This is a genomic window from Curvibacter gracilis ATCC BAA-807, assembly GCF_000518645.1.
In the GTDB taxonomy this organism is placed as follows: Bacteria; Pseudomonadota; Gammaproteobacteria; order Burkholderiales; family Burkholderiaceae_C; genus Curvibacter; species Curvibacter gracilis.
Map to the genome: position 1 here is coordinate 424,176 of NZ_KI912466.1, position 54,510 is coordinate 478,685.

Below are 54,510 nucleotides of genomic sequence, written 5' to 3' on the forward strand. Positions count from 1 at the left end.
CAGCACCACCCAGAGGATGTAGCACCCTCGCAACAGACGGCTCATAGCCCGTCCTTGTCGCGCACGATGGAGGTGGCGGGGAAGCGGGTCACAAAATCCTTCAGACCGCGCGCCAGGTTTTTGACCGCCTGCACGACGGTGTGGGCCGGGCCATCGCCCACCACGCGGGCCAGGTCTTCTTCGAGATCCCAACGCACGTGGTCGACGATCCAGTTGATTTCGGCGGCAAATTGCACATCGCCCTCGATGCGCACCGGCGGCTTCTCACCTGCCACGACCGCCTGCACCAGGGAGGTGGGCGAGCTTTCAGTGACAGAGAGGTGCAGATCGGAGTTCGCACCCGGCTCGGCCAGGTCGATCAGCCCTGCCGGGGTGATGATCAGCTTGATGTCAAAGAGGCGCCATTGCACGCTGGCCACGCGGCCCTTCTGGCGCGCAAGCCGGGCCATGGCCTCGGGCTCTTGCATCAACACGTGGTTGATGAGCAGCACACCACGGTGCTGCAACTCGCTCACCAGCCAGGCAGGTGGCTGGAAGGTGCTGGTGACGCGGTCAAACAGTTGATCGATCAGGGAAAAAGGGGTTGCTTGGGCCATAGCCGGCGATTATTCCCCGAAAGTGAGGCGCCAGCCCGATGACCCTGCACAGGCCCGGGCAGGCGGCGGCCTCAAAGCGCGTTCAGGCTCACTGCAAGGCCTGCACGCCGGCCACCAGCCAGCCCGCACTGCCGTCCTTGGGCTTGGTCATGTTCCAGACCTCGCGGAAAGGATTGGGGCCCGCCGAGGGCTCCTCGCGGATCATGCCGGAGAACTCGACGCTGGCCATGTAGCCCTCGCCCAGGTCTTCGATGCCCAGCAGCTGGGCCTCGATCATGACCACGTCGGTCTTGTTCTGCTGCCCCGGGCGATGGGCTTCGCGCTCGTTGAGCTGCACACGGATCTCATCGAGCATGCCGTCGGTCATCATGGCGCGCAGGGTCGGGATGTCGGAACGGTCCCAGGCGGCCTGCAAGGCCACGAAGTTGCGCTTGGCCGCGCCCAGAAAACCCTCGGTGTCGAAACCGGCCGGAATACCCCAACTCTGGCTGCCCCCCAGCGCCGTGCCGATCAGGGCACCACCCGACTGGCGGCCGGCGGTCTCGGGGCCGAACTGGCTTTGGCGCTCCCAGGGCCGGGCCGAGGCATCGTTGCCGACGTGATCGGGGCTGTACTGGCGCAGGGCCGGCGCGGCGGCAGGCGAGCCCGCGCCCTGGAATGCATAGGGGCCGGAGGCCGCAGCGGTACCCCGGCGGCTGCGCATGAACCACCCGATCAGGGCCATGACCACCATGGCCAGCAAGGCCACCATCAGAATCTGACCGAAGGCCTCGCCGAAACCCAGCGAGTGGGCGAGCCAGGCCAGGCCCAGGCCAGCCGCCAGTCCGCCCAGCATGGCACCCCAGGGGCGGCGCGGCGCCTGGGCCGCGGCCGGGGCAGGTGCCGGTGCGGGTTTGGCCACCGAGGACGCGGCGCCGGCCGGGGCCACCGATGGCGACGCGGGCATTGCCGGGGCGGGCGAAGCCGCCTCACGCTGGGTCACATTCGAGGATTGACGCCCGATCGATTGGCCGCCCCCCAGCCTGCGTGCGGCCTCGGCCTCCTGGCCAGCCATCACCAGTGCCAGCGCCAGCACCACGGACCAAAGCTTCATCATGTCATCTCCATCTTCTCGTTCAGTGGGGGCAAGCCCCGTTCAATCGCTTGGGGCGCGCACGCCCCTCAACACTTGATGCCGACGTGCAGGGCCACCACCCCACCGGTGAGGTTGTGGTAGTCCACATGGCCGAAACCCGCCTGCTTCATCAGGGCCTTGAGCTCTTCCTGCCCAGGGTGCATGCGGATCGATTCGGCCAGGTAGCGGTAGCTGTCGGCATCGCCGGCCACCATCTGCCCCAGCCGGGGCAGGATCTTGAAGGAATACCAGTCGTAGGGCTTGGCCAGCGGCGCCGCCACCTTGGAGAACTCGAGCACCAGCAGCTTGCCGCGCGGCTTGAGCACGCGGTTCATCTCGGCCAGGGCCTGGTCCTTGTGGGTCATGTTGCGCAGGCCGAAGGCCACGCTGACCACATCGAAATGGTTGTCGGGGAACGGCAGCTTTTCAGCATCGCACACCAGGGTGGGCAGCACCACGCCGGCATCGAGCAGGCGGTTGCGCCCGGTGCGCAGCATGGCCTCGTTGATGTCGGTGTGCACCACCCGCCCCGTGCGGCCGACCTTCTTGGAAAAGGCCATGGCCAGGTCGCCGGTGCCGCCGGCGATGTCGAGCACCTGATCGCCTTCATGCAGGTTGGCCACCATGACGGTGTAGGCCTTCCAGGCCCGGTGCAGGCCCAGGGACATCAGGTCGTTCATGATGTCGTAGCGTGACGCGACCGAGTCGAAGACCCCACGGACCTTGCGAGCCTTCTCCTGCTCGTCCACCGACTGAAAACCGAAATGTGTCGTGCTCATGGCTGAATGCTATACGTTAGTGCCTCTGTCACCGGCGACAACCCCGCTTGCGGCAGGGTGGGGCCTGGTCCGGGCGGAGTGGATCAGTGGCTGGAGCAGCCATGCCCGCCCTTGATGGGCATGGGGTCATCGCGGCCGCGACCGGCAGCCTGCAGGCGGGCCTCGTACTCGGCCCAGAGTTCGGCCTGACGGCTGCCCAGCGAATAGAGATAGTCCCAGGTGAAGATGCCGCTCTCATGGCCATCGGTGAACAAGGGCTTGACGGCATAGTTGCCCACCGGCTCCAGGCCCAGCAGGCCCACCTCACGCTTGCCGGTCTGCAGGGTTTCCTGGCCCGGGCCGTGGCCCTGGACTTCGGCCGAGGGCGAATAGACACGCATCAACTCGAAGGGCAGGCGGAACACGGCGCCATCCGAGAATGCCACTTCCAGCACGCGCGACTGCCCGTGCACCGTGAGCGCCGTGGGGGTCGGGGCGCCTGCCGTGAGTCCTGCCATGAAAATCGTCCTGCCTTGCTTGTGGGTGAAACCGCCTGGGGCGGTACAGCGCGCATTGTCCCACCACACGCAGGAAGCCTGCGGCAAGAAGGGGCAAATCAGCAAGGCTGGGGGCACTCAAACCTGACGCGCGTCAAGTCTGCGCCCCGGCTCAAAGCCGTTACTGGGGTTGGAAGCCGCTGGATTTGATGATGCGCGCCCAGGTCTGGGCGTAGCTGCGCTCGCGCGCGGCCAGTTGCGCGCCGGTGGAATAACCCACGCTCAGGCCCATGGCGGTCAGCCGATCGTGGACCTCGGGCAGGGCCAGCACCTTGGCCAGGGCCGCAGAAAAGGGGTCCAGCGAGGCCTTGGGCGTGCCGGCCACGGTAAAGATGCCGTAGTACGGCACGTCCTCGAAACCAGCCAGTCCCAGCTCGGCAAAGCTGGGCACATCGGGCAGGGCCGCCTGGCGCTTGTCGCCCAGCACCGCCACCACGCGCAGCTTGCCAGCGCGGTGGTTCTCGATGAAATCGGGCACCGAGGCCACGCCGGCACCGATCTGGTTGCCCAGCATGTCGGCTAGCATGGGGGCGCTGCCGCGGTAGGGCACCGAGACCAGGTCCAGCTTGTTCTTCTCGCCGATCACCTTGACCAGGAATTCCGGCACCGAGGCCGGCGCCGGCACCCCGACATTGCCCTTGCCGCCCGCCGCTTGCACTGCCGCGACATAGTCCTTGAACGACTTGGCGGGTGTGCCGCTGGACACCGCAAAGGCATTGACGAAGGTGGCCAGACCACCCACGGCCACGAAATCGTGGGCAGGGTCAAACCCAGGGTTCTTCACCACCAGGGGCAGGATGGAGATGGTGTGGTCATGGCTCAGGAAATAGGTGCTGCCATCGGGCGGCGAGGCCTTGAGGGCCTGGGCCGCCACCTGCCCGCCCGCGCCGGGGCGGTTGTCCACCACCACCGGCACGCCCAGCTCGTCCTTGAGTTTGTCGGCCAGGGTGCGGGCGATCACGTCGGTGCCGCCGCCGGCCGGGAAACCCACCAGCAAACGGATGGGCTTGGCGGTCTGCGCACCCACCAGGCCCGCGGCCGTGAGGGCGGCGGCAGCCACCAGGCCGCGCAGGGTGTTGACCATCAGGGCTCGGCGAACGATCGACATGAGAGGCTCCACAACAAAGTTGACGATGAAATCAGACCAGCACGCGCTCGATGCCACCGGCGTTGGCGGCGGACACATACTGCGGCAGCCAGTCGGCCCCCAGGATCTGCTGAGCCATCTCGACCACGATGTAGTCGGCCTCGAGCAGGCCGTTGTTCAGGTCGTCGCCATAGCGGGTCAGGCCTTGCAGGCAGCTCGGGCAGCTGGTGAGGATCTTGACATTGTCCTTCGGGCCCACGGCGCCCGAGGCACGCAACGCCGCCTCACCCTTGCGGATTTCCTCTTCCTTGCGGAAGCGCACCTGGGTGGAGATGTCGGGCCGGGTCACGCCCAGCGTGCCCGACTCGCCGCAGCAACGCTCGCTCTTGAGCACCTGGTCGCCGATCAGGGCCTTGACGGTCTTCATCGGGTCCTGCAGCTTCATGGGCGTGTGGCAGGGGTCGTGGTACAGGTAGCCCGCGCCCGAAGAGGTGTCGAGCGTGATGCCCTTTTCCAGCAGGTACTCGTGGATGTCGATGATGCGGCAGCCCGGGAAGATCTTCTCGAACTCATAGCCCTGCAACTGGTCGTAGCAGGTGCCGCAGCTCACCACCACGGTCTTGATGTCGAGGTAGTTGAGCGTGTTGGCCACGCGGTGGAACAACACCCGGTTGTCGGTGATGATCTTCTCCGCCTTGTCGAACTGACCGCTGCCGCGCTGTGGGTAGCCGCAGCACAGGTAGCCCGGCGGCAGCACGGTCTGCACCCCGGCATGCCACAGCATGGCCTGGGTGGCCAGGCCGACCTGGCTGAACAGGCGCTCCGAACCACAACCCGGGAAATAGAACACGGCCTCGCTGTCCGCGGTGGTGGCCTGCGGGTTGCGGATGATGGGCACGTAGTCCTTGTCCTCGATGTCGAGCAGCGCGCGTGCCGTCTTCTTGGGCAGGTTGCCCGGCATCTTCTTGTTAATGAAGTGGATGATCTGCTCCTTGATCGGAGCGGCCCCCACCGTGGCCGGCGGCGCACCGGTCTGCTTGCGGGCCATGCCCTTGAGCAAATCATTGGCCAGGCGCTGCGCCTTCATGCCCACGCCCACCATGGCCGAGCGGGCCAGCTTGATGGTCTCGGGGTTGGTGGCGTTGAGCATGAACATGGCCGCGGCGTTGCCAGGGCGGAAGCTCTTCTGCCCCATCTTGCGCAGCAGGTTGCGCATGTTCATGGTGACGTCGCCGAAGTCGATCTTCACCGGGCAGGGGCTGAGGCACTTGTGGCACACCGTGCAGTGGTCGGCCACGTCTTCAAACTCCTGCCAGTGCTTGATCGACACACCGCGGCGGGTCTGCTCCTCGTACAGGAAGGCCTCGACCAGCAGCGAGGTGGCCAGGATCTTGTTGCGCGGGCTGTACAGCAGGTTGGCGCGCGGCACATGGGTGGCGCACACGGGCTTGCACTTGCCGCAACGCAGGCAGTCCTTGACCGAATCGGCGATGGCGCCGATGTCGCTCTGCTGCATGATCAGCGACTCATGGCCCATCAGGCCGAAGCTCGGCGTGTAGGCATTGGTCAGGTCGGCGTGCAGGGTCTCGGGGGTGCCGGCCGGGGCGCGCAGCAGCTTGCCCTTGTTGAAGCGGCCCTCGGGGTCGACCTTCTGCTTGTATTCGGTGAACGGACGCAGTTCGGCGTCGCTCAGGAATTCGAGCTTGGTGATGCCGATGCCGTGCTCACCCGAGATCACGCCGTCCAGGCTGCGCGCCAGCACCATGATGCGGGCCACGGCCTCGTGGGCGGTCTGCAGCATCTCGTAGTTGTCGCTGTTGACCGGGATGTTGGTGTGCACATTGCCGTCGCCGGCGTGCATGTGCAGCGCCACCCAGACACGGCCCTTGAGCACGCTTTGGTGGATGGTGTTGACTTCGTCCAGGATGGGCTTGAAGGCCGCCCCCGTGAAGATGCCCTGCAGCGGGCTGCGGATCTGCGTCTTCCAGCTGGCGCGCAGGCTGTGGTCCTGCAGTTGCGGGAACAGGGTGTCGACGTCGTTGAGCCAGCCCGCCCACAGGTCGCGGGTTTCCTGCAGCACGGCAATGGCCTGGCCCACGCGCTGCTCGAGCAGCTCGGGCGAGGGCATTTCGCTGGCGTCGTCGGCCTTGCCCAGGGGCAGCTTGCCCTGCTTGAAGAAGGCCTCCAGCTCGTGGCACAGCTTGAGCTTGTTGCGCAGCGACAGCTCGATGTTGATGCGTTCGATGCCGTCGGTGTACTCGGCCATGCGCGGCAGCGGGATCACCACGTCTTCATTGATCTTGAAGGCGTTGGTGTGGCGGCTGATGGCCGCCGTCTTCTTGCGGTCGGCCCAGAACTTCTTGCGCGCATCGGCGCTGATGGCGATGAAGCCCTCGCCATTGCGCGAGTTGGCGATGCGAACCACCTCCGAGGTGATGCGGGCCACGTCGTCGGCGTTGTCGCCCGCGATGTCACCGATCAGCACCATCTTGGGCAGGCCGCCGTTGCCCTTCTTGCTCTTGGTGGCATAACCCACCGCCTTCAGGTAGCGGTCGTCCAGGTGCTCCAGGCCGGCCAGCAAGACGCCGCTGCGCTTTTGCTCGGCGAACATGAAGTCCTTGATCTCGACGATGCTGGGCACCGCATCCTTGGCATTGCCGAAGAACTCCAGGCACACCGTGCGGGTGTGCTCGGGCATGCGGTGCACCACCCAGCGTGCGCTGGTGATCAGGCCGTCGCAGCCCTCTTTCTGGATGCCCGGCAGGCCCGCCAGGAACTTGTCGGTCACGTCCTTGCCCAGGCCTTCCTTGCGGAAGGTCCGGCCCGGGATGGCCAGGCGCTCGGTGCGCACCGGGGTCTTGCCATCGGCTTCGAAGTACTTCAGCTCGAAGGTGGCGACCTCGGCATCGTGGATCTTGCCCAGGTTGTGGTCCAGGCGCGTCACCTCCAGCCATTGGGCATCGGGGGTGACCATGCGCCAGCTGGCCAGGTTGTCCAGGGCCGTGCCCCACAGCACGGCCTTCTTGCCGCCTGCATTCATGGCGATGTTGCCGCCGATGCACGAGGCCTCGGCCGAGGTCGGGTCCACCGCGAAGACGAAGCCGCCGCGCTCGGCGGCGTCGGCCACGCGCTGCGTCACCACACCCGCTTCGGTCCAGATGGTGGCCACCGGCTCGGCGATGCCGGGCAGTTGCACCTTCTCGACCTCGGTCATGGCTTCGAGCTTTTCGGTGTTGATGACCACGCTCTTCCAGGTCAGCGGGATGGCGCCACCCGTGTAGCCGGTGCCGCCCCCACGCGGGATGATGGTCAGGCCCAGCTCGATGCAGGCGCGCACCAGGGCGGCCATTTCAGCCTCGGAATCAGGGGTCAGCACCACAAAGGGGTACTCGACACGCCAGTCGGTGGCGTCGGTGACGTGGGCCACGCGCGACAGACCATCAAATTTGATGTTGTCCTTGGCCGTGACCTTGCGCAGGCGCTTGCTGACCTGGGCGCGCAGGGTGGCCGCCTCCTGGAAAGCCGCGTCAAAGGCCTTCACGGCCAGTTCGGCCATGCCCAGCACCTCGCCCACCAGGGCGTCGCGGGCGGCATCGTCACCGGGGGTGCGACGGCGCTCGATCTCGCCCAGGCGGTGGCGCAAAGCCTCCACCAGCAGACCGCGGCGCTTGGGGTTGTCCAGCAGGTCGTCCTGCAGATAGGGGTTGCGCTGCACCACCCAGATGTCACCCAGCACTTCATACAGCATGCGGGCAGAACGGCCGGTCTGGCGCTCGCCACGCAGCTGGCTCAGCAGATCCCAGGCCCGCGAGCCCAGCAGCCGGATGACGATTTCCCGGTCGGAAAACGAGGTGTAGTTGTACGGAATTTCGCGCAGTCGGGCAGGCTCTGCGGCCTGCGACAGGATGGCGGCCAACGCGGTGGGTGCATTCATGGAGTAAACCTGGGGGGTGGGCATGGACATGCCCATGGACCTTGGGGCCCGGATTTTACGGTACCGGGAAGAATGGCTCGGATGGAAGGCAGGAAAGCCCGCTTCCAACGCGGCCGGGGCGTCAAAGCCAGCGCCGGGATCGCCAGGAGGGCACCCGCACCGACGCCATGGCCCGGGAGGGCGGTTGAAGCAGGTCGGACAAAAGCAGGGGCATGGAGGTCATGGCGGGCATCAGGGTCAGGCGGGGCCTGATTCAGAACTGTTGCAATGCACAATTTAACGCATTCACCCATTCCTTGACGAGCCTCAGGGTTATCCGGGAATGCGGGGGGACAGGGAATCTCCCGATGGAGCGATTGCTACACGTATGACACAACCGACTTCCTTTTGTCACACCACGCGATTAGCATCCGCGCTTTTCGTACCCCCGCAGGAGATTGCATGAAATTCCGCAACCTGGCCCTCGTGGCCGCGCTGGCCGCCGTGATCGGTGCACCCGCCCAGGCCCAGACCGAGATTCAGTGGTGGCACTCGATGGATGGCGCCCTCAATGACTGGGTGAACGACCTGGCCAAGCAGTACAACGAAAGCCAGAGCGAGTACAAGATGGTGCCCACCTACAAGGGCGAGTACGACCAGTCGATGGCCGCTGGTATTGCGGCCTTCCGCGCCGGCAATGCGCCCGACATCCTGCAGGTGTTCGAAGTGGGCACGGCCACCATGATGTATGCCAAGGGCGCCGTCAAACCGGTGGCCGAGGTGATGAAGGAAGGCGGCGTCAAGTTCGACCCCAAGGCCTACATCCCGGCCGTGGCAGGCTACTACACGGCCCCCAACGGCCAGATGATGTCGCTGCCCTTCAACAGCTCGACCACCGTGTTCTATTACAACAAGGACGCTTTCAAGGCGGCCGGCCTGGACCCTGAAAAAGCCCCGGTGACCTGGCCCGACGTGGTCTCGGTCGCCGCCAAGCTCAAGGCCAGCGGCAGCAAGTGCCCCTTCACCACCTCGTGGATGACCTGGGCCCAGTTGGAAAGCTTCTCGACCTGGCACAACACCAGCTACGCCAGCAAGGGCAATGGTTTTGGGGGCCTGGACGCGCGACTGGAATTCAACTCGCCCCTGCATGTGCGCCACTTCGAGAACCTGGGCAACATGGCCAAACAGGGCCTGTTCGTCTACAAGGGCCGCGCCAGCAAGGCCATCACCTCGTTCACCTCGGGCGAATGCGCGATGTTCGTGGGTTCGTCGGGCAGCTACGCCAGCATCCAGCGCGACTCCAAGTTCAAGTTCGCCGAGTCCACCCTGCCCTACTACCCCGATGTGCCGGGCGCGCCCCAGAACACCATCGTGGGCGGCGCCAGCCTGTGGGTGCTGTCGGGCAAGCCGGCGGCTCACTACAAGGGCGTGGCCTCGTTCTTCAACTTCCTGTCCAAGCCTGAAGTGCAGGCCGCCAGCCACCAGCGCACCGGCTACCTGCCCATCACCACCGCGGCTTTCGAGCTGACCGAGAAGTCGGGCTTTTACAAGAAGAACCCCGGCACCGACGTGGCCGTGAACCAGATGATCCGCAAGACCACCGACAAGTCGCGTGGCGTGCGCCTGGGCAATTTCGTGCAGATCCGCGCCATCCTGGACGAGGAAACCGAACAGATCTGGACCGGCAAGAAGACGGCCAAGGAAGCCCTGGACACCGCTGTGACCCGTGGCAACGAACTGCTGGCCAAGTTCCAGGCCGCCAACAAATAAGCCGCTCAGGCGACAAGAAGGCCCGTCAGGCTGCGTTATGCTGCCTGCCCTCGCAAAACGTGCCCGCCCCCACGGGGGCTGCACGCCACTCGACAGCCCGCCCGCCACCCGCAGGCGGGCTGTTTGACTCACCAGGGCACCCTCCATGGAAAAAAGAGTTTTATTCAGGTCAGGCTGGCTGCCTTGGGCGCTGCTGGCCCCCCAGTTGATCATCGTCGGCGTGTTCTTCTTCTGGCCCGCAGGCCAGGCCCTGATCCAGTCGTTGCAGCAGCAGGACGCCTTCGGCACCACCGTGACCTGGGTCGGGCTGGACAACTTCCGCACGCTGTGGGCCGATGCCACCTATGTGGAGTCGTTCGAGACCACGCTCATCTTCTCGGTGCTGGTGACCGTGCTGGGCCTGAGCCTGGCCCTGCTGCTGGCGGTGTTTGCCGACCGCATCACGCGCGGCGCCACCTTCTACAAGACCGTGCTGATCCTGCCCTACGCCGTGGCGCCCGTGGTGTCGGGCCTGCTGTGGTCGTTCATGTTCTCGACCTCGATCGGGGTGGTGAGCTACGGCCTGCACCAGATCGGTTTTGAATGGAACCACCTGCTCAACAGCCAGCACGCCATGGCCCTGGTGGTGATGGCCTCGGTCTGGAAACAGATTTCGTACAACTTCCTGTTCTTCCTGGCCGGGCTCAGCGCCATCCCCAAGTCGCTGATCGAGGCGGCTGCCATCGATGGCGCAGGGCCTTGGCGGCGCTTCTGGAGCATCCAGTTTCCGCTGCTGTCGCCCACCACCTTCTTCCTGGGCGTGATCAACATGGTCTACGCCTTCTTCGACACCTTTGCCATCATCGACGCCACCACCCAGGGCGGGCCCGGCAAGGCCACCTCGACCCTGGTGTACCGCGTGTATTTCGACGGCTTCCGTGGCATGGACTTCGGTGGCTCGGCCGCCCAGTCGGTGGTGCTGATGGTGATCGTGGTGGCCTTGACCGTGGTGCAGTTCCGCTATGTCGAAAAAAAGGTGCAGTACTGATGAAGCCCACCCGCCCTGCCCTGTTCGCCCAGCCTGGAGGCCGCCATCATGGTTGAACGCAATCCGGTCCTGAATGTGCTGGCCCATCTGGTGATGATCGTCGGCGTGCTGATCGTCGCCTTTCCGATCTACCTGGCCTTTGTGGCCTCCACCCACACCGCGCCCGAGATCATGCAGGCCCCCATGCCGCTGTGGCCGGGGCATAACTTCTGGGCCAGTTACGAGGCCGCGCTGCGCGGCTCGGGCCGCATCAGCGCCACGCCCCCGGTGGCCCGCATGATGTGGGTAAGCCTGGTGGTCACCATGATCATCACCGTGGGCAAGATCAGCATCTCGCTGCTGTCGGCGTTTGCGGTGGTGTATTTCCGCTTTCCGCTGCGCAACCTGTGCTTCTGGCTGATCTTCATCACCCTGATGCTGCCGGTGGAAGTGCGCATCGGGCCCACCTACCAGGTGGTGGCGGATCTGGGCATGATCAACACCTATGCCGGCATGTCGGTGCCGCTGATTGCCTCGGCGACGGCCACATTCCTGTTCCGGCAGTTCTTCCTGACCGTGCCGGACGAGTTGGTCGAGGCCGCCCGCATCGATGGCGCCGGCCCGATGCGCTTCTTCAAGGACATCCTGGTGCCCCTGTCGGCCACCAGCATTGCCGCCCTGTTCGTGATCCAGTTCATCTACGGCTGGAACCAGTACCTGTGGCCCCTGATCGCGGCCACCAGCGAAGACATGTACCCCGTGGTGGTCGGCATCAAGCAGATGATCGGCGCGGGTGAATCCCCCGTGGACTGGAACGTGGTCATGGCCACGGCCGTGCTGGCCATGCTGCCCCCCGCTGTGGTGGTGGTTCTGATGCAGAAATGGTTCGTCAAGGGCCTGGTTGATACCGAGAAATAAGAGAGCAACACGATGGCTTCCATTTCACTCCGCAACGTCGTCAAACGCTACGGCCACGGCCCCAAGGCCAACCAGGTGATCCATGGCGTGAACGCCGAGATCGCCGACGGCGAATTCATCGTCATCGTCGGGCCTTCGGGCTGCGGCAAATCCACCCTGCTGCGCATGGTGGCCGGGCTGGAGGAAATCAGCGGTGGCGAGATCGCCATCGGTGCCCGGGTGGTCAACCAGCTGGAACCGGCCGAGCGCGACATCGCCATGGTGTTCCAGAACTACGCGCTGTACCCGCACATGAGCGTGTTCGACAACATGGCCTACGGCCTGAAGATCGCCAAGGTGCCCGTGGCAGAGATCAAGCAGCGCGTGGACAAGGCCGCCGGCATTCTGGAACTGGGTCACCTGCTGCAGCGCAAGCCGCGTGAGCTGTCGGGCGGCCAACGCCAGCGCGTGGCCATGGGCCGGGCCATCGTGCGCCAGCCGCAGGTCTTTCTGTTCGACGAGCCGCTGTCCAACCTGGACGCCAAGCTGCGCAGCCAGACCCGCCTCGAAATCCAGAAGCTGCACCGCGAACTCGGCATCACCTCGCTGTTCGTGACCCACGATCAGGTCGAGGCCATGACGCTGGCCCAGCGCATGATCGTGATGAACGCCGGCGTGATGGAACAGTTCGGCACGCCCGAGGAGATGTACCACCGCCCGGCCTCCACCTTTGTGGCCAGCTTCATCGGCTCGCCCTCCATGAACCTGCTCAAGCACGCGCCCGGCACCCGCGAAGGCGTGATCACCGGCATCCGCCCCGAGCACCTGGACGTGCGCGCCGAGGGCTGGGCCGTGACGGTCGAGACCACCGAGCTGCTGGGCGCGGAACGGCTGATCTACGGGCGTCTGGGTGCCGAGGGGCTGATCGTGCGCGTCGAGGAAAACGCGGCGGTGCCCGCGCCGGGCAGCGTGATCCACGTGAGCCCACGCGCCGACCGCATCCACCATTTCGACGCGGCCACCGGCAAACGCGTCTGAGCCCCACTTCCGACTTCGCTCCACCATGAACCCCAGCCTTCCCCACTGGCCCTACCCGCGCTGGATTGCCCACCGTGGCGCCGGCAAGCTGGCCCCTGAAAACACCCTGGCCGCCTTCCGGCATGGTGCGAGCTTCGGCTACACCATGTTCGAGTGCGATGTGAAGCTGAGCGCCGACGGCGTGCCGTTTCTGCTGCACGACGCCTCGCTGCAACGCACCACCAACAGCCGCGGCATCGCCGGCGACCTGAGCTATGGCGAGCTGGCCCAGCTGGATGCCGGCAGCTGGCATTCGCGCACCTATGCGGGCGAAGTCATCCCGAGCTTCGAGAATGTGGCGCGCTACTGCCTGCACAACGGCTTCTTTCTGAACATCGAGATCAAGCCCACCCCCGACACCGAACGGGCCACGGGCGAGATCGTGGCCGCCTATGCCTCGCACCTGTGGGCCTCGGCCTCGGTGCCACCGCTGCTCACCTCGTTCAAGATCGAGGCCCTGGAAGGGGCCGCCGAGGCCGCCCCGCACCTGCCCCGCGGGCTGCTGGCCGACACCCTGTTCCGCGGCTGGCTGGAAAAAGCCCTGGAACTGGGCTGTGTGGCCGTGGTGCTGAACCACGCCCTGTGGGATGCCGACACCGTGGCCAAGGCCCAGGCCGCCGGCCTGCGCACGCTGAGCTACACCGTGAATGACGAATGGGCCGCACAGCGGCTGATCGAGCTGGGCACCGACGGCATCATCACCGACCGGGTGGACCTGTTCAGCCCGCAGGGCTGAGGCCAAGCCGGAAGGCCCGACCAGGGCCTCTGGGCTTCAATTGACCGACATCAAGAAAACCCGTTTTCCTCAGCGGCGCCATGCGCCCTGCAAAAACCACTGGCTGGTGGCCACCGCCACCACCAACAGGCCATAGCCCGCCACCTTGCCATCCCGCCCCAGCATCAGCACCGCCAGCGTCAGAGCCAGCACGCCAACAACAAAATTGATAGCAAGCTTCCAATGCCAGGCAAGGCGCAAGGGGCTTGCACCGCCCAGAATCGGCCCCGCCAGAGTGAGCAGCACCGAGACACAAAGTGCCGGTGCGACAAAGTTGGCAAGGTGAAGAAACAACTCGATGGGGCCCATGTTGGATAGCGTTTGTGGCCAGGCAGCGGGGTACCCGGTGCAATGGCGGCCATAGGAAAGGGCAAAGATAGCGTGCCCGCCTGGACCTCGATCAATTTTATAATCACGCCATGGCAGCAGTCTGGGCATTGGGTATCAACCACACGACGGCACCGCTCGATCTGCGCGGTCGCTTTGCCTTTGCCGTCGATCAGATGGCCCCCACGCTGCACGGCCTGCGTGAATCCTTTGGCACCCAGCGCCACCCCGACGTCGAAGCCGCCATCATCTCCACCTGCAACCGCACCGAGATCTACTGTGCCGGCGACCAGCAGGCGCTGGACCACACCCTGGGCTGGCTGGCCCAGACCGGCGGCGTGAACCCGTCCGTGCTGCGCTCCCACGCCTACCTGTTGCAACACGACGAAGTGGCCCGCCATGCCTTCCGCGTGGCCAGTGGCCTGGACTCGATGGTGCTGGGCGAGGCCCAGATCCTGGGCCAGATGAAAGACGCCGTGCGCGCCGCCGAAAGCGCCGGCGCCCTGGGCACCACGCTGAACCAGCTGTTCCAGCGCAGTTTTGCCGTGGCCAAAGAGGTGCGCAGCTCGACCGAGATCGGCGCCCACTCCATCAGCATGGCCGCGGCTGCCGTGCGCCTGGCAGGCCAGCTGTTTGAAGACCTCAGCAAGATCCGCATCCTGTTCGTGGGCGCCGGCGAGATGATCGAACTGGCGGCCACCCACTTCGCAGCCCGCAACCCCAAGGCGATTGCCATTGCCAACCGCACCCTGGAGCGTGGCGAAAAGCTGGCTGGCCGGTTTGGCGGCGAGGTGATGCGCCTGGCCGACCTGCCCAACCGCCTGCACGAATTCGACGCCGTGATCAGCTGCACGGCCAGCACCCTGCCCCTGATCGGCCTGGGTGCGGTGGAGCGCGCCCTCAAGCAACGCCGCCACCGCCCCATGTTCATGGTCGATCTGGCGGTGCCCCGCGACATCGAGCCTGAGGTCAAGGCCCTGGAAGACGTCTACCTCTACACCGTGGACGACCTGGCCACCGTGGTGCAGACCGGCCAGGCCAATCGGCAGGCCGCCGTGGCCCAGGCCGAAGCCATCATCGACGCCGGCGTGCAGAGCTTTCTGCACTGGATGGACCAGCGCGGTACCGTGCCCCTGATCCGGCAGCTCAACAGCCAGGCCGAGGCCTGGCGCGAAGCCGAACTGGCGCGGGCCCGCAAACTGCTGGCGCGCGGCGAAGATGTCGATGCCGTGTTGCAGGCCATGGCCAAGGGCCTGACCCAGAAGATGCTGCATGGCGCCATGGCGGAGCTGCACACCGGCGATGCCTCGTCGCGTGAACGCGCGAGCCAGGCCATCCAGCACTTCTTTCTGCGCAAAGACCGTTAGCGACGCGGGTGTGGCCGGGCCACTGCGCCCAGCCTGCTTGCCCCTGCACCTGACCGGGTGCAGCCCTTCTCCAGCCTGCCGCTGCGGATGCATCTGCCAGCGGCCTTGCAAAGTGCCCCATGAAAGACTTCCTACGCCAGCAACTTGAACGCTATGTCGCGCGCCTTGAGGAGCTCGACTTTCTGCTGTCGCGCGAAGACATCATGGGCGACATGGCGCAGTACCGCACGCTGTCGCGCGAGCACGCCGAAGTGACCCAGGTAGCAGGGCGCTACCAGCGCTACCGGCAATGCGAATCCGACCTGGAAACCGCGCGCGAGATGCTGGCCGATCCGGACATGGCCGACATGGCCCGCGAAGAGATCGCCAGCGCCAGCGAGGAACTGCTCAAGCTGGAGAGCGAACTGCAGCGCCTGTTGCTGCCCAAAGACCCCGATGACGCCCGCAACGCCTTTCTGGAAGTGCGCGCCGGCACGGGCGGTGATGAATCGGCCCTGTTCGCCGGCGATCTCGCCCGCATGTACACCCGCTACGCCGAGCGCGCCGGCTGGCGCACCGAGATCGTCAGCGCCAGCGAAAGCGAACTGGGGGGCTACAAGGAAGTGGTCTTGCGCCTGGAGGGCGAGCAGGTCTATGGCGCGCTGAAGTTCGAATCGGGCGGCCACCGCGTGCAGCGTGTGCCTGCCACCGAGACCCAGGGTCGCATCCACACCAGTGCCTGCACCGTGGCGGTGCTGCCGGAACCCGACGAAGCCCAGGCGGTGCAGATCAACCCCGCCGACCTGCGCATCGACACCTTCCGCGCCAGCGGGGCCGGCGGTCAGCACATCAACAAGACCGACTCGGCCGTGCGCATCACCCACCTGCCCACCGGCATCGTCGCCGAGTGCCAGGACGACCGCAGCCAACACCGCAACAAGGCCAAGGCCTTGCAGGTGCTGTCGGCCCGGATCCAGGAAAAGGAACGCAGCGAACGGGCGGCCAAGGACGCCGCCCTGCGCAAGGGCCTGATCGGCAGCGGCGACCGCAGTGACCGCATCCGCACCTACAACTTTCCGCAGGGCCGCCTGACCGACCACCGCATCAACCTCACGCTGTACAAGCTGGGCGCCATCATGGAAGGTGACCTGGCCGATGTGCTGGAGGCGCTGCGCGCCGCCCATGAGGCCGAACAGTTGGCCGAACTGGAAGTGGGCTTGTCTTGAGCGCGCCGACCACCCTGGCCGCCGCCTTGCGCGAGGCCCAGGCCCAGGGCCTGCCCCGGCTGGAAGCCCAGATGTTGGTGCTGCTGGCCGTGACCCGGGCCCCGCATGACCGCGCCTGGCTGATGGCCCACGACACCGATGTGCTGACGGCGCCTCAACAAGCCCATCTGGCCGGCCTGGTGGCCCGTCGACTGGCGGGCGAGCCCATGGCCTACCTGACCGGCCGGCACGAGTTCTATGGCCTGGACCTGGCCGTGGACGCCCGGGTGCTGGACCCGCGTGACGACACCGAGACCCTGGTCGACTGGGGCCTGGAAGTGATCACCCCCCTGCCCCACCCCCGGGTGGCCGACCTGGGCACCGGCAGCGGTGCCATCGCACTGGCCGTGGCCAGCCAGCGTCGCGATGCCGAGGTGAGCGCTGTGGACGCCAGTGCCGAGGCGCTGGCCGTGGCCCAAGGCAATGCCCATAGACTGGGGCTGACGGTGCGCTTTCTTCAAGGTGACTGGTGCGCCCCCCTGGGCGAGGCGCCCTTTGCCTTGCTGCTGTCCAATCCGCCCTACATCGCCGACCACGACCCCCACCTGCCGGCCCTGCGTCACGAGCCCTTGCAGGCCCTGGTGAGCGGGCCCGACGGCCTGGATGACCTGCGCCGCATCATCGCCCAGGCCCCGGCGCATCTGCTGACCGGCGGCTGGCTGCTGCTGGAGCACGGCTGGGACCAGGCGGCCCCGGTGCGCGAACTGCTGCAAGCCCGGGGCTTCGAGCAGGTGCAAAGCCGCAAAGACCTCGCCGGCATTGAGCGTTGCTCAGGCGGACTCTGGCCAGGGCTGAGATAATCGCCCCATCGCCGGCTGCGCGCCGGGCCCCGCCCCAAGAGGAAACTTCATGAGCAACACCCAACAACGCATCGATGACCTGGTCAAGAACAGCCCCGTGCTGCTGTTCATGAAAGGCACTGCCAGCTTTCCCCAATGCGGCTTCTCTGGCCGTGCCGTCCAGATCCTCAAGGCCTGTGGCGTCGACCCCAAGAGCCTGAAGACCGTGAACGTGCTGGAAGACCCGGAGATCCGTCAAGGCATCAAGGAATACAGCCAGTGGCCGACCATCCCTCAGCTGTACGTGAAGGGTGAGTTCATCGGCGGCTCGGACATCATGATGGAGATGTACGAATCGGGCGAGCTGCAACAGGTGCTGGGCGGCCAGCCGGGCTGAGCCCCAGGCGCACGCCCGGGTACTTCCGGAAACTTCCGGCCCCAGAAAAAGCCACTGCCTGCAGTGGCTTTTCTGCATCTGGCCCGGGCGCATCCGCTTGAGGGCGGGCATGGCTTGTGCTTGAATAAAAGCGTGTTTCCGATCTGGAGAGCGTCATGGAATCCCGCAGCCTTGTCCCCCATTCGACCGCTTTCAACCTGCCCATCGCCCAGATGCGCAGTGTTTTCGAGCCCGCGGAAGTGGAGCGCAAACTCGCCAAGCTCAGCGAGCGCGAACATGAATCCTTGCGCAGCACCTACCAGCGCATGCTGGAGCGCGGGCCCGATCGCTTCGAGGTGCGGCCCTGCGGTGTGCCCGAGATGGCGCCTCTTTATGAGGCCTTGCCCAACTTCACCGAAGTGCTGGATGACGTCAAACGCCACCTGGCCCTGTCTCAAGACAGCCGCGACGGCCTGGAGGTGACCCCCATGCTGCTGCTGGGGGCCCCGGGCATCGGCAAAACCCATTTCGCCCGCCAACTGGCCGACTTGCTGGGCACAGGCATGTCGCTGGTGCCGATGAGTTCGATGACCGCCGGTTGGCTGCTCTCAGGCGCCTCGTCTCAATGGAAGGGCGCCCGGCCCGGCAAGGTGTTTGAAGCCCTGGTCGACGGTCAGTACGCCAATCCGGTCATCGTCGTCGACGAGATCGACAAGGCCAGCGCCGATGCCCAGTACGACCCACTGGGTGCGCTCTACAGCCTGCTCGAACACGACACGGCCGGCAATTTTGTGGACGAGTTTGCCGAGGTGTCGATCGATGCCAGCCGCGTGGTCTGGATCACCACCGCCAACGATGAGCGCGGCATTCCCGAGCCCATTCTCAATCGCATGAATGTGTTCGAGATCGAGCCGCCGACGCTGGAGCAGGCGCGGGAGATCGCCCGCCGGCTGTACCTGTCGATCCGCGGCAGCCACGACTGGGGCCGGCGCTTCGCCGAAGAGGCCCCGGCCTCCGTGCTCGATGTGTTGGCCGAACTGGCCCCGCGGGAAATGCGACGCGCCCTGATGACGGCCTTTGGCAACGCCCGCCTGGATGGCCGTGACGAGTTGCAAGCGGATGACTTGCCACGCGGCGGCTCGCAACGGCTTCGCATGGGCTTTGTCCAGTGACGTTGGCCAGTGAGACGGGCGGCCTTGCTGCGCACGGCCGCTAAACTGGGGGTACGGCGGTCACCCCCCGCTGCAAAGCCCCTCCCATGACCCTGAGCCAAAGTCTGCTGCTCATCCTGGCCTTGATCGCTGCCAGCGCCTTTTTCTCGATCGCCGAGATCTCGCTGGCCGCATCGCGACGTCTGCGCCTGCGCCAGATGGCCGACGCGGGCGATCTGCGCGCGGCACACGTGCTGCGCCTGCAGGACCAACCTGGGCCCTATTTCACGGTGGTCCAGATCGGTCTGAATGCGATCGCCATCGTCGGTGGGGTGGTCGGTGAAGGGGCGCTGAGCCCTTTCTTCAATGATCTGCTGGCCCTTTGGCTGCCGGGCGAGACAGCCTCCAAGCTGGGTGCCGTGCTGTCCTTCGTCGTGGTCATCGCCCTGTTCATCGTCTTCGCCGATCTGCTGCCCAAGCGCCTGGGCATGAACGAGCCCGAGCAGGTGGCCGTTCGGCTGGTCGCGCCCATGCAAGGCCTGATGTCCCTGTTCAAACCCCTGGTCTGGTTGCTCAGCCGCATCACCGACAGGCTGTTCTCGCTGCTGGGCCTGCCCGCGGCACGGGACGAGCGCGTCACGCCGGCCGACATCCTGGCCATGACCGAGGCGAGCGCACGATCAGGCCTGTTGGCCGAGCGCGAGCATCAGATGATCACCAATGTGTTCGAGCTCGACAGCCGCAGCGTGACCAGTGCCATGACGCCGCGTGAACGCATGGCCTGGTTCAGGGTGGACGACCCGGAGCCTGTGATCCGGGCCCGCATCCTGGCGCAGCCATTCTCGAGCTACCCGGTCTGTCGGGACGGTCTGGAGCAAGTGCTGGGTTATGTCGATGCCAAGGACCTGTTCCAGCGCGTGCTCAACGGCCTTCCGCTCGACCTGTCCAGCGAGGGACTGTTGCGCAAGATCCTGGTGGTGCCCGACCGGCTCAGCCTGGGCGAAGTCCTGGCCTTGTTCCGGGAGGCCCATGAAGACTTTGCAGTGATCGTGAACGAGTACAGCGTGGTGATGGGGCTGGTGACCCTCAACGACATGATGAGCACGGTGATGGGTGATCTGGTGGACCAGCAGGATGAAGACCTGATCGTGCAGCGTGATGAGAACTCCTGGCTGATCGATGGCATGACGCCGATCGCCGACGTGCAGAGGGCACTTGAGCTGGACAGCCTGCCCCACGCCGACCAGTACGACACGTTGGCAGGTTTTCTGATGGAGATGCTGCGGCGCATTCCCAAGCGCACCGATGCCGTGAGCTGGGAGGGCTTCCGCTTTGAGGTGATGGATGTGGACAGCTACCGCATCGACCAGGTGATGGTCACGCGCCTGCCCCCCGTGGGGCCGGCATGAGTCAGTGCCGGCGCTGCGCGCCCCTCAGGCCTGGGCGGGCGACTTGACGGGGTCGGCAAACACCCAGTGGCGCTGGGCCCCGAACACGGCATCGGGGTACTGCGGCTTGCCGCGGCTGCCGTTGTAGCGGCCCAGGGCCATGTAGAGATCGCCCCGCTCACGGTCCAGGTAATGGCGCAGGATCACGCAGCCAAAGCGCAGGTTGGTCTGCAGATGGAACAGCTTGCCCGGGTCACCATCGCCGATCACACGGGTCCAGAAAGGCATCACCTGCATGTAGCCACGGGCCCCCACGGGCGACACGGCAAATTTGCGGAAGTTGCTCTCCACCTCGATCAGGCCCAGCACCAGAGAGGTGTCCAGGCCGGCCCGACGGCTTTCGTACCAGACCGTCTGCAGGAACTCCTTGCGCACCAGCCACTCCGGTTTGCGGCGCCAGAGGCGGTCGCTCATGGCCGCCAGCCAGCGCAGGTAGACCAGGCGACCATCGGTATCGACGAACTCAGGCACGGGCGGTGCCTGCTGGGCCACCGCCGAACTCAGGGCCGTGCGCACGGAGTCAATCAGGGGCTCTTCCGCCTGGGCTCCGGCACGCGCCGATTCAGACCACAAGAACAGAGAAGGCCCGGCGGCCAGGGCGGCCAGGCTTTTTCGCCTTGAAATCAACATGCCATCATCCTCAAACCCGCGTGGCGCTCACAGAGCCAGTCGCTCCTTCAGGTGCGCCAGCACATCCGCCGCCCCGATCTTGGTGGCGGCCGTGTCACGGCGGTGCTGGTATTCGACCTGGCCTTCCTTCAGGCCCCGGTCCGACAGCACCACGCGGTGCGGCACACCGATGAGCTCCCAGTCGGCGAACATGGCGCCAGGGCGCTCGCCCCGATCGTCCAGCAGCACATCCACGCCCAAAGCCAGCAGGTCGGCATGCAACTGCTCGGCAGCCGCCTTGACCTCGGCACTGCGGTCCATGCCGATGGGACAGATCACCACCGTGAACGGGGCAATCGCATCGGGCCAGATGATGCCGCGCTCGTCGTGGTTCTGCTCGATGGCCGCGGCCGGCAGGCGGGTGACGCCAATGCCGTAGCAGCCCATCTCGAAGAAGGCCGGCTTGCCGTCCTCGCCCAGGAAGGTGGCATTCATGGCCTTCGAGTACTTGGTGCCCAGGTAGAAGACATGCCCCACCTCGATGCCGCGCTCGATGGCCAACACGCCCTTGCCGTCGGGCGAGGCATCGCCCGCCACCACGTTGCGCAGGTCTGCCACCAACTCGGGCTCAGGCAGGTCGCGGCCCCAGTTCACGCCGGTGATGTGGAAGTCGACTTCGTTGGCACCGCAAATCCAGTCGGCCAGCACGGCCACTTCGCGATCGGCCACCACCTTGACGGGCTTCTTCAGATTCAGCGGGCCCAGATAGCCTGGCTTGCAGCCGAAATGGTCTTCGATCTCAGGCACGGTGGCAAAGCGGAAGCCGCCCTCCATGCCCGGCAGCTTGCCGACCTTGACTTCATTCATGTCATGGTCGCCGCGCAACAGCAGCAGCCAGATCTGGCTGCGTGTGATCTCGCCGTGTTCGTTCAGCGTGTCGGTGGCGAGCACCAGGGATTTGACGGTGGTCGCCAAGGGAACATTCAGCAACTCGGCCACATCGGCACAGGTGCTCTTGCCCGGGGTGGCGGTCTTGGTGAGCGCGCCTGCGGCTGCGGGCCGAGGGCCCGCCGGTGCCAGGGCCTCGGCCTTTTCGATGTTGGCGGCGTAGTCGCTGTCAGGGCAATAGACGATGGCGTCTTCGCCCGTGGCGGCGATCACCTGGAACTCTTCGCTCAGGTCGCCACCGATGGCACCGCTGTCGGCGGCCACGGCACGGTAGGTGAGGCCGAAACGATCGAAGATCCGCCGGTAGGCCGCGGCCATGACCTGGTAGCTGGCCTTGGCCGCCGCCTGGTCGCGGTCGAAGCTGTAGGCATCCTTCATGATGAACTCGCGACCGCGCATCAGGCCGAAGCGCGGACGGCGCTCATCACGGAACTTGGTCTGGATCTGGTAGAAGTTCTTGGGCAACTGCTTGTAGCTGCGCAATTCCTGGCGAGCAATGTCAGTGACCACTTCTTCGGAGGTGGGCTGAATCACGAAGTCGCGGTCATGGCGGTCCTTGATGCGCAGCAACTCAGGACCCATCTTCTCGAAGCGACCGGTCTCCTGCCAGAGCTCGGCAGGCTGAACCACCGGCATGGTCACCTCGACGGCGCCGGCCCGGTTCATCTCTTCGCGCACGATGGCCTCGACCTTTCGGATGACACGCAAGCCGATGGGCATGTAGTTGTACACACCGGCCCCCAGCTTCTTGATCATGCCAGCTCGGGTCATCAGTTTGTGGCTGACGACCTCCGCATCGGCAGGCGCTTCCTTGAGGGTGGAAATGAAGAATTGGGAGGCTTTCATCTGGGGGAATGCGGAAAGTTCAAGAGAAGTCCTCTTGTGACACGTGCGGTGCCGTGCATAATGGACTCAGTTTAAAAATTTGGGGTTTGATTATGCTTGACCGGGACGGCTTTAGGCCGAACGTCGGCATCATCCTGCTCAACCATAAAAACCAGGTGTTCTGGGGCAAGCGCATCCGGACCCACAGCTGGCAGTTCCCTCAAGGTGGCATTGATCGTGGCGAAAGCCCTGAGCAGGCCATGTTCCGGGAATTGCACGAAGAAGTGGGGCTCCATCCGGAGCATGTGCGAATTGTGGCCCGAACGCGGGAATGGTTGCGCTATGAGGTGCCAGACCGGTACATTCGGCGAGACGCTCGAGGCCACTACAAGGGCCAAAAGCAGATCTGGTACCTGCTGCAACTGCTGGGACACGATTGGGACCTGAACCTCAGGGCCACCAACCACCCGGAATTTGATGCTTGGCGCTGGAACGATTACTGGGTACCGCTCGATGTGGTGGTGGAGTTCAAGCGCGGCGTCTACGAGATGGCCCTGACTGAACTGGCACGCTACCTTCCGCGACCGGAACCGCGAAACCGCTTTCTGAGAGGCGGTATGCGCACCCGGGACAACGAGGGCGGACCGGACAACCACATGTCGCGACTGCCACCGTCGGGCAGCTATGAACTGCCCCCTGGGGCCAGCTTTGAGCCGGAACCCAGACCGATGCACCCCAGTCATTCGGGCCTGCAACTTGACCCGATCAACAAGCACTGAATCCAGACCATCCGACCCTGACCCGGTCGGATTTTTTCTGGGGCCAACGGGTGCAACTCAACGGTGAAGCACCAGGTTGTCCCGGTGCACCATTTCCGCTTCGGCCACATAGCCCAGCAGGCGCTCGATCTCGGCAGACGCCTTGCGGCACATCAGGCGAGCCTCGGCGCTCGCGTAGTTCGACAGGCCACGGGCCACTTCGGTCCCGGATGAGTCCTTGATGGCGATCACGTCGCCCCGAGAGAACTCCCCCTCCACCGTCGTCATGCCGATGGGCAAGAGACTCTTGCCCTCATCACGCAACTTGGCCACGGCACCGTCATCCACCACCACGGCGCCACGCATTTGCAGGTGATCCGCCATCCACTGCTTGCGGGCCTGGTTCTTCGCCGTCTGAGCCACCAACAGAGTCCCTATCGACTCCCCCTGGGTGAGTCGTACCAGCGCATCAGGCTCGCGCCCCCAGGCGATCACGGTGGAAGCACCCGAGCCCGCCGCACGCTTGGCGGCCAGGATCTTGGTGATCATGCCGCCCTTGCCAATGCTGGAACCCGCGCCCCCGGCCATGGCTTCCAAGGCCAGATCGCCAGCACGCGCCTCATGCACAAACTGGGCAGCAGGATCCCGCCGCGGGTCCGCGGTGTACAAGCCTTTTTGATCGGTCAGAATCACCAAAGCATCGGCCTCCACCAGGTTGGCCACCAATGCTCCCAGGGTGTCGTTGTCACCAAACTTGATTTCGTCGTTGACCACCGTATCGTTCTCGTTGATCACGGGGACCACGCGGTGACGCAGCAAGGTCAGCAAGGTGGAGCGGGCATTCAGGTACCGCTCGCGATCAGCCAGATCTGCGTGTGTGAGCAAGACCTGGGCGCTGCCCAGGCCGTTTTCACGCAACTTGGTCTCATACATCTGGGCCAGGCCCATCTGCCCCACCGCAGCGGCGGCCTGCAACTCATGCACTTCTTTGGGGCGAACAGGCCACCCCAGGCGCTTCATGCCTTCGGCAATGGCACCACTGGACACCATCACCACCTCGCGCCCGGACAGAACCAGTTGAGCCAACTGACGGCACCACTCACTGATGGCAGCCTCGTCCAGTCCACGCCCTTCATTGGTCACCAGGCTGGAGCCCACCTTGACGACGATGCGGCGGGCATCCGCCAGCACCCGTGATTCATTTTTAGCAGTCATTTCAGCATCGGCCAGCCATACCGGCCCCAGGGCACAGGAACATTCAGGAATCAGAGGGTTCGGCGAAACGCGGATCCACCTCGACCGGGGCCTGCTCGGCCACCTGCTGCGCCTTCACGTGCTGGTAGATCGCCTTGATCAAGGCCTCGCAACCTTCACGCGTCAACGCAGAGATCTCAAAGACCGGGCCCTTGTACTTGTAACGCTTGACGAAATCCTTGACCAAGGCAGCCCGCTTGTCTTCCGGCACCATGTCCAGCTTGTTCAGGACCAGCCAGCGCGGCTTCTCATAAAGCGCCTGATCGTACTTCTTCAGCTCACCCACAATGGCCTTGGCCTGGGCAACCGGATCAACGGCCTCATCAAAGGGAGCCAGATCCACGACATGCAACAGCAGACGCGTGCGCTGCAAGTGACGCAAAAACAGATGCCCCAAGCCAGCACCCTCGGAAGCGCCCTCGATCAAACCCGGGATGTCGGCCACCACAAAGCTCTGTTCAGGACCAACACGCACCACACCCAGATTGGGGTGCAGTGTGGTGAAGGGGTAGTCAGCAATCTTCGGACGAGCGTTCGAGATCGCGGCAATCAGCGTCGATTTGCCGGCGTTGGGCATGCCGAGCAGACCGACATCGGCCAACACCTTGAGCTCCAGCTTGAGGCTCTTCTTCTCACCCGGCCAACCCGGCGTCTTTTGACGCGGCGCCCGGTTGATCGCACTCTTGAAGCGCAAGTTACCAAAGCCCCCATCACCGCCTTTGGCGATCGTGATGGTCTCACCCGGAGCCAAAAGTTCGTAAAGGACTTCGCCCGTTTCAGCATCGGAAATGATGGTGCCAACCGGCATCTTCAAGGTGATGTCATCACCTGCCGCACCGAACATGTCCGAGCCCATGCCGTGCTCGCCACGCCGGGCTTCGTGCCGGCGGGAGTAGCGGAAATCGACCAGGGTATTGAGGTTGGGATCGGCCACGGCATAGACGTGACCACCGCGCCCGCCATCGCCGCCATTGGGCCCGCCAAACTCTTTGTACTTTTCATGACGAAACGAGACGCAACCGTTCCCGCCATCGCCCGCAGCAATGTCTATATAGGCTTCATCAACAAATTTCATGTCATGTCCAGTCTAGAAAAATGGGGACCCAACGAAAAAAGCCCCGACCAAGCGGGGCTTCGACAGGTCGCTGAGTGACCGCGCCGTCAGACTCAGGCTGCGGGCGTCACGTTGACCGTGTGCTTGTTCAGCGCGCCCTTGGTGGCGAACGACACGTGGCCGTCAACCAGAGCAAACAGAGTGTGATCCTTGCCGATGCCGACATTCGAGCCAGCATGGAAGCGGGTACCACGTTGACGAACGATGATCGAGCCAGCGCTGATCAATTCGCCACCGAAGGCCTTCACACCGAGCATCTTGGGCTTGGAATCGCGCCCGTTTCGCGTAGAGCCGCCGCCTTTTTTCTGTGCCATGACCCGTTCTCCTTAGCCTGCAATCGCGCCGATTTGCAGTTCGGTGAACTGCTGACGGTGACCTTGACGCTTTTGATAGTGCTTACGACGACGCATCTTGAAGATGCGAACCTTGTCGTGCTTGCCATGCGCCACGACAGTTGCCGTGACGGTTGCGCCGGACACCAGGGGCGTGCCAACCTTCAGTTCAGCGCCGTTGCCGACAGCCAGAACTTGGTCAATCACGATTTCCTGGCCTACGTCCGCAGCAATCTGTTCTACTTTGATTTTTTCGCCAGCAGCAACGCGATATTGCTTGCCGCCGGTTTTTATGACCGCGTACATGTAAACCTCTTTGAATTGAAGCTCTGCCGGAGAATTCCGCAGAGCCCGAAACTATAGCAAGAAAGTCAACCGCTGACAAGCGGGGCCCCTGACACGCTCAAGTGCAGGTGAGGCGCGTGGCACGCGCTTCCTATAATTTCGCAACTTGAAAGAGCCCGCCACCTTGACCGCCCCCACCGCATCCGCCTCCCAAGCCCTCGAATTGATCGCCCGCGACATGGGCGAAGTCGACAAGGTCATCGCCCACCGACTCAACTCGAGCGTCCCTCTGGTCGGGCAAATTTCCCAGTACATCATTGCCGCCGGAGGCAAACGACTGCGCCCGGCGCTGCTGCTGCTGGTGGCGGGCGCACTCGGTTACCAAGGCTCACAACACCACAACCTGGCGGCTGTGGTCGAGTTCATCCACACAGCCACCCTGCTGCACGACGATGTAGTGGACGAATCCACCCTGCGCCGAGGCCGCGCCACGGCCAACGAGGCCTTTGGCAACCCTGCCAGTGTCCTGGTTGGCGACTTTCTTTATTCACGCGCCTTCCAGATGATGGTGGACGCCAATGACATGCGGGTGATGGAAGTACTGGCAGACGCCACCAACGTGATCGCCGAAGGCGAAGTGCTGCAATTGATGAACATGCACGACGCCTCGCTGGACGAGGCCGCCTACCTGCGCGTCATCCGCTCCAAGACAGCAAAGTTGTTCGAAGCCAGCGCGCGCCTGGCCGCCATCCTGATCAAGGCCCCTAGCCACATCGAAGAGGCGTGTGCAACCTACGGCCAAGCCCTGGGCACCGCCTTCCAGGTCATCGACGACGTGCTGGACTACGCCGGCAACACCGCCGAAATGGGCAAGAACATCGGCGACGACCTGCGCGAAGGCAAAGCGACGCTGCCTTTGATCATCGGCATGCAGCGGGGCACACCCGAACAAGCGGCCACGATCCGCCACGCCATTGAACAAGGCGAGACTGAAAGGCTGCCCCAGATCATCGAGATCGTGCGCAGCACCGGTGCACTTGAGGCCACCCAACAAGCGGCGGCAGCCGAAGCACAACGCGCAATTTCTGCCTTGAGTGCACTTCCTTCAAATTCTTACTCCGAAGGTTTGCTACAATTAGCGGCTCAATTGCTTCAGCGTCGAAATTGAGAGATGACGACAAGCCTGAAAACACATTGAGAGCATAGTGCTTCATGCATTGAAGCCATGTTTGACTGTCGGGGTGTAGCTTAGCCTGGTAGAGCGCTACGTTCGGGACGTAGAGGCCGGAGGTTCGAATCCTCTCACCCCGACCATGATCAGACATATTGCACATCTGAGGCAAATTCCTGCCTCCATCTCCCCCAGCTACATTCCATTTACAGACAGTTGCTCCTGAGCGATGATAGGATGCATTTTTTCATTCTGAGCATCCCTCACCCGCCTCATGGCCGCTGTTGAACCAGCCAATAAATCGTCATCCGTTGCGCTGCCCGGATTGGGGCGGGCACTGATCACAGCAGGCAAACTGGCCCAGAAAGCGGCCGAGGACATCTACCAGAAGGCGCTGGCCCACCGCACCAGCTTCATCGTGGAGTTGATGGGCTCGGGGGCCGTGTCGGCCGCCGACTTGGCCCACACGATGTCGCAAGCCTTCAGCGCGCCCTTGCTGGACCTCGATGCCATCGACCCGCAGCGGCTGCCCAAAGACCTGCTGGACCCCAAGATCTGCCAAGCCTACCGGATCCTGGTACTCAGCAAGCGCAGCAATCGCCTGATCATCGCAACGGCCGACCCTTCAGACCAAGAGGTGGTCGAGAAGATCAAGTTCTCGACCCAGATGGGCGTTGACTGGATCATTGCCGAGTACGACAAACTGTCCAAGATGGTCGAGGCCACGACCACCTCGGTCGCCGAGGCCATGGACACGATCATCGGCGGCGGTGACTTCCAGTTCGAAGACGAGCCCATCATCACCGAGGATGTGGCTGAAACCAACAGCGCCGAGGTTGAAGACGCCCCCATCGTCAAGTTTCTGCACAAGATGCTGCTGGACGCCTTCAACATGCGCGCTTCAGATTTGCATTTCGAACCTTACGAACACTATTACCGGGTTCGATTCCGCATTGACGGAGAACTGCGGGAGATCTCCACACCCCCAATTGCCATCAAGGACAAGCTGGCCTCCCGCATCAAGGTGATCTCACGGCTGGACATTTCCGAGAAGCGCGTGCCTCAGGACGGGCGGATGAAGCTGAAGATCGGGGCGGATCGCGTGATTGACTTCCGGGTCAGCACCTTGCCCACACTGTTCGGCGAAAAGATCGTGATCCGTATTCTTGACCCCAGCAGCGCCAAGCTGGGCATCGAGGCCCTGGGCTACGAACCCGAAGAGAAGGAGCGTTTGCTTCACGCCATCGGGCGCCCCTACGGCATGATTCTGGTCACGGGGCCCACCGGCTCGGGCAAGACGGTGTCGCTCTACACCTGCCTGAACATGCTCAACAAGCCGGGTGTGAACATCGCCACGGCCGAAGACCCCTCGGAAATCAACCTTCCAGGCGTCAACCAGGTCAACGTGAACGAGAAAGCGGGCCTGACATTCGCGGCAGCCTTGAAATCCTTCCTGCGGCAGGATCCGGACATCATCATGGTCGGCGAAATCCGCGACCTGGAGACGGCCGACATTTCCATCAAGGCTGCCCAGACGGGCCACCTGGTGCTGTCAACCCTGCACACGAACGACGCCCCGACCACGCTGACCCGGATGCGCAACATGGGCATCGCCCCATTCAACATCGCGTCCAGCGTCATTCTCATCACGGCGCAGCGCCTGGCGCGGCGACTCTGTCCCAACTGCAAGGCTCCAGCCGACATTCCGCGCGAAGCCCTGCTCGACTCGGGCTTTGGGGAGGATGAGTTGGACGGCAGCTGGGTGTCCTACCGCCCTGTGGGCTGCTCGGCCTGCAACAACGGCTACAAAGGCCGGGTCGGCATCTACCAGGTCATGCCGATTTCAGAGGAAATCCAGCGCATCATCCTGCGCGATGGCAGCGCACTGGAAATTGCCGAGCAAGCCCGCCGTGAAGGGGTGCGCAGCCTGCGTGAATCCGGGCTGTACAAGGTCAAGATGGGCTTGACCTCGCTGGAGGAAGTACTGGCCGTGACGAACGAATAAACCGAAGCAACAAGCCAATGGCAAGCACAAAAAAAGACATCAAAGAATTTGTCTTCGAGTGGGAGGGCAAGGACCGCAACGGCAAACCCGTGCGCGGAGAATTGCGTGCGGCCGGCGAAAACCAGGTTCAGGCGTCACTGCGTCGGCAAGGCGTGTTCCCGACCAAGATCAAAAAGCGCAAGATGCGCTCGGGCAAAAAGATCAAGCCCAAGGACATCGCCCTGTTCACCCGGCAGTTGGCCACGATGATGAAGGCCGGCGTGCCCCTGCTGCAGACCTTCGACATCGTCGGCCGCGGCAATGCCAACCCGAGCGTCACCAAGCTGCTCAACGATGTCCGCTCGGATGTGGAGACCGGCACCTCGCTGAGCGGTGCTTTTCGCAAGTACCCGATGTACTTCGATGACCTCTACTGCAACCTGATCGAAGCCGGCGAAGCAGCCGGTATCCTGGAATCCCTGCTTGATCGGCTGGCGATCTACATGGAGAAGACCGAGGCGATCAAGTCGAAGATCAAATCGGCCTTGATGTACCCGATCTCGGTGATCGTCGTTGCCTTTGTCGTGATCGTGGTCATCATGATCTTCGTGATTCCGGCCTTCAAGCAGGTGTTCTCTTCTTTTGGCGCCGACCTGCCCGCCCCCACCCTTTTTGTCATTGCCATGAGCGAGTTTTTCGTTCAATGGTGGTGGCTTATCTTCGGCCTGATGGGCGGTGGCGGCTATTTCTTCATGCAGTCCTGGAAACGCAATGAAAAAATGCAGATGGCCATGGACCGCCTGCTGTTGCGCATTCCCATCTTTGGTGACTTGATCAACAAATCCTGCATCGCCCGCTGGACACGCACGCTCTCCACCATGTTCGCCGCCGGGGTGCCCCTGGTGGAAGCCCTGGACTCGGTGGGGGGTGCATCAGGCAACTCGGTCTACGCGATTGCCACCGAACGGATCCAGCAGGAAGTCTCGACCGGCACCAGCCTGACAGCGGCCATGACCAATGCCAACGTGTTCCCATCCATGGTGCTGCAGATGTGCGCCATCGGCGAGGAATCCGGCTCCATCGACCACATGCTGGGCAAGGCGGCCGACTTCTACGAGGCCGAGGTTGACGACATGGTGGCGGGCCTTTCCAGCCTGATGGAACCCATCATCATCGTGGTGCTGGGCTCCATCATCGGCGGCATTGTTGTGTCGATGTACCTGCCTATCTTCAAGTTGGGGCAGGTGGTTTGATGACCTGGTTTGGTGTCTGGGACCCCGCTTTGGTGGGTCTGGTGGGCTTGCTGTTCGGCAGCTTTTTGAATGTCGTCATCTACCGGCTGCCCAAAATGATGGAGGCCCAATGGGACCGCGACTGCGCGGAGCACATGGGGCAAACACCTGCGACACAGCCCCCAACCTTCAATCTGATGGTTCCCCGCTCGCGCTGCCAGGCCTGCGGCCACACCCTGAGTTGGTATGAGAACATCCCCGTATTGAGCTATGTTGCATTGCGCGGGCGTTGCAAGGCCTGCAAGACCGCCATCAGCCCGCGCTACCCCCTGATTGAAATCGCCACCGCAGGGCTGTTCGCCTTGTGCGCCCAGCGCTGGGGCATCAGCTTCAGCACGCTGGCCTGGTGCGGCTTTGCCGCGACCCTGTTGGCGCTGGCCATGATCGATTGGGACACCACGCTGCTGCCTGATGATCTGACCCTCCCCTTGCTGTGGGCAGGCCTGATCTCGGCCGCTGCGGGCTGGACCCAGGTCGACCTGCGCACGGCGCTGTGGGGCGCCGTGGCGGGCTACCTGTCGCTGTGGCTGATCTACTGGGGCTTCAAGCTTTTGACAGGCAAAGAGGGCATGGGCTATGGCGACTTCAAACTCTATGCCGCCCTGGGTGCCTGGTTCGGCTGGCCAGCGCTGCTGCCCATCATTCTGATCTCTTCGGTGATTGGCGCCGTGATCGGCATCGTCCTGAAGTTCTCCAGCGGGTTGCGCGAAGGTGGCTACATTCCGTTCGGTCCCTTTCTGGCAGGCGCCGGCTTTGCGGCCATGATCTGGGGCCCAGACCGCCTTCAGGCCTTGCTGCTGGACTGGATCGGGGGCTGAGCGCGATGCCACAGGCCCACCGCAAGGTCCGGCACCTTGGATTGACCGGAGGCATAGGTTCGGGCAAAAGCACGGTGGCCCAACTGCTGTCGGGCCATGGCGCGGGCGTGATCGATGCCGATGCCGTGGCGCGCCAACTGACCCAACCTGGCGGCTCGGCCATGCCAGCGATCGAAGCCAGCTTTGGTCCGGGCGTGGTCGGCGCAGATGGCGCCCTGGACAGGGACGCCATGCGGGCCCTGGTTTTCAGCCAACCGGATGCGCGCGCCCGGCTCGAAGCCATTGTCCACCCCCTGGTCGGTCAGAAGCTGCAAGCAGAGGCCCTGGCCCATGAGGCTGCAGGAGCCCCCTTGGTGGTCTACGACATCCCCTTGCTGGTCGAATCCAAACGCTGGCCCGCCGAGCTCGATGGCGTGGTGGTGGTTGACTGCCTGCCCGAGACCCAGATCAGCCGGGTCCAACAACGCAGCGGTCTCGGCCGTGAAGCGGTGCTGGCCATCATGGCGGCACAGGCCAGCCGCGAGCAACGCCTGGCCTGTGCCGACGCAGTGATTTTCAATGAGGGTTGCACCCTGGAGGCTCTGGGCCTGCAGGTGGCCGATTTGGCCCATTACTTCGGGCTATGATGCGCGCAACGGAACGAGCAGTGATCCTCTACGAATACCCCTTCAACGAACGCATTCGCACCTACCTGCGTCTGGAACAACTCTTCCGGCGCCTGGGTGAACTGGTCTTGCGCGATGCCGCACTGGACCACCATTTCGCCCTCGCCACGATCTTCGAAATCATGGACGTTGCAGCCCGTGCCGACCTCAAATCGGACGTGCTCAAAGACCTCGAGAAGCAGAAAGCCGCGCTCAACAGCTACCGGGGCAACCCCTCCATCTCGGAGCAGATCCTGGACAGCGTGATCGCCCAGATTGATGCCGACTTTGCAGCGCTCAATGGGCAGCCTGGCAAAGCTGGGCAGTCGTTGACCGAAAACGAATGGCTGATGAGCATTCGCAGCCGCATCGGTATTCCGGGGGGAACCTGCGGATTCGACCTGCCCGCGTACTATGCCTGGCAGCATGATGATCCGGCCAAGCGACGCGATGACCTTCAAGGCTGGGCGGGCACCCTTGGGCCGTTGGCCGAATCCATTTTTCTGCTGCTGAAAATGCTGCGCGATTCCGGCACCCCCCAGAAAGTGGTGGCGGAGCGCGGTCAATTCCAGCAGACCCTGCCTCAAGGGCGCACCTTCCAGCTGCTGCGGCTGCGACTGAATCCCGCCTGGGGCTTGATCCCCGAAATCAGTGGCAACCGCCTGCTGGTTTCGGTGCGGCTGATGCGGCAGGAAGCGGATGGGCGCCTGCACGCCTGCGGCGAAGACGCCAATTTCGAACTGGCCTTGTGTGCCTGATACCTGAGCTGCCTGAGTGCGGGAAGGTCTGCACTCAACGCGCGCCCCGTCGAATCCCATGAGCACCGACAACTCTGACACCCCACCCCAAGGCGCTCGCACGGTGCGATGCCCCGCCTGCGGAGGCCCCAGCCTCTACCACCCCAGCAATGCCTATCGCCCGTTCTGCAGTGAACGCTGCAAGAACCTCGACTTTGGCGCCTGGGCCAGTGAAACCTTTCGCATGCCCACCGAGGCACCGCCCGACGACGCCCCCTACGGTGATCCGCGCCTGCAGTGAACGGCACGGCGCGCCAGCGTCACACAGGCGCCGCTGCGGTGACCACAGGCCCGACATGGCCCCGTTCCGCGGCCAGCCAATCCAGCACCGGGAAAGCCCCCGGCAGCACGGGTGACACGGTGAGTGGGAACTGCTGCCAAGCCATGCTCTGACCCTCGCGCATTTCAAAGGCGCCCTGCCAGTCACGCACTTTGCACCAGTGCAGGCGGACCAAGGCATGGGGGTAGTCGTGCTCTGTGACCTTCCAGGCCTGCGCCGCCCCGATCACCACGCCCAACTCTTCTTCCAGTTCACGGCGCAAGGCCTGTTCCACCGTTTCACCGGCTTCGAGCTTGCCACCTGGAAATTCCCAGTACCCAGCGTAGGGCTTGCCTTCGGGACGGGAACTCAACAACAAGGCGCCATCGGCTCGAATCAAGATGCCGACGGCCACTTCGGTGTGTTGGCGCTCAGCCATGGGCACGCCCCGCAAAGTCACGTGCGAACTGATAGGCCACACGGCCACTGCGAGAGCCGCGCTCCAAGGCCCACACCAGGGCTTCAGGACGGGCCGCCTCACGTGCAGCCTCCGAGACGCCGAACGAACTCAGCCACTGGCCCACGATGGTCAGGTATTCATCCTGCGAGAAAGGGTAGAAGCTGACCCACAAGCCAAAGCGCTCAGACAGCGAGATCTTTTCCTCCACCACCTCACCCGGATGCACTTCGCCATCCTCGGTGTGGGTGTAGGTGAGGTTCTCGGTCATGTACTCGGGCAAGAGGTGACGGCGGTTGCTGGTCGCATAGATCAGCACGTTGGGTGTGGCTGCTGCCACCGAGCCATCCAGAATCGATTTCAGCGCCTTGTAGCCCGCCTCGCCTTCTTCAAAGCTCAGGTCATCGCAAAAGATAACGAACTTCTCGGGGCGCGCAGAGACCACATCCACGATGTCGGGCAAATCGGTCAAATCGGCCTTGTCGACTTCGATCAGACGCAAGCCCTCGGGGGCATATTCATTCAGACAGGCCTTGATCAGCGAGGATTTGCCAGTGCCTCGTGCGCCCGTCAGCAACACATTGTTGGCCGGCAGGCCGCGCACGAACTGCTGGGTATTGCGCTGGATCTTCTCCTTCTGCGGCTCGATCTCCTTCAGGTCATCGAGCTTCATCACGGCCACGTGGTGCACAGGCTCCAGCACGCCATGCCCAGAACCACGCCGACGGTAGCGCCAGGCGATCGACGCATTCCAGTCGGCCGGTGCCGACAGGGGCTGCGGCAGCACGGATTCGATGCGCGCAATCAACTGCTCGGCGCGCAGCATCAGGTGTTCAAATTTCTCGTTCATGGGCATCGCGCCTGTGGCTCAGGACCGGTAATCGGCGTTGATGCTCACGTAATCGTGGCTCAGATCGCAAGTCCACACGGTGTCTGCTGCCGTGCCACGGCCCAGCACCACGCGCACGGTGATTTCGCTTTGCTTCATCACCCTTTGACCATCCTCCTCACGGTAGGCCGGATTGCGCCCCCCCTGCACCGCCACGTGCACGTCGTCCAGGTAGAGGTCGATGCCGGTCTGATCCAGGTCGGCAATGCCTGCATAGCCCACTGCGGCCAGGATGCGGCCCAGGTTCGGGTCACTGGCATAGAAGGCCGTCTTGACCAGGGGCGAGTGGGCGATGGCGTAGGCCACCAGGCGGCACTCCTCGGCGGTCTTGCCACCTTCGACACGCACGGTGATGAACTTAGTGGCGCCTTCCCCGTCGCGCACGATGGCCTGGGCCAGCTTCTGTGCCACCTCCAGCAAGGCAGCCTTGAGCAACGCCCCGTCACCCGAATCGAGCGACTGGATAACCGGGTTGCCCGCCTTGTGGGTGGCCATCAACACGAAGGAGTCGTTGGTGGAGGTGTCGCCGTCAATGGTCACGCGGTTGAACGAGCCTTCGGCCAGATCCCGCACCAGGCCTTGCAGCAAGGCCGGATCCAGCGCCGCATCGGTGGCCAGAAAGCCCAGCATGGTGGCCATGTTGGGGCGGATCATGCCGGCCCCCTTGCTGATACCGGAGATCGTCACCGGCACGCCCGACAGCGTGATGCGGCGGCTGAAGGCCTTGGGCACGGTGTCCGTGGTCATGATGCCCTCGGCGGCACGCGCCCAGTGGTCTTCACGGGCATCGGCCAATGCGGCGGGCAGACCGGCCTCGATGCGGTCCACCGGCAGGGGCTCCATGATCACGCCGGTCGAAAACGGCAGGATCTGTTCGGGCGACAAGGTGAGTTGGCGCGCCAGGGCGATGCAGGTGGCGCGGGCACGCACCAGACCATCTTCCCCCGTGCCGGCGTTGGCATTGCCCGTGTTGATCACCATGGCGCGCACGCCGGCACCACGGTTGAGGTGCTCGCGGCTGACCTGCACAGGCGCTGCGCAAAAGCGGTTCTGGGTGAACACACCGGCCACGCTGGTGCCTTCGTCGAGCAAAAAGACCGTCAGGTCCTTGCGGTTGGCCTTGCGCACACCAGCCTCGGCCACGCCGATGCGCACGCCGGGAACCGGAAAAATCTCTTGAGGAAGCGGAGCAGAAAGATGAACAGGCATGGTCGACTTTCAAAAAAAAGGCCCTTGCCGGCGGCGGCGTGCCATGCGCCAGCGGGCCCCGAATGAACAACACGGGCCGTGGCCCGTGTCAGGAGTGTGCAGGGCTCAGGCCAGTTTGCCGTGACACTGCTTGAATTTCTTGCCACTGCCGCAAGGGCAAGGATCGTTGCGCCCCACACGCAGCAGGGCCTCGGCGGGCAAAGGCGCACCCGACTGATCCGCCACTGTCTCGACCTCGCCGGTCTCGGTGGGGGCGGTGTAGGTCACGTTGGAGATGTGCTCGGCACGGGCTTCCAGCGCCTGGGCGGCTTCACCGACCTGGTCGTCAGATTGCAGGCGCACCGTCATCAGCAGGCGGGTGACCTCGTTCTTGACCGAGTCCAGCATCTGACCGAACAGTTCGAAAGCCTCGCGCTTGTATTCCTGCTTGGGCTGCTTCTGGGCATAGCCACGCAGGTGAATGCCTTGGCGCAGGTGGTCCAGAGAGCTGAGGTGTTCGCGCCAATGGCTATCGATGGTCTGCAGCAGCACCACACGCTCGAACTGGGTGAAGCTCTCGCCGCCCACCACATCGACCTTGGCCTGGAACACCTCGGTGGCCGCCTTCTGGACAGCTTCGAGGATGTCGTCGTCGGTGATGGCGCTGGATTTCTCGACCAGGGCCTGCAGATCGATGTCGATCTGCCATTCATCTTTCAGGACGCGTTGCAGGCCCGGCAGGTTCCACTGCTCTTCCACCGACTCGGCCGGCACATAGGCACGGACCAGGTCGTCAAAACAGCCTTCGCGCAGGCTGGCGATCTGAGCGTCCAGGTTGCCGGCATCCAGAATGTCGTTGCGCTGCTGGTAGATCACCTTGCGCTGGTCATTGGACACATCGTCGTACTCCAGCAATTGCTTGCGGATGTCGAAGTTGCGGGCCTCCACCTTGCGCTGGGCCGACTCGATGCTGCGCGTGACGATGCCGGCTTCAATGGCCTCACCTTCAGGCATCTTCAGGCGGTCCATGATCGCCTTGACACGGTCGCCCGCGAAGATGCGCATCAGCTGGTCGTCCAGGCTCAGGTAGAAGCGCGAAGAGCCCGGGTCACCCTGGCGGCCCGAACGGCCGCGCAACTGGTTGTCAATGCGGCGCGATTCATGGCGCTCGGTGGCGATGATGCGCAAACCACCCTGCTGCTTGACGGCCTCGTGGTCGCGCTGCCAGGCCTCGCGCACCTGTGCGATCTTCTGCTCGCGCTGAGCCGCATCCAGCGACTCATCGGCCTCCACCTCGGCCAGGGCCTTCTCGATGTTGCCGCCCAGCACGATGTCGGTACCCCGACCCGCCATGTTGGTGGCGATGGTGATCATCTTGGCGCGGCCAGCCTGGGCCACGATGTCGGCCTCACGGGCGTGCTGCTTGGCGTTGAGCACCTGGTGAGGCAGCTTCTCACGATCCAGCAACTGGGAGATCAGCTCGGAGTTCTCGATCGAGGTGGTGCCCACCAGCACGGGCTGGCCGCGCTCATAACAGTCTCGAATGTCCTTGACGGCGGCGTCGTACTTTTCCTTGGTGGTCTTGTAGACACGGTCGAGTTGATCATCGCGACGGCTGGGCTTGTTCGGCGGAATGACCGTGGTCTCCAGGCCGTAGATCTCCTGGAACTCATAGGCCTCTGTGTCGGCCGTACCCGTCATGCCGGACAGCTTGCTGTACAGGCGGAAGTAGTTCTGGAAGGTGATCGACGCCAGGGTCTGGTTCTCAGCCTGGATGGCCACGCCTTCCTTGGCTTCGACAGCCTGGTGCAGGCCATCGCTCCAGCGGCGGCCCGACATCAGGCGACCGGTGAACTCGTCGACGATCACGATCTCACCGTCTTGCACCACATAGTGCTGGTCACGGTGGTAGAGATGGTTGGCCCGCAACGCTGCATACAGGTGGTGCATCAGCGAGATGTTGGCCGGGTCGTACAGCGATGCCCCCTCGGGCAGCAGACCGGCGCTGTAGAGAATGCGCTCGGCGTTCTCATGGCCCTGCTCGGTCAACACCACCTGATGGGTCTTCTCGTCGACCGTGAAGTCCCCCGGCTTGGTCACGCCCTCGCCAGTGCGAGGATCGGCCTCGCCTTCCTGGCGGACCAGCAAAGGCACCACGCGGTTGATCGCGATGTACTGGGCCGTGTGATCGTCGGCCTGACCGCTGATGATCAATGGCGTGCGCGCCTCGTCGATCAGGATCGAGTCCACCTCGTCCACGATGGCGTAGTTGAGGCCACGCTGCACGCGATCCGTGGTCTCGTAGACCATGTTGTCACGCAGGTAGTCAAAGCCATATTCGTTGTTGGTGCCGTAAGTGATGTCGGCACCGTAGGCCGCCTGCTTTTCAGCACGCGGCATCTGCGGCAGGTTGACCCCCACGGTCATGCCCAGGAAGTTGTAGAGGCGCCCCATGTTGGCTGCGTCCCGCCCTGCCAGGTAGTCGTTGACCGTGACCACATGCACGCCCTTGCCGGACAACGCATTGAGGTAGACCGCCAATGTCGCCGTCAGTGTCTTGCCTTCACCGGTGCGCATTTCAGCGATCTTGCCGTTGTGCAGGGCCATGCCGCCCAACAACTGCACATCGAAGTGGCGCATGCGCATGACCCGCTTGGAGCCTTCACGGACCACTGCAAACGCCTCGGGCAGGATGGCGTCAAGGCTTTCTCCCTTGCTCACCCGTTCACGGAATTCATCAGTCTTGGCCCGCAGTGCCTCGTCCGACAACTTTTCGTACTCAGGCTCCATCGCGTTGATGCGATCCACCGTCTTGCGGTACTGACGCAGAAGCCGATCGTTGCGGCTGCCGAAAATTTTGGTGAGGAAATTAGTGGCCATGAAAACAAGACCGTTCTGCCTGCTGTGCGCCATGACAGAACGACCAAAATCCCTAAAACAATGCTGGATTCAGGTGGAGCCGACTTCCTGGATTGCAAGCGTGCGTGCAACAACGCACCAAGCCAGAATACCGGCACAAGAACGAGATTCTACCTTTTGGCCTCTACTGCGCCGTGACAGCGCCACGCCGGTCCGCCAACGTGGCTGCGGCCCCCGATCCAGCACGCAGAAAGCGGTTCGGATCCTGGGGAACCCCTTGCACCAACAATTCGAAATGCAGGTGGGGGCCGGTGGAGCGCCCGGTGGTGCCCACCTCGGCGATGCGCTGGCCACGCTTGATCAGATCGCCCTTGTGAACAAACACCTTGGAGGCATGGGCATAGCGGGTGACCAGGTCGTTTCCATGATCGATCTCGATCATCTGGCCATACTCGGGGTGGTAGGCCTGGGTGACCACCACACCGCCGGCTGCAGCCAGGATCGGTGTGCCCACATCGGCCTGGTAGTCCTGACCTGTGTGCAAGGCCGAGCTGCCGGTGATCGGATCGATGCGCCAGCCGAAGCCCGAGCCCAATGGGCGCCCCGGCACAGGGGTCTGGGTTGGCACCATCATCTTGCGGATCTTCTGGTCGAACAGCCGGGATTCAATCACCGTCATGAGGTCAACCCGCTGGTCGGCAACGCGCTCAAGATCATCGAGCGTGGCCTGCAGCTCTTCAAAGGACATGGGACGAGCAGCCACCAAGGCACCGCCCCGACCGGGCGTCGTCTTCAGGTCTGCACTCACACCGGCAAGACCGGACACGCGCTCCCCCAAGGATTCCAACTGCATCATCCTGGCCTGCATTTCGCCGACCCGACGGGCCATGACGTCCAGGTTCTCGCGCAGGTAGCGGTCGCGTTGCTCGTTCTCGTCCTTCACAATCAGCTTGACCACCGAACCGATGACGGGCCAACCTTCACGAGCGCCCTTGAGAAAGACCCAGTGGTATAGCCCTGCGGCAAACAGCATCAAGGCCAAGGAAGCCAGCAGCGTTGCCACCAGCAAATGCCAGCCACTGAGGTGCAAGGCCCTGCTCTTGGCCAACCAGGCATCCGTGATAATCAGTTGCAATTCAGTACCTCTCCAGCAAACCAGGTCCCCACATGAACCGTCGACATCAAGCAGTGACCCTCGCCCAGGCGTCCATGGAGTCACCCACGCTGGCTCGACTGTCAGAATTGGTGCGGGATTCGTCTTTGCGCCTGAAGGCTGTCGAACCCCTGATCCCGCCCTTGCTCAGATCGGCCATCAAAGCCGGTCCCATCGATGGGCCGACCTGGTGCCTGCTGGTGGAGTCCAACGCGGCTGCGGCCAAGCTCAAACAACTGCTGCCTGCCTTGCAGGCGCATTTGAGAAGTCGGGGGTGGGAGGTTACCGCAATCCGCCTCAAGGTTCAAACAGCGAACCGTTGAATGGACTGGGCAACAAAGAAGAAGATGGTGCCGGTTGTCGGATTCGAACTGACGACCTACCGCTTACAAGGCGGGTGCTCTACCAACTGAGCTAAACCGGCTGACCCCGGAGGGTACGGGCAGGATTCTAACTGCCAGAAACCCGGGGACAAATGAAAAACGCCTACTTAATTCGCTTCAATGCCGGCCTTGCACCGGCAGGCGAAGTGGGCTTGGGCGGCTCGGGCGGCGTATCGGCAGACGGTGTCGAAGCATCCTCCACCGACACCAGTTGCACCACGCGATCCTCAGACGACGCTTCGGACAGCACAGGCTTGGCCTCGGCCTTGGACTCAGCCACCGCATCGCTGACCGGGAAAGCCATGCCCTGACCATTTTCACGGGCATAGATGGCCATCACGCGTTCGATCGGCACCAGGATTTCACGCGGCACGCCACCGAAACGCGCCTTGAATGCGAGGAAATCATTGCCGATGTTGAGACCGCTCGTGGCGTCGTAGCTGACGTTGAGCACAATCTCGCCATCCTTGACGAACTCACGCGGCACCTGCACGGACTCATCCACGGCAACAGCCACATAAGGCGTGAACCCGTTGTCCGTGCACCACTCGTACAGCGCTCGGATCAGGTAAGGACGGGTGGATGGAGACTCCTGGGCATTCATGGCGTTCTTTCGCAAACGGGATGCTTACTTGCGCATGACCTTTTCGGACGGCGTGAGTGCTTCGATGTAGGCCGGGCGCGAGAAAATGCGCTCAGCGTACTTGAGCAGCGGTGCGGCGTTCTTGCTCAGTTCGATGCCGTAGTAATCCAGGCGCCACAGCAGCGGCGCAATGGCCACATCCAGCATGGAGAAGTTCTCGCCCAACATGTACTTGTTCTTCAAGAACACCGGCGCGAGTTGGGTGAGACGGTCACGGATGTGGGCCCGTGCCTTTTCCAAGGCCTTTTCATTGCCCTTGGTCAGACGCGATTCCAGAGCGCTCACGTGCACGAACAGTTCCTTCTCGAAGTTCAGCAGGAACAGACGGACGCGTGCACGGTCCACCGGGTCGCCAGGCATCAGTTGAGGGTGCGGGAAGCGCTCATCGATGTACTCATTGATGATGTTCGATTCGTACAGGATCAGATCACGTTCGACCAGGATAGGCACCTGACCGTACGGGTTCATCACGTTGATGTCTTCTGGCTTGTTGTAGAGATCCACGTCGCGAATCTCGAAGTCCATGCCTTTTTCAAACAAGACAAAGCGGCAGCGGTGGGAAAAGGGACACGTGGTCCCCGAGTACAACACCATCATGGTAACGGCTCCTCAAAATCAAAAAGAGTGGGGCGCCCAAGGCGGACCCACTCTGCGGGCCTGATCGACGCAGTCGATCAGGCAGGTGACGGAATTACTTGACGTCTTTCCAGTAAGCAGCGTTCAGACGCCAGGCGATCAAGGTAAAGAAAGCCAGGAAGATCAAAACACCCACGCCCACCCGGACGCGCGTATTTTGCGCTGGCTCACCCATCCACTGCAGGTAGGCCACGAGATCCCCCACAGCCTGATCATATTGCAGGGGCGTCATGGTACCCGGAGTCAGCTGCTCCCAGCCCTTGAACACCTCAACCTTGTGGCCATGCTCTTCGGTTTCTTCGTACACCGGACGGCGTGCCCCCTGCAGTTCCCAGAGCACGTGCGGCATGCCAACGCTCGGGAAGACCAGGTTGTTCCAGCCCGTGGCCTTGGACTCGTCACGGTAGAACGTGCGCATGTAGGTGTAGAGGTAGTCAGCCCCCGTGCCACCATGACCGGCACGCGACCGGGCAATCACAGTCAGGTCGGGTGGGTTGGCACCGAACCATTCCTTGGCCTGCTTCGGATCAATCGCAGCCTTCATGGTGTCGCCGACCTTTTCGGTCGTGAACAGAAGGTTGTCCTTGATCTGCTGCTCAGTCAGGCCGATGTCCTTCAGGCGGTTGAAGCGCATGAAAGCGGCCGAGTGGCAGTTCAGGCAGTAGTTGACGAAGATCTTGGCGCCATTTTGCAGGGCAGCCAGATCATTGGTCTTGTTGGGCGCCTTGTCCCATGCCACACCACCTTCGTTGGCCTGGACGCCGGCCACCAGGCCCACAGCCATGGCCAGACCGACGATCAGGTGACGGGCGAAACCCAGGTTTGCAAGCTTTTTCATTGTTTTTCTCTCCAGCAAATCAATGGGCAGCAAAGGTCACGCGATCAGGAACCGGCTTGGTTTCACCGATCTGACTCCACCAGGGCATCAGCAGGAAGAAGCCAAAGTAGAACAGGGTACCCACTTGGGACACACGCTCACCAATCGGCGACGGCGGCTGGACACCCAGGTAGGCCAGCACCACGAACACCACCACAAAGACGGCGTACAGGTACTTGTGCCAGCTCGGACGGTAGCGGATGGACTTCACCGGGCTCTGATCCAGCCAGGGCAGGAAGAACAGGATGACCACAGCACCACCCATGACCACCACGCCCCAGAACTTGGCATCGATGGAGAGCATCAGGGCGATGACCACCACAGCAGCCCCAACGACGCCAGCCTTCAGGAAGCCCGGCAGCTTGGACTTGACGGCGCCGAAGAAAGCACCGGCGGCCACACATGCGATCAGCGCGTACATCATCTCACCCGTGATGGCACGCAGCATCGAATAGAAGGGCGTGAAGTACCAGACCGGAGCGATGTGGTTCGGCGTCTTGAACGGATCGGCCGGGATGAAGTTGTTGTACTCCAGGAAGTACCCGCCGGCTTCGGGGGCGAAGAAGATCACCGCCGTGAACACCATCAGGAACACGCTCACGCCCAGGATGTCGTGAACGGTGTAGTACGGATGGAACGGAATGCCATCCAAAGGGTGACCATTGGCATCACGCGGCGCCTTGGGGCCCTTGATTTCAACGCCATCAGGGTTGTTCGAACCCACTTCGTGCAAGGCGATGATGTGTGCAGCCACCAGGCCCAGCAGCACCAGCGGCACGGCGATCACGTGGAAGCTGAAGAAGCGGTTCAGCGTGGCATCGGACACCACATAGTCACCGCGGATCAGCAGAGCCAGATCGGGACCGACGAAAGGAATGGCGGAGAACAGGTTCACGATCACCTGAGCACCCCAGTACGACATCTGGCCCCAGGGCAGCAGATAGCCCATGAAGGCCTCGGCCATCAGGCACAGGAAGATGGCGCAACCGAAGATCCAGACCAGTTCACGCGGCTTGCGGTAAGACCCATACAGCAGCCCGCGGAACATGTGGAGGTAGACCACGATGAAGAATGCCGACGCACCGGTGGAGTGCATGTAGCGCACCAGCCAGCCCCAGGGCACATCACGCATGATGTACTCGACAGAGGCAAACGCCAGTGTCGCATCCGGCTTGTAATGCATGACCAGGAAAATGCCGGTCACGATCTGGATCACCAGCACCAACATGGCCAGCGAGCCAAAGAAGTACCAGAAGTTGAAGTTCTTGGGTGCGTAGTACTCGGAGAGGTGCTCCTTGTACAGCTTGGACGCGGGGAAGCGGTTGTCCACCCAGTTCAGCAGCTTTTCGCCAGCCGAAGCGTTGGGGGAGATTTCCTTGTATTCAGCCATGATGTGTTCCCTCAAGCCTTCTTGTCTTCACCGATCAGCAGGCGCGTATCGGACAGGTACATGTGGGGAGGCACCGGCAGGTTGTCCGGCGCCGGCTTGTTCTTGAACACACGCCCGGCCAGGTCAAAGGTGGAGCCGTGGCAAGGGCACAGGAAACCGCCCTCCCAGTTGTCGGGCAGCGAAGGCTGCGGACCCGGGGTGAACTTGTCAGACGGTGAGCAGCCAAGGTGGGTGCAGATGCCCACCACCACCAGCACTTCGGGCTTGATCGAGCGGGTGGTGTTGCGCGCGTATTCGGGCGTGAACTCGTCCGGATGCCGTTCCGACTTGGGGTCGGCCAACTGGCCATCGAGCTTGGGAAGCTCAGCCACCATCTCTGGCGTGCGCTTCACGATCCACACGGGCTTGCCCCGCCACTCGGCCGTCATCTTCTCGCCGGGCTTGAGGTTGGAAATATCCACCTCCACAGCAGCACCCGCCGCCTTGGCCTTTTCGGAAGGAGACAAAGTACTCACGAAGGGAACGGCGGTTGCAACGCCGCCCACAGCACCAGCACAGGTTGAGGCGATCAGCCACGTCCTCTTGCTGGAGTCGATCCGCTGGGTGTCGACTGGGGTGTCACTCATGGGGTTGTTCCTCGATGAACATCGCTTATTTGGGTCAACCGCCGATTGTACCGGAGGGCCTCTTGTAAATTCAACGCGCTTTTCCCGAGTGCCCGGCCCCTGCGAATGTGCATAAATACCGAGAAATCAGGGCAAACCCTTGGATTACCCCCTGCTTATCGTAAAGACTGTGCAGAATTGATACTCGGCCGATCACGGCAAAAACATTCACACAAAGCAAACAAAGGAAACTTTCCATGAGCATCGTCAAGGAATTCAAAGAATTCGCCATCAAAGGCAATGTGATTGACCTGGCCGTCGGCGTGATCATCGGCGGCGCCTTCGGAAAGATCGTCGACTCCGTGGTGGCCGATCTGATCATGCCGGTGGTGGGGCTGGTGTTTGGCAAACTGGATTTTTCGAATCTCTATATTGCTCTAGGTCAAATCCCGGCAGGCACAGCCGACACACTGGAAGGCCTCAAGAAAGCCGGTGTGCCGGTGTTTGCCTATGGGCATTTCATCACCGTGGCGGTGAATTTCGTGATCCTGGCTTTCATCATTTTCATGATGGTCAAACAAATCAACCGCCTCAAGCGAGAAACACCGGCCGAAGCGCCGGTTGAAGCCGCCCCCGCCGCGCCGGCCGAAGATATTGTGTTGCTGCGCGAAATTCGCGACAGCCTGCGCAAGTAAGCCAGGCTCAAGGCCCCACCTCAACGGGGCGGCACCGCCCCGGCTCTATGGAGTGGCACCGCGCAGAGCAATCCACTCAGGCGTGGATCAGGCGCCTGGCCATGCGCAGCGCCTCGATCAGGCTGGCCGGGTCGGCCCGCCCCGTGCCGGCAATGTCGAACGCCGTGCCATGATCGGGGCTGGTGCGCACCAGGGGCAGGCCCAGCGTCACGTTCACCCCCTCTTCCACCCCCAGGTACTTGACCGGTATCAAGCCTTGATCGTGGTACATCGCCACCACCACATCAAATTCGCCTCGCCGGGCGCGCATGTACACCGTGTCGGGTGCCACCGGCCCCGTCACCTGCGCCCCCAGGGCCCGAGCCGCCTGCACGGCGGGCTCGATGATGTCCAGCTCCTCACGCCCGAACAGCCCCCCCTCCCCCGCATGCGGGTTCAAGCCCGCCACCGCGATCCTGGGAGGCCGCCCCAGCACGCGCAGCAATGATTCCTGGGTGATGCGCAAGGTGTCCAACACATTGTCGTAGGTCACGGCCTCAATGGCCTGGCGCAGCGACACATGAATGCTCACCAGCACCGTCCGCAACTCCTGGTTGGCCAGCATCATGCGAACCGGCATGGCCTCCAGGCCCACCCCGGCGTGTGCCGCAGCCTCGGCCTGCAAAAGCTCCGTATGCCCTGGAAACGCCACCCCGGCAGCATGCAGCGCCTCTTTGTGCAGCGGAGCGGTCACCAACGCGGCCACCTGCCCACGCAACGCCGCCCTCGCAGCCCACAGCACCGCGTCGGCCGCCTGACGCCCTGCCTGGGCGCTGACCCGACCCCACTGCGGCAGACCATTCGGCATGGCCGTACCAGGATCCAGAACGGGCAGGCAGCGCGGTGGGCACGAGGCCAGATCGGCAGGCTCGGTGAGCACCGCCACCGGCAGCGGCAATGACCCACCACCCTGCGCCTGCTGCACCACGCGGGCAGCACGGCGCAGTACCTCGGGCTGCCCCACCACCAACACGCCCGCCATGAGCTCGGGCTCGCTCCAGAACGCCTTCACGATGGTCTCGGGGCCGATACCGGCCGGGTCGCCCTGCGTCAGGGCCAGCCAGGGGCCAGAGGCAGCGCCGGAGCCTGCGGAACGGAGGAAGTCAGACATATGTAAACGTCTTTCAGGCGGGGTTGTCAATGTCGATGAACTCGTGCGGAACGCCCAGCTGTCGGGCCACTTCCCCAGCCAGCGCCGGGGCACCATAGCGCTCGGTCGCATGGTGGCCAGCCGCCAGGTAGGCGACCCCCATCTCGCGTGCGTAATGGGCCTGCGGCTCGGAGATCTCACCGGTGATGAAGGCATCGGCCCCGGCGGCAATGGCGGCCTCGAAATAGCCCTGCGCTCCACCGGTGCACCAGGCCACCCGCCTCAACGCGCGACCATCGCCCGGCACCGAGGTCACGGAGCGCCCCAGCGCGGCTTCCACCCGCTGAGCCAGGGCGGGCACATCCAGCCCCTCCAGCGGCGCCATCCACCCCAGATTCTGCTCACCGAAGCAAGGGGCACCCCCCTCAAAACCCAGCACCCGCCCCAGTTGGGCGTTGTTGCCCCACTCCGGGTGGGCATCCAGTGGCAGATGGTAGGCGAGCAGGCTGATGTCATGCGCCAGCAGCCGCTGCAGTCGCTGCTTCATCCAACCCGTGACCCGGCCGTCCTGCCCACGCCAGAACAGACCGTGGTGCACCAGGATGGCGTCTGCGCCCGCGGCAATGGCGGCCTCGATGAGGGCCAGGCTGGCCGTGACCCCGGACACCAGCCGCCGCACCTCCTGGCGCCCCTCCACCTGCAGGCCATTGGGGCCATAGTCCTTGAAACGCTCGGGCTGCAGCAAGGCGTCGCAGGCCTGCAGCAAGGTGTGTCGGTCAGTGCTCATACCCCGGATTGTCTCAGTTGCAGCCCCGCCTGCCACCCACCGCTTGAGTGACAATAGCCCTCTACCACCACCGGCCAAACCGGGCCCCTCCCACACCGATTTGATCTGGCGGCCCCCGGTCGACACCCACCAAACCCCGTTCATGAAGCGCATCTGGCAGCTCTTTTCCCAAACCGTCACCGTGGTGCTGGCCGCCTATTTTGTGGTGGCCACACTCCAACCCCAGTGGGTGAACCGAAACGCCCCGCGCTTGGGCGGCATGGGCGTCGCCTTGCTGGAGGCCCCACCCGCCCCGGCTGGCAGCACACCGCCTGGCAGCCTCAGTGGCGCCGCCCGCAAGGCCTCGCCGGCGGTGGTCAGCATCAACACCAGCAAGATCAGCCGGCAGCCTCGCAACAGCGACCCCTGGCATCAGTTCTTTTTCGGTAACCAGGGCGCGCCCCAGCAACAGAGTGGACTGGGCAGTGGTGTGATCGTCAGCGCCGAGGGCTACATCCTGACCAACAACCACGTGGTCGAATCAGCCGACGAGATCGAGGTCACCCTCAACGACAGCCGCACCACGCAGGCCCGGGTGATCGGTACCGACCCCGACACCGACCTGGCGGTGTTGAAGATCGACGTCGACAGGCTGCCAGCGATCGTGCTGGGCAATTCCGACACGCTGCAGGTCGGCGACCAGGTGCTGGCCATCGGCAACCCCTTTGGCGTCGGGCAGACCGTGACCGGCGGCATCGTGAGCGCTCTGGGACGCAATCAACTGGGCATCAACACCTTCGAGAACTTCATCCAGACCGATGCCGCCATCAACCCCGGCAACTCGGGTGGTGCGCTTGTCGATGTGAACGGCAATCTGCTGGGCATCAACACCGCCATCTACTCGCGCTCCGGCGGCAGCATGGGCATCGGCTTTGCCATTCCCGTCTCCACCGCACGCCAGGTGCTCGACAGCATCGTCAAGGACGGGCGTGTCACGCGGGGCTGGATCGGGGTGGAGCCCAACGAGCTGTCAGCCGAGTTGGCCGAGACCTTCGGCATCCAACCTGTGCCGGGCGTGATCATCACCGGCGTGCTGCAAAACGGGCCCGCAGCCCAGGCTGGCATCCGGCCTGGCGATGTGATCGTCCAGGTGGCCGGCCAGGCCGTGCACAGCGTGCCTGAACTGCTCTCCCGCGTCTCGGGCCTCACGCCAGGGCAGGCGGCGCCTTTCAGCCTGCTGCGCCAGGGCAAAACGCTGCAAGCCGAGGTGACCCCCGGTGTGCGCCCCAAGGCCCACCCCACGGCCCGGCGCTGAATCCCCAGGCTGATTGCCGATACGGCCCGACAAAAAGAAAGGGGCCTCTATCGGCCCCTGTTCATTGACTGGCTACCGACCGCCAACGCGGCCTCGGATCACGTGCCCCCGGAGGCAGCCGCTTCGTCTTCGGACTCCGGCGCCTTGGTGGCCCGCACAAAAGCCTGCGCCGCCAGAATGCCCACCTCGTAAAGACCACCGACCACGCCGAGCAGAATCAACATCGAACCCGCATCCGGCGGCGTCACCAAGGCCGTGCCCACGGCAGCGGCAACCCAGAAGTAGCCGCGGTACTGGCGCAATTGCGCGGTAGTGACCACCCCCATGCGAACCAGCAGAATCACCGCCACGGGCACCTCGAAGGCCAGACCGAAGGCCAGGAACATGCCCAGCACAAAGCTCAAGTACTCCTCGATGTCAGGCGCGGCCGTGATCGACTTCGGAGCAAAGCTCTGGATGAAGGAAAACACCTTGCCGAACACGAAGAAGTAGCAAAAAGCCACCCCCACCAGAAACAACACCGTGCTGGAGATGACCAGGGGCAAGACCAGCTTCTTCTCGTGTGAGTACAGCCCCGGCGCCACAAAGGCCCAGACCTGGTAGAGCACATAGGGCAGCGCGATCAGAAAGGCCGCCATGAACAGGATCTTGATCGGCACCACGAATGGCGACACCACGTTGGTGGCGATCAGGGTGGCGCCCTTGGGCAGATAGGCCACCAGCGGCGCCGCCAGCAGGTCGTACAGCTCGCCGGCACCGGGGTAGAAGGCCAGCGCCAGCGCAACCACACCGACAGCGATCAGGGCGCGCACCAGGCGATCGCGCAACTCCATCAGGTGCTGCACAAAGGGCTGCTCGGTGCCAGCCAGCTCGTCATCTTGTTGGGGGGATTCGGACATGGTGGGTGGTGATGGGGAGAAGGACTCCCGGACCGGGAAGCGGGCCGAGCAGAAGATTGAATGCACCGGTCAGGTGTGCCGGCACGGGATCAATTGAACTTGCGCGGCCGGTACCGGGCCACCCGGGCTGCCCCTGACAAGGCCTTGGTACGCACGCCGCTGCGCGCCTTGTACCACTGCGGCGTGGCACCCCGCTTGAGGCGCCAGTTCTTGCCGGGATGCCGGTACACCGGAGCCGCAGGCTCTACCGAGCTCTCCAGAGCGGCATCGGTGGTTTCACGCCAGCTTTCCTCGAACTCACGCGTGCTGGTGTGGATCGAACTCTCCACATCGCGCGCAGCGCTCTCGACGGTGTCCTTCATCTTGCGAAGCTCGTCGAGCTCCATCGAACGGTTGACCTCGGCCTTGACGTCGTTCACATAACGCTGGGCCTTGCCCAGCAGCGTGCCCACAGTGCGCGCCACGCGCGGCAGCTTCTCGGGGCCGATGACGATCAAAGCCACCGCGCCGATCAGCGCCATTTTGGAAATGCCAAGGTCAATCATGAAGGGATCTGTCCATTAAAAAGCGCTAGCGCCCAAGGCCGGCAGGGGCTGAAACAGCCCGCCGGAAGGTCCGGGAACAGCCCCGGGCAAGCACTTGAAACTCAGGACTTGGTCTTGGCTTCAACGTCGATCGTGGTCTTCTCGGCAGCGCCTTGGGCCACTTGGGCGGCCGGAGCGGCGGAGGCGGGCTGGGCTGCATCGGAAGTGCCACCCTCCTTCATGCCATCCTTGAAGCCCTTCACAGCACCACCCAGATCAGAGCCGATGTTCTTGAGCTTCTTGGTGCCGAACACCATCACCACGATCAACAGCACGATCAACCAGTGCCAAATAGAAAACGAACCCATGGATTTCTCCTGAAGAATTGACTGGATTTTAGACGCCGATGGCCGCCCGCCGGGCGCAGGGGCTCAAGTATCACCCCCGCAGCCAAGGCCGCGGACCACCCATGACATGGACATGGAGATGATGCACCTCCTGCCCACCCTCGGCACCCGTGTTGGTCACGATGCGGAACCCGCCCTGAGGATAAGGGTTGCAGCCCTGCTCCAAGGCCAGCTTGGGTGCCAGCGTCATGATCTTGCCAAGCAAAGAAGCATGTTCCGCGCCCACATGGGCCATCGACGGAATGTGCAACTTCGGGATGATCAAAAAATGCACAGGCGCCCAGGGCGCAATGTCATGAAACGCAAACAGGTCTTCATCCTCGAAAACCTTGCGCGACGGGATCTGACCCGCAACGATCTTGCAGAAAATACAATTGGCATCCACCGACATCCGAGCACTCCATGGGTTGCCGGGAGGCACCGGCTACCTGGTTTGACACCAGGCAACACGGCAACCGCCCCAAAAATCAACTCTCCAGCCTGTTTGGCCGAGAGCCAGAACACATTCATTGTCAGGGCCGGCCCGAGGGCACGGCCCGACCGCCAGGCTCAGACCTGACCAGCCTCACGGGACTGCACCTTGCGCAGCGCCTTTTCCTCAATGCCGCTGGTGCCTTCACGGCGCTCCAGCTCGGCAATCACATCCAACGGCGACAAGCCATAGTGCGCCAGCGCGATCATCGAGTGAAACCACAGATCGGCCACTTCGTAGACGATCTTGCTGCGGTCACCACCGTGGTCTGCGTCCTTAGCGGCCATGACCGTCTCGGTCGCCTCTTCGCCGATCTTTTTCAGGAACGCATCAGGCCCCTTGTGCAGCAGGCGTGCCACATAGCTTTTGTCCGGGTCGCCGCCATGGGCGGGTTTGCGGCTTTCAATCACCGCGGCCAGACGGGCCAGGGAATCATTGGAACTCATGGGTACGCACGTCACTTGTAAATGGATTCAGGGTCTTTCAGCACCGGATCAACTGCCGTCCAGCCCGCCTTGTCGGCATCGTACTGTTGGAAGAAACAGCTGTGACGCCCGGTGTGGCAGGCAATGCCGGGTTCATGCCCTTGCTGCGTGACCTTCAGCAGCACCACATCGTTGTCGCAATCCAGGCGGATGTCATGCACGGTCTGCACATGGCCTGACTCTTCGCCCTTGAACCACAGACGCTGACGCGAGCGGCTGTAATACACCGCCCGACCCAGCTCAGCCGTCTTCTGCAGGGCTTCGCGGTTCATCCAGGCAAACATCAGCACATCGTTGCTGCCTTGCTCCTGGGCGATCACGGGCACCAGGCCCTGGGCATCCCATTTGACTTCATCTAACCAGTTCATGGGGTCCATTGTCGGTGATTTGGAAATGCCCACCCCCGGGTGCGGGCGGTGGGCGGGTGGCTGTGGCGGCAGGCAGCGCTCAGAGGCGCACGGGAATGCCGCGCTCAGCCATGCGCGCCTTGGCCTGGGCGACCGTGTATTCACCATAATGGAAGATGCTGGCCGCGAGCACCGCATCGGCGCCGCCCTGCTGCACACCATCGGCCAGGTGATCGAGGTTACCCACGCCACCCGAGGCGATGACGGGCACGCTGACCGCATCGGCGACGGCACGGGTGAGAGCCAGGTCGAAACCCGCCTTGGTGCCATCACGGTCCATGCTGGTGAGCAGGATCTCGCCCGCACCGCGTCGGGCCATTTCGCTGGCCCAGGCCACGGCATCCAGACCGGTGTTCTTGCGCCCGCCATGGCTGTAGACATCCCAGCCCTCGCCACGCGCCAGCAGGTCGTCACCATGGCGGCGCTTGGCATCGATGGCCACCACGATGCACTGCGCGCCGTAGCGGGCCGAGGCGTCGCTGATGACCTGCGGGTTGGCAATGGCCGCCGAGTTGAAGCTGGTCTTGTCGGCGCCCGCGTTGAGCAGGCGGCGCACATCTTCCACCGTGCGCACTCCCCCCCCCACAGTGAGCGGAATGAACACCTGGGAGGCCACGGCCTCGATGATGTGCAGAATCAGATCGCGACCATCACTGGTGGCGGTGATGTCCAGAAAGGTCAGTTCGTCGGCGCCTTGCTCGTTGTAGCGGGCTGCGATTTCAACCGGATCGCCCGCATCGCGCAGTTCGACGAAATTGACGCCTTTGACGACCCGACCACCGGTCACGTCCAGACAGGGGATGATGCGCTTGGCCAGCATCAGCCGCGCCCGTTCAGTTCGTCGGCACGCGCCTGGGCGGCGGCAAAGTCAAGGTCACCCGAGTAGATGGCCCGACCACAGATCACGCCTTCAACGCCTTCGTCCTCGACCGCGCACAACTGCTCGATGTCGGCCATGTTGGACAGACCACCCGAAGCAATGACCGGAATGGTCAGGGCCTGAGCCAGCTTGACGGTGGCGTCGATGTTGATGCCGGAGAGCATGCCATCGCGACCGATGTCGGTGTAGATGATGGATTCGACGCCCCAATCTTCGAACTTCTTGGCCAGGTCAACCACTTCGTGGCCGGTGAGCTTGCTCCAGCCATCGGTGGCCACCTTGCCGTCCTTGGCGTCCAGACCCACGATGATGTGGCCGCCAAAAGCCGTGCAGGCGTCTTTCAGGAAGCCGGGGTTCTTGACCGCCGCTGTGCCGATGATCACGTAGCGCAGACCGCCGTCGATGTATTTCTCGATGGTGTCCAGATCGCGGATGCCGCCACCCAGTTGCACCGGAATGTCGTCGCCCACGGCCTTGAGGATGGACTTGATGGCCGAATAATTCTGGGGCTTGCCGGCAAAGGCGCCATTGAGGTCGACCAGGTGGAGGCGGCGGGCGCCCTTGTTGACCCAGTTCAGGGCCATGGCGGCAGGGTCTTCACCAAAGGTGGTGGCCTGGTCCATGTCACCTTGCTTGAGGCGCACGCAGTGGCCGTCTTTGAGATCGATCGCGGGAATGAGTTGCATGGTGCTGTGAGCAGCGAATGGTGCAGCGGAAAGGTCAGGGATTCCAGTGAAGGAAGTTGTGGTAGAGCGTCAGGCCGTGGCTTGCGCTCTTTTCGGGGTGGAACTGGGTTGCAAAAATATTATCGCGGGCAATGGCTGCGGTAAAGCGCCCGCCGTAGTCCGCTTCGCCCACACTGTGGCGCCCGTCGGACGGACGCGCATAGAAACTGTGCACGAAATAGAAATAACTGTTGTCAGGCACGTCGGCCCACAACACGTGGGGCTGGGTCTGGGCCACCTGGTTCCAGCCCATCTGGGGCACCTTGAAGCGGCTGCCATCGGGTTGCAGGCGCCCGGCCAGGTCGAATTTGACCACTTCACCGTGGATCAGCCCCAGGCCAGGCGTGTCGCCCTCGGCGCTGTGGTCGAGCAGCATCTGCATGCCCACACACACGCCGAACAGCGGCTTGGTGGCGGCCGCCTCCAGCACGGACTCCAGCAGGCCCGATTCGCGCAGCTCGCGCATGCAGTCGGGCATGGCGCCCTGTCCGGGCAGCACCACGCGGGTGGCAGCGCGCACCTCTTCGGGGCGCGAGGTGATGATCACCTTCACGCCCGCACGGTCGGCCGCAGCCTGGACGGCCTGCGACACCGAGCGGAGATTGCCCATGCCGTAGTCGACCACGGCCACGGTATTAGCGACTGGATTCATGACTCAATTTCTTTGACAAGGAGATGGCCGCGGCAGTGTGTGCCTGCAGCCGGGTCATCACATCAGAGCGAACCCTTGGTGGACGGGATCACACCTGCCGAGCGCGGGTCCAGCTCAAGGGCCGAGCGCACCGCCCGGGCAAAGGCCTTGAAGATGGTTTCGCACTGGTGATGGGCGTTGACACCCTTGAGGTTGTCGATGTGCAGGGTCACGCCGGCATGGTTGACAAAGCCCTGGAAAAACTCGAATGCCAGTTGCGTATCGAAAGCACCGATCATGCCACTGGTGAACTTCACATCCATGTGCAGACCGGGCCGGCCTGAGAAGTCGACCACCACGCGCGACAAGGCCTCATCCAGGGGCACATAGGCATGGCCGTATCTGCGGATGCCCTTCTTGTCGCCCACGGCACGGGCAAAGGCCTGCCCCAGGGTGATGCCCACGTCTTCGACGGTGTGGTGGCCGTCGATGTGCAGATCGCCACCGCAATCGATGTCGAGGTCGATCAGCCCATGGCGGGCGATCTGGTCGAGCATGTGGTCAAAAAAGCCGATGCCGGTGTTGAGCTTGGACAGACCCGAACCGTCCAGGTTGACGCGCGCACGGATGCGCGTCTCGGCGGTGTTGCGGGTGACTTCGGCGATGCGCTCGCAGGAGGAGGCAGGAACAAGTGCGGAGGAGGTCATAAGGAGGCCTGGAAAGCCGACAGCATGCGTGCGTTGTCGTCGGCGGAGCCGACCGT

At 63.4% G+C, this 54,510-nt stretch carries 59 protein-coding genes and 2 tRNA genes (2 of these 61 running past the window's edge); 23 read left to right on the plus strand and 38 right to left on the minus strand.

The window, feature by feature from the left end:
• From ubiB to L880_RS0127570, 7 genes are all read right to left on the minus strand, one after another.
• On the minus strand, window positions 1–45 hold the 5' portion of the coding sequence (ubiB, locus tag L880_RS0127540; RefSeq protein ID WP_027478328.1) for a ubiquinone biosynthesis regulatory protein kinase UbiB. It extends 1,521 nt beyond the left edge of the window; 45 of the gene's 1,566 nt are visible here — the first part of the coding sequence; it begins with the start codon at window positions 43–45; the stop codon falls past the left edge of the window.
• The gene (locus L880_RS0127545; protein WP_027478329.1) at window positions 42–596 is read right to left on the minus strand and encodes a ubiquinone biosynthesis accessory factor UbiJ; all 555 of its coding nucleotides are present in this window, start codon (window positions 594–596) and stop codon (window positions 42–44) included. The genes ubiB and L880_RS0127545 overlap by 4 nt, the downstream gene beginning before the upstream one ends.
• A gap of 88 nt (window positions 597–684) precedes the next feature.
• Window positions 685–1,692, minus strand: coding sequence for a Tim44 domain-containing protein (locus tag L880_RS0127550; RefSeq protein WP_027478330.1), 1,008 nt, complete (start codon window positions 1,690–1,692; stop codon window positions 685–687).
• Between the two features lie 65 nt (window positions 1,693–1,757).
• Window positions 1,758–2,489 carry a bifunctional demethylmenaquinone methyltransferase/2-methoxy-6-polyprenyl-1,4-benzoquinol methylase UbiE gene (gene ubiE, locus L880_RS0127555; RefSeq protein ID WP_027478331.1) on the minus strand — a complete coding sequence of 244 codons (732 nt, stop codon included), beginning with the start codon at window positions 2,487–2,489 and terminating at the stop codon, window positions 1,758–1,760.
• An 83-nt stretch (window positions 2,490–2,572) separates the two neighbouring features.
• Window positions 2,573–2,986 (minus strand): gamma-butyrobetaine hydroxylase family protein, encoded by a 414-nt coding sequence (locus tag L880_RS0127560; protein WP_027478332.1) that lies wholly within the window; start codon window positions 2,984–2,986, stop codon window positions 2,573–2,575.
• 160 nt (window positions 2,987–3,146) lie between these two features.
• Entirely contained in the window at window positions 3,147–4,133 is a 987-nt protein-coding gene (locus L880_RS0127565; protein WP_027478333.1) for a Bug family tripartite tricarboxylate transporter substrate binding protein, read from the minus strand.
• 31 nt (window positions 4,134–4,164) lie between these two features.
• On the minus strand, window positions 4,165–8,046 hold the full coding sequence (locus L880_RS0127570; protein WP_027478334.1) for a DUF3683 domain-containing protein: 3,882 nt from the start codon (window positions 8,044–8,046) through the stop codon (window positions 4,165–4,167).
• 441 nt (window positions 8,047–8,487) lie between these two features.
• Here L880_RS0127570 and ugpB point away from each other — a divergent pair, with 441 nt between their 5' ends.
• From ugpB to ugpQ, 5 genes are all read left to right on the plus strand, one after another.
• Window positions 8,488–9,795 (plus strand): sn-glycerol-3-phosphate ABC transporter substrate-binding protein UgpB, encoded by a 1,308-nt coding sequence (ugpB, locus tag L880_RS0127575; RefSeq protein ID WP_027478335.1) that lies wholly within the window; start codon window positions 8,488–8,490, stop codon window positions 9,793–9,795.
• 145 nt (window positions 9,796–9,940) lie between these two features.
• On the plus strand, window positions 9,941–10,822 hold the full coding sequence (gene ugpA / locus L880_RS0127580) for a sn-glycerol-3-phosphate ABC transporter permease UgpA (protein WP_027478336.1): 882 nt from the start codon (window positions 9,941–9,943) through the stop codon (window positions 10,820–10,822).
• Between the two features lie 48 nt (window positions 10,823–10,870).
• Window positions 10,871–11,719 carry a sn-glycerol-3-phosphate ABC transporter permease UgpE gene (ugpE, locus tag L880_RS0127585; protein ID WP_027478337.1) on the plus strand — a complete coding sequence of 283 codons (849 nt, stop codon included), beginning with the start codon at window positions 10,871–10,873 and terminating at the stop codon, window positions 11,717–11,719.
• Between the two features lie 12 nt (window positions 11,720–11,731).
• The gene (gene ugpC, locus L880_RS0127590) at window positions 11,732–12,736 is read left to right on the plus strand and encodes a sn-glycerol-3-phosphate ABC transporter ATP-binding protein UgpC (RefSeq protein ID WP_027478338.1); all 1,005 of its coding nucleotides are present in this window, start codon (window positions 11,732–11,734) and stop codon (window positions 12,734–12,736) included.
• 25 nt (window positions 12,737–12,761) lie between these two features.
• A complete protein-coding gene (gene ugpQ / locus L880_RS0127595) occupies window positions 12,762–13,511 on the plus strand; it encodes a glycerophosphodiester phosphodiesterase (protein ID WP_027478339.1) in 750 nt (249 codons plus the stop codon).
• Window positions 13,512–13,580: 69 nt separating this feature from the next.
• On the opposite strand, the gene L880_RS0127600 is transcribed toward ugpQ, so the two are convergent.
• Window positions 13,581–13,859, minus strand: coding sequence for a hypothetical protein (locus L880_RS0127600; RefSeq protein ID WP_027478340.1), 279 nt, complete (start codon window positions 13,857–13,859; stop codon window positions 13,581–13,583).
• Between the two features lie 110 nt (window positions 13,860–13,969).
• On the opposite strand from L880_RS0127600, the gene hemA reads away from it, so the two are divergent.
• The 6 genes from hemA to paeA all read left to right on the plus strand — a co-directional run bounded on the left by hemA (window position 13,970) and on the right by paeA (window position 20,203).
• Entirely contained in the window at window positions 13,970–15,244 is a 1,275-nt protein-coding gene (hemA, locus tag L880_RS0127605) for a glutamyl-tRNA reductase (protein ID WP_043330821.1), read from the plus strand.
• A 119-nt stretch (window positions 15,245–15,363) separates the two neighbouring features.
• Window positions 15,364–16,449: a peptide chain release factor 1 gene (gene prfA, locus L880_RS0127610; protein ID WP_027478342.1), complete on the plus strand. Its 1,086-nt coding sequence runs from the start codon at window positions 15,364–15,366 to the stop codon at window positions 16,447–16,449.
• Entirely contained in the window at window positions 16,446–17,288 is an 843-nt protein-coding gene (prmC, locus tag L880_RS0127615; RefSeq protein ID WP_027478343.1) for a peptide chain release factor N(5)-glutamine methyltransferase, read from the plus strand. Before prfA ends, prmC begins: the two co-directional genes overlap by 4 nt.
• A 49-nt stretch (window positions 17,289–17,337) precedes the next feature.
• Window positions 17,338–17,664 carry a Grx4 family monothiol glutaredoxin gene (gene grxD / locus L880_RS0127620; protein ID WP_019576091.1) on the plus strand — a complete coding sequence of 109 codons (327 nt, stop codon included), beginning with the start codon at window positions 17,338–17,340 and terminating at the stop codon, window positions 17,662–17,664.
• Between the two features lie 155 nt (window positions 17,665–17,819).
• Entirely contained in the window at window positions 17,820–18,815 is a 996-nt protein-coding gene (locus L880_RS0127625; protein ID WP_027478344.1) for an AAA family ATPase, read from the plus strand.
• Window positions 18,816–18,901: 86 nt separating this feature from the next.
• The gene (gene paeA / locus L880_RS0127630; RefSeq protein ID WP_027478345.1) at window positions 18,902–20,203 is read left to right on the plus strand and encodes a polyamine export protein PaeA; all 1,302 of its coding nucleotides are present in this window, start codon (window positions 18,902–18,904) and stop codon (window positions 20,201–20,203) included.
• Between the two features lie 24 nt (window positions 20,204–20,227).
• On the opposite strand, the gene L880_RS0127635 is transcribed toward paeA, so the two are convergent.
• Both L880_RS0127635 and L880_RS0127640 read right to left on the minus strand, forming a co-directional pair.
• Window positions 20,228–20,872 (minus strand): lytic transglycosylase domain-containing protein, encoded by a 645-nt coding sequence (locus L880_RS0127635; RefSeq protein ID WP_019576094.1) that lies wholly within the window; start codon window positions 20,870–20,872, stop codon window positions 20,228–20,230.
• Window positions 20,873–20,899: 27 nt separating this feature from the next.
• A complete protein-coding gene (locus L880_RS0127640) occupies window positions 20,900–22,645 on the minus strand; it encodes a proline--tRNA ligase (protein ID WP_019576095.1) in 1,746 nt (581 codons plus the stop codon).
• Between the two features lie 92 nt (window positions 22,646–22,737).
• Here L880_RS0127640 and L880_RS0127645 point away from each other — a divergent pair, with 92 nt between their 5' ends.
• Entirely contained in the window at window positions 22,738–23,403 is a 666-nt protein-coding gene (locus L880_RS0127645; protein WP_027478346.1) for an RNA pyrophosphohydrolase, read from the plus strand.
• A 57-nt stretch (window positions 23,404–23,460) separates the two neighbouring features.
• Here the strand turns inward: L880_RS0127645 and proB are convergent, their stop codons facing one another.
• The 4 genes from proB to rplU form a co-directional block, all read right to left on the minus strand.
• A complete protein-coding gene (gene proB / locus L880_RS0127650) occupies window positions 23,461–24,597 on the minus strand; it encodes a glutamate 5-kinase (protein ID WP_027478347.1) in 1,137 nt (378 codons plus the stop codon).
• A gap of 43 nt (window positions 24,598–24,640) precedes the next feature.
• The gene (cgtA, locus tag L880_RS0127655) at window positions 24,641–25,711 is read right to left on the minus strand and encodes an Obg family GTPase CgtA (protein WP_027478348.1); all 1,071 of its coding nucleotides are present in this window, start codon (window positions 25,709–25,711) and stop codon (window positions 24,641–24,643) included.
• Window positions 25,712–25,803: 92 nt separating this feature from the next.
• The gene (gene rpmA, locus L880_RS0127660) at window positions 25,804–26,064 is read right to left on the minus strand and encodes a 50S ribosomal protein L27 (RefSeq protein WP_027478349.1); all 261 of its coding nucleotides are present in this window, start codon (window positions 26,062–26,064) and stop codon (window positions 25,804–25,806) included.
• Window positions 26,065–26,076: 12 nt separating this feature from the next.
• Window positions 26,077–26,388: a 50S ribosomal protein L21 gene (gene rplU, locus L880_RS35315; protein ID WP_084461703.1), complete on the minus strand. Its 312-nt coding sequence runs from the start codon at window positions 26,386–26,388 to the stop codon at window positions 26,077–26,079.
• Window positions 26,389–26,605: 217 nt separating this feature from the next.
• On the opposite strand from rplU, the gene L880_RS0127670 reads away from it, so the two are divergent.
• The 8 genes from L880_RS0127670 (at window position 26,606) to L880_RS0127705 (ending at window position 33,314) form a co-directional block, all read left to right on the plus strand.
• The gene (locus L880_RS0127670) at window positions 26,606–27,535 is read left to right on the plus strand and encodes a polyprenyl synthetase family protein (RefSeq protein WP_425389214.1); all 930 of its coding nucleotides are present in this window, start codon (window positions 26,606–26,608) and stop codon (window positions 27,533–27,535) included.
• 69 nt (window positions 27,536–27,604) lie between these two features.
• Window positions 27,605–27,681: transfer RNA gene (locus tag L880_RS0127675), tRNA-Pro, on the plus strand.
• 131 nt (window positions 27,682–27,812) lie between these two features.
• Window positions 27,813–29,543, plus strand: coding sequence for a type IV-A pilus assembly ATPase PilB (gene pilB, locus L880_RS0127680; RefSeq protein WP_027478352.1), 1,731 nt, complete (start codon window positions 27,813–27,815; stop codon window positions 29,541–29,543).
• 17 nt (window positions 29,544–29,560) lie between these two features.
• Entirely contained in the window at window positions 29,561–30,775 is a 1,215-nt protein-coding gene (locus L880_RS0127685) for a type II secretion system F family protein (RefSeq protein WP_027478353.1), read from the plus strand.
• Complete coding sequence (locus L880_RS0127690; RefSeq protein ID WP_027478354.1) at window positions 30,775–31,632, plus strand: prepilin peptidase; 858 nt, start codon at window positions 30,775–30,777, stop codon at window positions 31,630–31,632. The genes L880_RS0127685 and L880_RS0127690 overlap by 1 nt, the downstream gene beginning before the upstream one ends.
• Before the next feature lie 5 nt (window positions 31,633–31,637).
• Entirely contained in the window at window positions 31,638–32,258 is a 621-nt protein-coding gene (gene coaE / locus L880_RS0127695) for a dephospho-CoA kinase (RefSeq protein ID WP_027478355.1), read from the plus strand.
• Window positions 32,259–32,278: 20 nt separating this feature from the next.
• Window positions 32,279–33,034, plus strand: coding sequence for a cell division protein ZapD (gene zapD / locus L880_RS0127700; RefSeq protein WP_027478356.1), 756 nt, complete (start codon window positions 32,279–32,281; stop codon window positions 33,032–33,034).
• A 58-nt stretch (window positions 33,035–33,092) separates the two neighbouring features.
• Window positions 33,093–33,314 carry a DNA gyrase inhibitor YacG gene (locus L880_RS0127705; protein WP_027478357.1) on the plus strand — a complete coding sequence of 74 codons (222 nt, stop codon included), beginning with the start codon at window positions 33,093–33,095 and terminating at the stop codon, window positions 33,312–33,314.
• Between the two features lie 19 nt (window positions 33,315–33,333).
• On the opposite strand, the gene L880_RS0127710 is transcribed toward L880_RS0127705, so the two are convergent.
• From L880_RS0127710 to L880_RS0127730, 5 genes are all read right to left on the minus strand, one after another.
• Entirely contained in the window at window positions 33,334–33,771 is a 438-nt protein-coding gene (locus tag L880_RS0127710; protein ID WP_027478358.1) for an NUDIX domain-containing protein, read from the minus strand.
• Window positions 33,764–34,639 carry an ATP-binding protein gene (locus L880_RS0127715; protein WP_027478359.1) on the minus strand — a complete coding sequence of 292 codons (876 nt, stop codon included), beginning with the start codon at window positions 34,637–34,639 and terminating at the stop codon, window positions 33,764–33,766. Before L880_RS0127715 ends, L880_RS0127710 begins: the two co-directional genes overlap by 8 nt.
• A gap of 18 nt (window positions 34,640–34,657) precedes the next feature.
• A complete protein-coding gene (gene argJ, locus L880_RS0127720; RefSeq protein WP_027478360.1) occupies window positions 34,658–35,887 on the minus strand; it encodes a bifunctional glutamate N-acetyltransferase/amino-acid acetyltransferase ArgJ in 1,230 nt (409 codons plus the stop codon).
• Window positions 35,888–35,992: 105 nt separating this feature from the next.
• Window positions 35,993–38,746 (minus strand): preprotein translocase subunit SecA, encoded by a 2,754-nt coding sequence (gene secA, locus L880_RS0127725; protein WP_027478361.1) that lies wholly within the window; start codon window positions 38,744–38,746, stop codon window positions 35,993–35,995.
• Window positions 38,747–38,909: 163 nt separating this feature from the next.
• The gene (locus L880_RS0127730) at window positions 38,910–39,860 is read right to left on the minus strand and encodes a M23 family metallopeptidase (protein ID WP_027478362.1); all 951 of its coding nucleotides are present in this window, start codon (window positions 39,858–39,860) and stop codon (window positions 38,910–38,912) included.
• A 32-nt stretch (window positions 39,861–39,892) separates the two neighbouring features.
• Here L880_RS0127730 and L880_RS0127735 point away from each other — a divergent pair, with 32 nt between their 5' ends.
• Window positions 39,893–40,201: a hypothetical protein gene (locus L880_RS0127735; RefSeq protein WP_027478363.1), complete on the plus strand. Its 309-nt coding sequence runs from the start codon at window positions 39,893–39,895 to the stop codon at window positions 40,199–40,201.
• A gap of 25 nt (window positions 40,202–40,226) precedes the next feature.
• Here the strand turns inward: L880_RS0127735 and L880_RS0127740 are convergent.
• The 6 genes from L880_RS0127740 to petA all read right to left on the minus strand — a co-directional run bounded on the left by L880_RS0127740 (window position 40,227) and on the right by petA (window position 44,433).
• A tRNA-Thr gene (locus L880_RS0127740) sits at window positions 40,227–40,302 on the minus strand.
• 62 nt (window positions 40,303–40,364) lie between these two features.
• Complete coding sequence (locus tag L880_RS0127745; protein WP_027478364.1) at window positions 40,365–40,865, minus strand: ClpXP protease specificity-enhancing factor; 501 nt, start codon at window positions 40,863–40,865, stop codon at window positions 40,365–40,367.
• Window positions 40,866–40,889: 24 nt separating this feature from the next.
• Window positions 40,890–41,501: a glutathione S-transferase N-terminal domain-containing protein gene (locus L880_RS0127750; RefSeq protein WP_019576115.1), complete on the minus strand. Its 612-nt coding sequence runs from the start codon at window positions 41,499–41,501 to the stop codon at window positions 40,890–40,892.
• Window positions 41,502–41,595: 94 nt separating this feature from the next.
• The gene (locus L880_RS0127755; protein WP_027478365.1) at window positions 41,596–42,378 is read right to left on the minus strand and encodes a cytochrome c1; all 783 of its coding nucleotides are present in this window, start codon (window positions 42,376–42,378) and stop codon (window positions 41,596–41,598) included.
• 19 nt (window positions 42,379–42,397) lie between these two features.
• Window positions 42,398–43,807 (minus strand): cytochrome b, encoded by a 1,410-nt coding sequence (locus L880_RS0127760; protein ID WP_027478366.1) that lies wholly within the window; start codon window positions 43,805–43,807, stop codon window positions 42,398–42,400.
• An 11-nt stretch (window positions 43,808–43,818) separates the two neighbouring features.
• Entirely contained in the window at window positions 43,819–44,433 is a 615-nt protein-coding gene (gene petA, locus L880_RS0127765; protein WP_027478367.1) for a ubiquinol-cytochrome c reductase iron-sulfur subunit, read from the minus strand.
• 236 nt (window positions 44,434–44,669) lie between these two features.
• Here petA and mscL point away from each other — a divergent pair, with 236 nt between their 5' ends.
• Window positions 44,670–45,107 (plus strand): large conductance mechanosensitive channel protein MscL, encoded by a 438-nt coding sequence (gene mscL / locus L880_RS0127770; RefSeq protein WP_019576119.1) that lies wholly within the window; start codon window positions 44,670–44,672, stop codon window positions 45,105–45,107.
• A 76-nt stretch (window positions 45,108–45,183) separates the two neighbouring features.
• Here the strand turns inward: mscL and pdxA are convergent, their stop codons facing one another.
• Window positions 45,184–46,257, minus strand: a complete 1,074-nt coding sequence (gene pdxA / locus L880_RS0127775; RefSeq protein WP_051443636.1) for a 4-hydroxythreonine-4-phosphate dehydrogenase PdxA — start codon at window positions 46,255–46,257, stop codon at window positions 45,184–45,186.
• Window positions 46,258–46,270: 13 nt separating this feature from the next.
• Complete coding sequence (locus tag L880_RS0127780; protein ID WP_043330824.1) at window positions 46,271–47,023, minus strand: Nif3-like dinuclear metal center hexameric protein; 753 nt, start codon at window positions 47,021–47,023, stop codon at window positions 46,271–46,273.
• 142 nt (window positions 47,024–47,165) lie between these two features.
• Between L880_RS0127780 and L880_RS0127785 the strand changes: the two genes are divergently transcribed.
• Complete coding sequence (locus L880_RS0127785; protein WP_027478370.1) at window positions 47,166–48,317, plus strand: S1C family serine protease; 1,152 nt, start codon at window positions 47,166–47,168, stop codon at window positions 48,315–48,317.
• 98 nt (window positions 48,318–48,415) lie between these two features.
• Here the strand turns inward: L880_RS0127785 and tatC are convergent, their stop codons facing one another.
• The 11 genes from tatC to hisC form a co-directional block, all read right to left on the minus strand.
• Window positions 48,416–49,216 (minus strand): twin-arginine translocase subunit TatC, encoded by an 801-nt coding sequence (gene tatC / locus L880_RS0127790; RefSeq protein WP_027478371.1) that lies wholly within the window; start codon window positions 49,214–49,216, stop codon window positions 48,416–48,418.
• Between the two features lie 89 nt (window positions 49,217–49,305).
• Complete coding sequence (gene tatB / locus L880_RS0127795; RefSeq protein ID WP_027478372.1) at window positions 49,306–49,761, minus strand: Sec-independent protein translocase protein TatB; 456 nt, start codon at window positions 49,759–49,761, stop codon at window positions 49,306–49,308.
• 101 nt (window positions 49,762–49,862) lie between these two features.
• Window positions 49,863–50,108, minus strand: a complete 246-nt coding sequence (gene tatA / locus L880_RS0127800; RefSeq protein WP_027478373.1) for a Sec-independent protein translocase subunit TatA — start codon at window positions 50,106–50,108, stop codon at window positions 49,863–49,865.
• A gap of 70 nt (window positions 50,109–50,178) precedes the next feature.
• A complete protein-coding gene (locus L880_RS0127805; protein ID WP_027478374.1) occupies window positions 50,179–50,538 on the minus strand; it encodes a histidine triad nucleotide-binding protein in 360 nt (119 codons plus the stop codon).
• 158 nt (window positions 50,539–50,696) lie between these two features.
• Window positions 50,697–51,065 carry a phosphoribosyl-ATP diphosphatase gene (locus L880_RS0127810; RefSeq protein WP_019576127.1) on the minus strand — a complete coding sequence of 123 codons (369 nt, stop codon included), beginning with the start codon at window positions 51,063–51,065 and terminating at the stop codon, window positions 50,697–50,699.
• An 11-nt stretch (window positions 51,066–51,076) separates the two neighbouring features.
• The gene (hisI, locus tag L880_RS0127815) at window positions 51,077–51,481 is read right to left on the minus strand and encodes a phosphoribosyl-AMP cyclohydrolase (RefSeq protein ID WP_211245365.1); all 405 of its coding nucleotides are present in this window, start codon (window positions 51,479–51,481) and stop codon (window positions 51,077–51,079) included.
• Between the two features lie 70 nt (window positions 51,482–51,551).
• Window positions 51,552–52,331, minus strand: a complete 780-nt coding sequence (hisF, locus tag L880_RS0127820; protein WP_019576129.1) for an imidazole glycerol phosphate synthase subunit HisF — start codon at window positions 52,329–52,331, stop codon at window positions 51,552–51,554.
• Window positions 52,331–53,077 carry a 1-(5-phosphoribosyl)-5-[(5-phosphoribosylamino)methylideneamino]imidazole-4-carboxamide isomerase gene (hisA, locus tag L880_RS0127825; RefSeq protein ID WP_027478376.1) on the minus strand — a complete coding sequence of 249 codons (747 nt, stop codon included), beginning with the start codon at window positions 53,075–53,077 and terminating at the stop codon, window positions 52,331–52,333. The genes hisF and hisA overlap by 1 nt, the downstream gene beginning before the upstream one ends.
• Before the next feature lie 34 nt (window positions 53,078–53,111).
• Window positions 53,112–53,768, minus strand: coding sequence for an imidazole glycerol phosphate synthase subunit HisH (hisH, locus tag L880_RS0127830; RefSeq protein ID WP_027478377.1), 657 nt, complete (start codon window positions 53,766–53,768; stop codon window positions 53,112–53,114).
• 62 nt (window positions 53,769–53,830) lie between these two features.
• A complete protein-coding gene (hisB, locus tag L880_RS0127835) occupies window positions 53,831–54,454 on the minus strand; it encodes an imidazoleglycerol-phosphate dehydratase HisB (protein WP_027478378.1) in 624 nt (207 codons plus the stop codon).
• Window positions 54,451–54,510: the 3' end of a histidinol-phosphate transaminase gene (hisC, locus tag L880_RS0127840; protein ID WP_027478379.1), read on the minus strand. It continues 1,047 nt past the right edge of the window; 60 of the gene's 1,107 nt are visible here — the last part of the coding sequence; its start codon lies beyond the right edge, outside the window — the gene reads right to left on this strand; the stop codon is at window positions 54,451–54,453. The genes hisB and hisC overlap by 4 nt, the downstream gene beginning before the upstream one ends.

What these genes read in the sequence shown, in the direction of transcription:
- L880_RS0127670 (WP_425389214.1), top strand. Translation starts at nt 26,606, where the DNA reads ATGGGCGAAGTCGACAAGGTCATCGCCCACCGACTCAACTCGAGCGTC.
- hisH (WP_027478377.1), bottom strand. Translation starts at nt 53,768, where the DNA reads ATGAATCCAGTCGCTAATACCGTGGCCGTGGTCGACTACGGCATGGGC.
- L880_RS0127550 (WP_027478330.1), bottom strand. Translation starts at nt 1,692, where the DNA reads ATGATGAAGCTTTGGTCCGTGGTGCTGGCGCTGGCACTGGTGATGGCT.
- L880_RS0127685 (WP_027478353.1), top strand. Translation starts at nt 29,561, where the DNA reads ATGGCAAGCACAAAAAAAGACATCAAAGAATTTGTCTTCGAGTGGGAG.
- argJ (WP_027478360.1), bottom strand. Translation starts at nt 35,887, where the DNA reads ATGCCTGTTCATCTTTCTGCTCCGCTTCCTCAAGAGATTTTTCCGGTT.
- cgtA (WP_027478348.1), bottom strand. Translation starts at nt 25,711, where the DNA reads ATGAAATTTGTTGATGAAGCCTATATAGACATTGCTGCGGGCGATGGC.
- L880_RS0127560 (WP_027478332.1), bottom strand. Translation starts at nt 2,986, where the DNA reads ATGGCAGGACTCACGGCAGGCGCCCCGACCCCCACGGCGCTCACGGTG.
- tatC (WP_027478371.1), bottom strand. Translation starts at nt 49,216, where the DNA reads ATGTCCGAATCCCCCCAACAAGATGACGAGCTGGCTGGCACCGAGCAG.
- L880_RS0127705 (WP_027478357.1), top strand. Translation starts at nt 33,093, where the DNA reads ATGAGCACCGACAACTCTGACACCCCACCCCAAGGCGCTCGCACGGTG.
- ugpB (WP_027478335.1), top strand. Translation starts at nt 8,488, where the DNA reads ATGAAATTCCGCAACCTGGCCCTCGTGGCCGCGCTGGCCGCCGTGATC.
- L880_RS0127635 (WP_019576094.1), bottom strand. Translation starts at nt 20,872, where the DNA reads ATGTTGATTTCAAGGCGAAAAAGCCTGGCCGCCCTGGCCGCCGGGCCT.
- mscL (WP_019576119.1), top strand. Translation starts at nt 44,670, where the DNA reads ATGAGCATCGTCAAGGAATTCAAAGAATTCGCCATCAAAGGCAATGTG.
- L880_RS0127745 (WP_027478364.1), bottom strand. Translation starts at nt 40,865, where the DNA reads ATGAATGCCCAGGAGTCTCCATCCACCCGTCCTTACCTGATCCGAGCG.
- L880_RS0127805 (WP_027478374.1), bottom strand. Translation starts at nt 50,538, where the DNA reads ATGTCGGTGGATGCCAATTGTATTTTCTGCAAGATCGTTGCGGGTCAG.
- hemA (WP_043330821.1), top strand. Translation starts at nt 13,970, where the DNA reads ATGGCAGCAGTCTGGGCATTGGGTATCAACCACACGACGGCACCGCTC.
- L880_RS0127755 (WP_027478365.1), bottom strand. Translation starts at nt 42,378, where the DNA reads ATGAAAAAGCTTGCAAACCTGGGTTTCGCCCGTCACCTGATCGTCGGT.
- ugpC (WP_027478338.1), top strand. Translation starts at nt 11,732, where the DNA reads ATGGCTTCCATTTCACTCCGCAACGTCGTCAAACGCTACGGCCACGGC.
- ugpA (WP_027478336.1), top strand. Translation starts at nt 9,941, where the DNA reads ATGGAAAAAAGAGTTTTATTCAGGTCAGGCTGGCTGCCTTGGGCGCTG.
- L880_RS0127600 (WP_027478340.1), bottom strand. Translation starts at nt 13,859, where the DNA reads ATGGGCCCCATCGAGTTGTTTCTTCACCTTGCCAACTTTGTCGCACCG.
- hisI (WP_211245365.1), bottom strand. Translation starts at nt 51,481, where the DNA reads ATGGACCCCATGAACTGGTTAGATGAAGTCAAATGGGATGCCCAGGGC.
- proB (WP_027478347.1), bottom strand. Translation starts at nt 24,597, where the DNA reads ATGACTGCTAAAAATGAATCACGGGTGCTGGCGGATGCCCGCCGCATC.
- hisA (WP_027478376.1), bottom strand. Translation starts at nt 53,077, where the DNA reads ATGCAACTCATTCCCGCGATCGATCTCAAAGACGGCCACTGCGTGCGC.
- ugpE (WP_027478337.1), top strand. Translation starts at nt 10,871, where the DNA reads ATGGTTGAACGCAATCCGGTCCTGAATGTGCTGGCCCATCTGGTGATG.
- prfA (WP_027478342.1), top strand. Translation starts at nt 15,364, where the DNA reads ATGAAAGACTTCCTACGCCAGCAACTTGAACGCTATGTCGCGCGCCTT.
- rpmA (WP_027478349.1), bottom strand. Translation starts at nt 26,064, where the DNA reads ATGGCACAGAAAAAAGGCGGCGGCTCTACGCGAAACGGGCGCGATTCC.
- grxD (WP_019576091.1), top strand. Translation starts at nt 17,338, where the DNA reads ATGAGCAACACCCAACAACGCATCGATGACCTGGTCAAGAACAGCCCC.
- paeA (WP_027478345.1), top strand. Translation starts at nt 18,902, where the DNA reads ATGACCCTGAGCCAAAGTCTGCTGCTCATCCTGGCCTTGATCGCTGCC.
- tatB (WP_027478372.1), bottom strand. Translation starts at nt 49,761, where the DNA reads ATGATTGACCTTGGCATTTCCAAAATGGCGCTGATCGGCGCGGTGGCT.
- L880_RS0127645 (WP_027478346.1), top strand. Translation starts at nt 22,738, where the DNA reads ATGCTTGACCGGGACGGCTTTAGGCCGAACGTCGGCATCATCCTGCTC.
- L880_RS0127710 (WP_027478358.1), bottom strand. Translation starts at nt 33,771, where the DNA reads ATGGCTGAGCGCCAACACACCGAAGTGGCCGTCGGCATCTTGATTCGA.
- L880_RS0127735 (WP_027478363.1), top strand. Translation starts at nt 39,893, where the DNA reads ATGAACCGTCGACATCAAGCAGTGACCCTCGCCCAGGCGTCCATGGAG.
- L880_RS0127625 (WP_027478344.1), top strand. Translation starts at nt 17,820, where the DNA reads ATGGAATCCCGCAGCCTTGTCCCCCATTCGACCGCTTTCAACCTGCCC.
- petA (WP_027478367.1), bottom strand. Translation starts at nt 44,433, where the DNA reads ATGAGTGACACCCCAGTCGACACCCAGCGGATCGACTCCAGCAAGAGG.
- L880_RS0127760 (WP_027478366.1), bottom strand. Translation starts at nt 43,807, where the DNA reads ATGGCTGAATACAAGGAAATCTCCCCCAACGCTTCGGCTGGCGAAAAG.
- L880_RS0127785 (WP_027478370.1), top strand. Translation starts at nt 47,166, where the DNA reads ATGAAGCGCATCTGGCAGCTCTTTTCCCAAACCGTCACCGTGGTGCTG.
- L880_RS0127690 (WP_027478354.1), top strand. Translation starts at nt 30,775, where the DNA reads ATGACCTGGTTTGGTGTCTGGGACCCCGCTTTGGTGGGTCTGGTGGGC.
- hisF (WP_019576129.1), bottom strand. Translation starts at nt 52,331, where the DNA reads ATGCTGGCCAAGCGCATCATCCCCTGTCTGGACGTGACCGGTGGTCGG.
- tatA (WP_027478373.1), bottom strand. Translation starts at nt 50,108, where the DNA reads ATGGGTTCGTTTTCTATTTGGCACTGGTTGATCGTGCTGTTGATCGTG.
- hisB (WP_027478378.1), bottom strand. Translation starts at nt 54,454, where the DNA reads ATGACCTCCTCCGCACTTGTTCCTGCCTCCTCCTGCGAGCGCATCGCC.
- L880_RS0127780 (WP_043330824.1), bottom strand. Translation starts at nt 47,023, where the DNA reads ATGAGCACTGACCGACACACCTTGCTGCAGGCCTGCGACGCCTTGCTG.
- ubiE (WP_027478331.1), bottom strand. Translation starts at nt 2,489, where the DNA reads ATGAGCACGACACATTTCGGTTTTCAGTCGGTGGACGAGCAGGAGAAG.
- L880_RS0127750 (WP_019576115.1), bottom strand. Translation starts at nt 41,501, where the DNA reads ATGATGGTGTTGTACTCGGGGACCACGTGTCCCTTTTCCCACCGCTGC.
- coaE (WP_027478355.1), top strand. Translation starts at nt 31,638, where the DNA reads ATGCCACAGGCCCACCGCAAGGTCCGGCACCTTGGATTGACCGGAGGC.
- pdxA (WP_051443636.1), bottom strand. Translation starts at nt 46,257, where the DNA reads ATGTCTGACTTCCTCCGTTCCGCAGGCTCCGGCGCTGCCTCTGGCCCC.
- L880_RS0127715 (WP_027478359.1), bottom strand. Translation starts at nt 34,639, where the DNA reads ATGAACGAGAAATTTGAACACCTGATGCTGCGCGCCGAGCAGTTGATT.
- secA (WP_027478361.1), bottom strand. Translation starts at nt 38,746, where the DNA reads ATGGCCACTAATTTCCTCACCAAAATTTTCGGCAGCCGCAACGATCGG.
- ugpQ (WP_027478339.1), top strand. Translation starts at nt 12,762, where the DNA reads ATGAACCCCAGCCTTCCCCACTGGCCCTACCCGCGCTGGATTGCCCAC.
- L880_RS0127565 (WP_027478333.1), bottom strand. Translation starts at nt 4,133, where the DNA reads ATGTCGATCGTTCGCCGAGCCCTGATGGTCAACACCCTGCGCGGCCTG.
- L880_RS0127640 (WP_019576095.1), bottom strand. Translation starts at nt 22,645, where the DNA reads ATGAAAGCCTCCCAATTCTTCATTTCCACCCTCAAGGAAGCGCCTGCC.
- L880_RS0127810 (WP_019576127.1), bottom strand. Translation starts at nt 51,065, where the DNA reads ATGAGTTCCAATGATTCCCTGGCCCGTCTGGCCGCGGTGATTGAAAGC.
- rplU (WP_084461703.1), bottom strand. Translation starts at nt 26,388, where the DNA reads ATGTACGCGGTCATAAAAACCGGCGGCAAGCAATATCGCGTTGCTGCT.
- L880_RS0127570 (WP_027478334.1), bottom strand. Translation starts at nt 8,046, where the DNA reads ATGAATGCACCCACCGCGTTGGCCGCCATCCTGTCGCAGGCCGCAGAG.
- L880_RS0127545 (WP_027478329.1), bottom strand. Translation starts at nt 596, where the DNA reads ATGGCCCAAGCAACCCCTTTTTCCCTGATCGATCAACTGTTTGACCGC.
- pilB (WP_027478352.1), top strand. Translation starts at nt 27,813, where the DNA reads ATGGCCGCTGTTGAACCAGCCAATAAATCGTCATCCGTTGCGCTGCCC.